Source organism: Streptomyces sp. NPDC014733 (assembly GCF_043083385.1).
Lineage (GTDB): Bacteria > Actinomycetota > Actinomycetes > Streptomycetales > Streptomycetaceae > Streptomyces.
This window is the reverse complement of sequence record NZ_JBIBYO010000012.1, coordinates 115344-170824: the sequence shown is the minus strand read 5'-3', so window position 1 is coordinate 170824 and position 55481 is coordinate 115344. Positions and strand designations below refer to the sequence as shown.

Annotated in this window: 50 protein-coding genes and 1 pseudogene (2 of these 51 cut by a window edge); 27 read left to right on the top strand and 24 right to left on the bottom strand. The window is 73.8% G+C overall.

Annotated elements, in window-relative coordinates:
• Both tdh and ACF1BH_RS24535 read right to left on the bottom strand, forming a co-directional pair.
• A protein-coding gene (gene tdh / locus ACF1BH_RS24540; RefSeq protein WP_391645611.1) for an L-threonine 3-dehydrogenase crosses the window boundary here: on the bottom strand, positions 1 to 610 show its 5' portion. Its footprint begins 419 nt before the window's first position; only the first 610 of its 1029 coding nucleotides appear in the window; the start codon lies at positions 608 to 610; the stop codon falls past the left edge of the window.
• Between the two features lie 217 nt (positions 611 to 827).
• The gene (locus ACF1BH_RS24535; RefSeq protein ID WP_391645609.1) at positions 828 to 1433 is read right to left on the bottom strand and encodes a TetR/AcrR family transcriptional regulator; all 606 of its coding nucleotides are present in this window, start codon (positions 1431 to 1433) and stop codon (positions 828 to 830) included.
• Positions 1434 to 1581: 148 nt separating this feature from the next.
• On the opposite strand from ACF1BH_RS24535, the gene ACF1BH_RS24530 reads away from it, so the two are divergent.
• Positions 1582 to 2004, top strand: a complete 423-nt coding sequence (locus tag ACF1BH_RS24530) for a DUF4345 domain-containing protein (protein WP_391645607.1) — start codon at positions 1582 to 1584, stop codon at positions 2002 to 2004.
• Between the two features lie 198 nt (positions 2005 to 2202).
• On the opposite strand, the gene ACF1BH_RS24525 is transcribed toward ACF1BH_RS24530, so the two are convergent.
• From ACF1BH_RS24525 to ACF1BH_RS24505, 5 genes are all read right to left on the bottom strand, one after another.
• Positions 2203 to 3711 carry a hypothetical protein gene (locus tag ACF1BH_RS24525; protein ID WP_391645605.1) on the bottom strand — a complete coding sequence of 503 codons (1509 nt, stop codon included), beginning with the start codon at positions 3709 to 3711 and terminating at the stop codon, positions 2203 to 2205.
• A gap of 276 nt (positions 3712 to 3987) precedes the next feature.
• Positions 3988 to 4542, bottom strand: a complete 555-nt coding sequence (locus ACF1BH_RS24520) for a hypothetical protein (protein WP_391645603.1) — start codon at positions 4540 to 4542, stop codon at positions 3988 to 3990.
• Positions 4543 to 4777: 235 nt separating this feature from the next.
• The gene (locus ACF1BH_RS24515; protein ID WP_391645601.1) at positions 4778 to 5482 is read right to left on the bottom strand and encodes a ribonuclease H; all 705 of its coding nucleotides are present in this window, start codon (positions 5480 to 5482) and stop codon (positions 4778 to 4780) included.
• A 66-nt stretch (positions 5483 to 5548) separates the two neighbouring features.
• Positions 5549 to 6163, bottom strand: coding sequence for a hypothetical protein (locus ACF1BH_RS24510; RefSeq protein WP_391645599.1), 615 nt, complete (start codon positions 6161 to 6163; stop codon positions 5549 to 5551).
• Between the two features lie 190 nt (positions 6164 to 6353).
• The gene (locus ACF1BH_RS24505; RefSeq protein WP_391645597.1) at positions 6354 to 6710 is read right to left on the bottom strand and encodes an MmcQ/YjbR family DNA-binding protein; all 357 of its coding nucleotides are present in this window, start codon (positions 6708 to 6710) and stop codon (positions 6354 to 6356) included.
• 163 nt (positions 6711 to 6873) lie between these two features.
• Here ACF1BH_RS24505 and ACF1BH_RS24500 point away from each other — a divergent pair, with 163 nt between their 5' ends.
• The 5 genes from ACF1BH_RS24500 (at position 6874) to ACF1BH_RS24480 (ending at position 13084) form a co-directional block, all read left to right on the top strand.
• Complete coding sequence (locus ACF1BH_RS24500) at positions 6874 to 8271, top strand: pyridoxal phosphate-dependent decarboxylase family protein (protein ID WP_391645595.1); 1398 nt, start codon at positions 6874 to 6876, stop codon at positions 8269 to 8271.
• A gap of 402 nt (positions 8272 to 8673) precedes the next feature.
• Entirely contained in the window at positions 8674 to 9225 is a 552-nt protein-coding gene (locus tag ACF1BH_RS24495) for a MarR family winged helix-turn-helix transcriptional regulator (protein WP_391645593.1), read from the top strand.
• Positions 9222 to 11789: an MFS transporter gene (locus tag ACF1BH_RS24490; protein ID WP_391645591.1), complete on the top strand. Its 2568-nt coding sequence runs from the start codon at positions 9222 to 9224 to the stop codon at positions 11787 to 11789. Before ACF1BH_RS24495 ends, ACF1BH_RS24490 begins: the two co-directional genes overlap by 4 nt.
• Before the next feature lie 326 nt (positions 11790 to 12115).
• Complete coding sequence (locus tag ACF1BH_RS24485; protein WP_391645589.1) at positions 12116 to 12331, top strand: cold-shock protein; 216 nt, start codon at positions 12116 to 12118, stop codon at positions 12329 to 12331.
• A gap of 330 nt (positions 12332 to 12661) precedes the next feature.
• On the top strand, positions 12662 to 13084 hold the full coding sequence (locus ACF1BH_RS24480; RefSeq protein WP_391645587.1) for a hypothetical protein: 423 nt from the start codon (positions 12662 to 12664) through the stop codon (positions 13082 to 13084).
• 32 nt (positions 13085 to 13116) lie between these two features.
• Here the strand turns inward: ACF1BH_RS24480 and ACF1BH_RS24475 are convergent, their stop codons facing one another.
• Positions 13117 to 13575, bottom strand: a complete 459-nt coding sequence (locus tag ACF1BH_RS24475) for a hypothetical protein (RefSeq protein WP_391645585.1) — start codon at positions 13573 to 13575, stop codon at positions 13117 to 13119.
• A 174-nt stretch (positions 13576 to 13749) separates the two neighbouring features.
• Here ACF1BH_RS24475 and ACF1BH_RS24470 point away from each other — a divergent pair, with 174 nt between their 5' ends.
• Together ACF1BH_RS24470 and ACF1BH_RS24465 are read left to right on the top strand one after the other, a co-directional pair.
• Positions 13750 to 14046, top strand: a complete 297-nt coding sequence (locus ACF1BH_RS24470) for a hypothetical protein (RefSeq protein ID WP_391645583.1) — start codon at positions 13750 to 13752, stop codon at positions 14044 to 14046.
• Between the two features lie 214 nt (positions 14047 to 14260).
• Positions 14261 to 15787: a GMC family oxidoreductase gene (locus ACF1BH_RS24465; protein WP_391645581.1), complete on the top strand. Its 1527-nt coding sequence runs from the start codon at positions 14261 to 14263 to the stop codon at positions 15785 to 15787.
• Positions 15788 to 15950: 163 nt separating this feature from the next.
• Here the strand turns inward: ACF1BH_RS24465 and paaK are convergent, their stop codons facing one another.
• On the bottom strand, positions 15951 to 17303 hold the full coding sequence (gene paaK, locus ACF1BH_RS24460; protein WP_391645579.1) for a phenylacetate--CoA ligase PaaK: 1353 nt from the start codon (positions 17301 to 17303) through the stop codon (positions 15951 to 15953).
• Complete coding sequence (paaI, locus tag ACF1BH_RS24455) at positions 17300 to 17689, bottom strand: hydroxyphenylacetyl-CoA thioesterase PaaI (protein WP_391645716.1); 390 nt, start codon at positions 17687 to 17689, stop codon at positions 17300 to 17302. The genes paaK and paaI overlap by 4 nt, the downstream gene beginning before the upstream one ends.
• Positions 17690 to 17977: 288 nt before the next feature.
• Here paaI and ACF1BH_RS24450 point away from each other — a divergent pair, with 288 nt between their 5' ends.
• The 10 genes from ACF1BH_RS24450 (at position 17978) to ACF1BH_RS24405 (ending at position 26817) form a co-directional block, all read left to right on the top strand.
• Complete coding sequence (locus ACF1BH_RS24450; RefSeq protein WP_391645577.1) at positions 17978 to 19201, top strand: thiolase family protein; 1224 nt, start codon at positions 17978 to 17980, stop codon at positions 19199 to 19201.
• A 64-nt stretch (positions 19202 to 19265) separates the two neighbouring features.
• The gene (locus tag ACF1BH_RS24445) at positions 19266 to 20138 is read left to right on the top strand and encodes a 3-hydroxyacyl-CoA dehydrogenase family protein (RefSeq protein ID WP_391645575.1); all 873 of its coding nucleotides are present in this window, start codon (positions 19266 to 19268) and stop codon (positions 20136 to 20138) included.
• A 196-nt stretch (positions 20139 to 20334) separates the two neighbouring features.
• Complete coding sequence (gene paaA / locus ACF1BH_RS24440; RefSeq protein WP_391645573.1) at positions 20335 to 21339, top strand: 1,2-phenylacetyl-CoA epoxidase subunit PaaA; 1005 nt, start codon at positions 20335 to 20337, stop codon at positions 21337 to 21339.
• Positions 21336 to 21638 (top strand): 1,2-phenylacetyl-CoA epoxidase subunit PaaB, encoded by a 303-nt coding sequence (gene paaB / locus ACF1BH_RS24435; RefSeq protein ID WP_391645571.1) that lies wholly within the window; start codon positions 21336 to 21338, stop codon positions 21636 to 21638. Before paaA ends, paaB begins: the two co-directional genes overlap by 4 nt.
• Before the next feature lie 19 nt (positions 21639 to 21657).
• Positions 21658 to 22524: a 1,2-phenylacetyl-CoA epoxidase subunit PaaC gene (gene paaC, locus ACF1BH_RS24430; protein WP_391645569.1), complete on the top strand. Its 867-nt coding sequence runs from the start codon at positions 21658 to 21660 to the stop codon at positions 22522 to 22524.
• Positions 22525 to 22526: 2 nt separating this feature from the next.
• Positions 22527 to 23045 (top strand): 1,2-phenylacetyl-CoA epoxidase subunit PaaD, encoded by a 519-nt coding sequence (paaD, locus tag ACF1BH_RS24425; RefSeq protein WP_391645714.1) that lies wholly within the window; start codon positions 22527 to 22529, stop codon positions 23043 to 23045.
• Positions 23045 to 24190: a 1,2-phenylacetyl-CoA epoxidase subunit PaaE gene (paaE, locus tag ACF1BH_RS24420; protein ID WP_391645566.1), complete on the top strand. Its 1146-nt coding sequence runs from the start codon at positions 23045 to 23047 to the stop codon at positions 24188 to 24190. Before paaD ends, paaE begins: the two co-directional genes overlap by 1 nt.
• 309 nt (positions 24191 to 24499) lie before the next feature.
• Positions 24500 to 25495, top strand: coding sequence for a universal stress protein (locus ACF1BH_RS24415; protein WP_391645564.1), 996 nt, complete (start codon positions 24500 to 24502; stop codon positions 25493 to 25495).
• Between the two features lie 63 nt (positions 25496 to 25558).
• A complete protein-coding gene (locus ACF1BH_RS24410) occupies positions 25559 to 25858 on the top strand; it encodes a DUF1876 domain-containing protein (RefSeq protein WP_391645562.1) in 300 nt (99 codons plus the stop codon).
• A gap of 386 nt (positions 25859 to 26244) precedes the next feature.
• Positions 26245 to 26817, top strand: a complete 573-nt coding sequence (locus ACF1BH_RS24405) for a hypothetical protein (protein ID WP_391645560.1) — start codon at positions 26245 to 26247, stop codon at positions 26815 to 26817.
• A gap of 120 nt (positions 26818 to 26937) precedes the next feature.
• Here ACF1BH_RS24405 and ACF1BH_RS24400 read toward each other — a convergent pair whose 3' ends face one another.
• The 3 genes from ACF1BH_RS24400 to ACF1BH_RS24390 all read right to left on the bottom strand — a co-directional run bounded on the left by ACF1BH_RS24400 (position 26938) and on the right by ACF1BH_RS24390 (position 31070).
• Positions 26938 to 27651: a class F sortase gene (locus tag ACF1BH_RS24400; protein WP_391645558.1), complete on the bottom strand. Its 714-nt coding sequence runs from the start codon at positions 27649 to 27651 to the stop codon at positions 26938 to 26940.
• Positions 27652 to 27832: 181 nt separating this feature from the next.
• Positions 27833 to 28987, bottom strand: coding sequence for a hypothetical protein (locus tag ACF1BH_RS24395; protein WP_391645556.1), 1155 nt, complete (start codon positions 28985 to 28987; stop codon positions 27833 to 27835).
• Between the two features lie 448 nt (positions 28988 to 29435).
• Positions 29436 to 31070 (bottom strand): FAD-dependent oxidoreductase, encoded by a 1635-nt coding sequence (locus ACF1BH_RS24390; RefSeq protein ID WP_391645554.1) that lies wholly within the window; start codon positions 31068 to 31070, stop codon positions 29436 to 29438.
• Between the two features lie 235 nt (positions 31071 to 31305).
• Between ACF1BH_RS24390 and ACF1BH_RS24385 the strand changes: the two genes are divergently transcribed.
• The 7 genes from ACF1BH_RS24385 to ACF1BH_RS24355 all read left to right on the top strand — a co-directional run bounded on the left by ACF1BH_RS24385 (position 31306) and on the right by ACF1BH_RS24355 (position 36620).
• Positions 31306 to 32424 (top strand): SchA/CurD-like domain-containing protein, encoded by a 1119-nt coding sequence (locus ACF1BH_RS24385; RefSeq protein ID WP_391645552.1) that lies wholly within the window; start codon positions 31306 to 31308, stop codon positions 32422 to 32424.
• A 79-nt stretch (positions 32425 to 32503) separates the two neighbouring features.
• The gene (locus ACF1BH_RS24380) at positions 32504 to 32965 is read left to right on the top strand and encodes a cupin domain-containing protein (protein ID WP_391645550.1); all 462 of its coding nucleotides are present in this window, start codon (positions 32504 to 32506) and stop codon (positions 32963 to 32965) included.
• Positions 32962 to 34230 carry a beta-ketoacyl-[acyl-carrier-protein] synthase family protein gene (locus ACF1BH_RS24375; protein ID WP_391645548.1) on the top strand — a complete coding sequence of 423 codons (1269 nt, stop codon included), beginning with the start codon at positions 32962 to 32964 and terminating at the stop codon, positions 34228 to 34230. The genes ACF1BH_RS24380 and ACF1BH_RS24375 overlap by 4 nt, the downstream gene beginning before the upstream one ends.
• Positions 34227 to 35474, top strand: a complete 1248-nt coding sequence (locus ACF1BH_RS24370) for a beta-ketoacyl synthase N-terminal-like domain-containing protein (RefSeq protein WP_391645546.1) — start codon at positions 34227 to 34229, stop codon at positions 35472 to 35474. The genes ACF1BH_RS24375 and ACF1BH_RS24370 overlap by 4 nt, the downstream gene beginning before the upstream one ends.
• A gap of 14 nt (positions 35475 to 35488) precedes the next feature.
• Positions 35489 to 35746 (top strand): phosphopantetheine-binding protein, encoded by a 258-nt coding sequence (locus ACF1BH_RS24365; protein ID WP_391645544.1) that lies wholly within the window; start codon positions 35489 to 35491, stop codon positions 35744 to 35746.
• Between the two features lies 1 nt (position 35747).
• Positions 35748 to 36224: an SRPBCC family protein gene (locus tag ACF1BH_RS24360; RefSeq protein ID WP_391645542.1), complete on the top strand. Its 477-nt coding sequence runs from the start codon at positions 35748 to 35750 to the stop codon at positions 36222 to 36224.
• 63 nt (positions 36225 to 36287) lie between these two features.
• Positions 36288 to 36620 (top strand): TcmI family type II polyketide cyclase, encoded by a 333-nt coding sequence (locus ACF1BH_RS24355; protein WP_391645540.1) that lies wholly within the window; start codon positions 36288 to 36290, stop codon positions 36618 to 36620.
• An 80-nt stretch (positions 36621 to 36700) separates the two neighbouring features.
• Here ACF1BH_RS24355 and ACF1BH_RS24350 read toward each other — a convergent pair whose 3' ends face one another.
• Both ACF1BH_RS24350 and ACF1BH_RS24345 read right to left on the bottom strand, forming a co-directional pair.
• A complete protein-coding gene (locus ACF1BH_RS24350) occupies positions 36701 to 37759 on the bottom strand; it encodes a methyltransferase (protein ID WP_391645538.1) in 1059 nt (352 codons plus the stop codon).
• A 37-nt stretch (positions 37760 to 37796) separates the two neighbouring features.
• On the bottom strand, positions 37797 to 38852 hold the full coding sequence (locus ACF1BH_RS24345; RefSeq protein ID WP_391645536.1) for a nitrous oxide reductase family maturation protein NosD: 1056 nt from the start codon (positions 38850 to 38852) through the stop codon (positions 37797 to 37799).
• 186 nt (positions 38853 to 39038) lie between these two features.
• Here ACF1BH_RS24345 and ACF1BH_RS24340 point away from each other — a divergent pair, with 186 nt between their 5' ends.
• Complete coding sequence (locus ACF1BH_RS24340; RefSeq protein ID WP_391645534.1) at positions 39039 to 39545, top strand: DUF664 domain-containing protein; 507 nt, start codon at positions 39039 to 39041, stop codon at positions 39543 to 39545.
• Positions 39546 to 39621: 76 nt separating this feature from the next.
• Here the strand turns inward: ACF1BH_RS24340 and ACF1BH_RS24335 are convergent, their stop codons facing one another.
• The 5 genes from ACF1BH_RS24335 to ACF1BH_RS24315 all read right to left on the bottom strand — a co-directional run bounded on the left by ACF1BH_RS24335 (position 39622) and on the right by ACF1BH_RS24315 (position 45562).
• Positions 39622 to 40899: an aminotransferase class I/II-fold pyridoxal phosphate-dependent enzyme gene (locus ACF1BH_RS24335; RefSeq protein ID WP_391645532.1), complete on the bottom strand. Its 1278-nt coding sequence runs from the start codon at positions 40897 to 40899 to the stop codon at positions 39622 to 39624.
• Between the two features lie 200 nt (positions 40900 to 41099).
• Entirely contained in the window at positions 41100 to 42521 is a 1422-nt protein-coding gene (locus ACF1BH_RS24330; protein WP_391645530.1) for a M1 family metallopeptidase, read from the bottom strand.
• A 22-nt stretch (positions 42522 to 42543) separates the two neighbouring features.
• Positions 42544 to 43455, bottom strand: a complete 912-nt coding sequence (locus ACF1BH_RS24325; protein ID WP_391645528.1) for a M20/M25/M40 family metallo-hydrolase — start codon at positions 43453 to 43455, stop codon at positions 42544 to 42546.
• Positions 43456 to 43712: 257 nt separating this feature from the next.
• On the bottom strand, positions 43713 to 44576 hold the full coding sequence (locus ACF1BH_RS24320) for a family 1 encapsulin nanocompartment shell protein (protein WP_391645526.1): 864 nt from the start codon (positions 44574 to 44576) through the stop codon (positions 43713 to 43715).
• A 5-nt stretch (positions 44577 to 44581) separates the two neighbouring features.
• The gene (locus ACF1BH_RS24315; protein ID WP_391645524.1) at positions 44582 to 45562 is read right to left on the bottom strand and encodes a Dyp-type peroxidase; all 981 of its coding nucleotides are present in this window, start codon (positions 45560 to 45562) and stop codon (positions 44582 to 44584) included.
• Positions 45563 to 46026: 464 nt separating this feature from the next.
• On the opposite strand from ACF1BH_RS24315, the pseudogene ACF1BH_RS24310 reads away from it, so the two are divergent.
• Positions 46027 to 48146, top strand: a pseudogene (locus ACF1BH_RS24310) (FdhF/YdeP family oxidoreductase).
• 18 nt (positions 48147 to 48164) lie between these two features.
• Here the strand turns inward: ACF1BH_RS24310 and ACF1BH_RS24305 are convergent.
• The 4 genes from ACF1BH_RS24305 to ACF1BH_RS24290 form a co-directional block, all read right to left on the bottom strand.
• Positions 48165 to 49916, bottom strand: coding sequence for an FUSC family protein (locus tag ACF1BH_RS24305; RefSeq protein ID WP_391645522.1), 1752 nt, complete (start codon positions 49914 to 49916; stop codon positions 48165 to 48167).
• A 211-nt stretch (positions 49917 to 50127) separates the two neighbouring features.
• Positions 50128 to 52650, bottom strand: a complete 2523-nt coding sequence (locus ACF1BH_RS24300) for an ATP-dependent Clp protease ATP-binding subunit (RefSeq protein WP_391645520.1) — start codon at positions 52648 to 52650, stop codon at positions 50128 to 50130.
• Between the two features lie 155 nt (positions 52651 to 52805).
• Positions 52806 to 53966: an aromatic ring-hydroxylating dioxygenase subunit alpha gene (locus tag ACF1BH_RS24295; RefSeq protein WP_391645518.1), complete on the bottom strand. Its 1161-nt coding sequence runs from the start codon at positions 53964 to 53966 to the stop codon at positions 52806 to 52808.
• Positions 53967 to 54009: 43 nt separating this feature from the next.
• A protein-coding gene (locus ACF1BH_RS24290; RefSeq protein WP_391645516.1) for an FAD-dependent oxidoreductase crosses the window boundary here: on the bottom strand, positions 54010 to 55481 show its 3' portion. Its footprint extends 985 nt past the window's final position; 1472 of the gene's 2457 nt are visible here — the last part of the coding sequence; its start codon lies off the right edge, out of view; the stop codon is at positions 54010 to 54012.

Genomic DNA, 55481 nt, shown 5'->3' with positions numbered 1-55481 from the left:
CCAGCTCCAGGCGCTCCTCGCTGACGTCGGTGATCACGACGTTACGGGCCCCGGCGTGCCGGGCGACGGCCGCGGCCATCAGCCCGATCGGCCCGGCACCGGTGATCAGCACGTCCTCGCCGACCAGCGGGAACGACAGCGCGGTGTGCACGGCGTTGCCGAACGGGTCGAAGATCGCGGCGACATCGAGGTCGACGGGGACCCGGTGCACCCAGACGTTGGAGGCAGGCAGCGCGACGTACTCGGCGAACGCGCCGTCCCGGCCGACGCCCAGCCCGACGGTGGCGCGGCACAGATGGCGGCGCCCGGCCAGGCAGTTGCGGCACTTGCCGCACACCAGGTGGCCCTCGCCGCTGACCCGGTCGCCGACGGCGACGTCGGCGACGTCCCGGCCGGTCTCCACGACCTCGCCGACGAACTCGTGGCCGACGATCAGCGGCGCGGCGACGGCCTGCTGCGCCCAGCCGTCCCAGTCACGGATGTGCAGATCGGTGCCGCAGATTCCGGTGCGCAACACCTTGATCAGCACCTCGCCGGGCCCGACGGCCGGCTCCGGGACGTCCCGCAGCCACAACCCGGGCTCAGCCTTCTCCTTGACCAGCGCTTTCACCGAGGCGCCTCCTGTGCCGACGACGGGCCCGGGCGCCGCGTGGAGCGGCGGATCCGGGCAGGAAAAACCGGCACACGGCGGCGAACGCGGAGACCGCGGCCGCTCGTGGCCGGACGCCTCACAATCTGCCGTCCGGCGGGCGCCGCGTCCATCGATCATTTCTTAAGCCGGGCAACAGAAGCGCTTCATCCGTCCCGTCCGGCACACGGGTCACGCGTCAGCGGGGCCACTCCGGCGCGGGGTCCTCGTCGAGCAGCGGACGCAGCCCGCCCAGGACCGCACCGATGCACACATCGCGCAGTTCGGTACGGGTGCAGCTCTCCTCGGTGAGCCAGTCGACGCAGAGCACCTGGACGAAGACCAGCCAGCTCTTGAGCACCCCCGACACGGCCTCCCTCCTGCCCTCGGCGTACGGCAGGACGGCGAGCAACCGCTCGCGCAGCGCGTCGAGTTCGTCGGCGATGATCGTCTGGATCAGCCGGTCCCCGGCGAGGACCCGGTTGGCCGCCAGCACGGTGTTGCGGTTCTCCGCGAAGTACGCGATGTGGGCGTCCAGCCCCTCGGTCAGCTGCTCCACGAGCGTGTCGGCGGGATCGACCCGCGACCGGGCGAGCAGCTGCCCGGCGGCCTGCCGGTAGAGCGCCGCGAAGAGGTCACGCTTACCGGGAAAGTGCTGGTAGAGCAGGGCGCGGGAGACGCCCGCCCGCGCGGCTACGTCCTCCATCCGCACCTCGTCGTACGGCTGCGCGGCGAAGAGCTGGGCCGCGACGGCGAGGAGTTGGGCACGGCGCTCGGCGGGGCTGAGGCGCTGACGGGGTGGCATGAACCCACCTTACTTGACATGTGTCCAGTAAGGGGCGACGCTGATGGACACGTGTCTACCAAGCGGACCCGGCCGACCGTGACGGCGCGCGGATGCCAGGCGCCGACCGCGGGCACCGGTTCCGCCTCGACGGAGGAGAGGGTGGAACATGACCCGGGCGAAGGCACTACGTCGGCTGGCCCTGGCGATGGGGTACGGCTGCGCGGCGATCGGCCTCTTCCACCTCCTGGGCGGGAACGCCGCGATCCCGGGCGCCACCCACGCGGGTGCGACGATCGACAGCCTCGGCCGCTTCCTCGGCGCGATCTTCACCGGGTACGGCCTGGCCTGGCTGCGGGCGACCCGGCAGACGCCCATCCCGGCCTCCACGGTCCGCCTGCTGACCGGCGTGTTCCTGCTGGGCGCGCTCGGCCGGATGCTCTCGCTCGCCGTGGCCGGGTGGCCGCACTGGTTCCAGACGGCGCTCGGCTGCCTCGAACTGGCCCTCTCCCCCGTGCTGTTCCTGCTCGCGGACGCGGAGGAGAAAGCGACACTGCCGACGGGGACGGAGACCGCCGGGGCGGACGCCTGACGGGAGAGAGTGACCGGGCACCCGGCTCGCGGGCCCGGGTGGCGGCGCGGGGAGGGACGAGCCGGGCGCGGAGCCGGGTGGCGGCGCGGGCCCTGCGCCCGCACCGGAAGAGGCCGGGCCCTGCACCCGCCCCCCGATGGGGCCGGGGCCGGCGCCCTCGCCGGGCGCCGGCCCCGGCGTGCGGGGCGCCTCCCCGGGTCAGCCGGCCAGGGCCTCGCCGTCGTCCTCCGGCGACCGGGACGGCTCGCGGCTGCTGCCCGTTCCCGGGGTCAGGCGGACCTCCGCACCGTCCGGGTCGCGCCGGTGCCGTGCGCCGTTCGCGGCCGCTTCCCGCAGGTCGGGGGCGGCACGGTCGTCGAGGACGATGGTCAGCGGCGCCCCGTCGGACGCGAGGGCGGTCAGGGCCTGTTCGATGCGGAGGTAGAGCGCCGTGGCGAGCGGCAGGTCCCCGTCACCGTCGTCCTCGGCGGCCCGGATCCGGTGCAGGCTGATCAGGATCGCGATCAGGGACCGCCCGGACAGCGCGGCCGACAGCCGCCCCGCCCCCTCGTCGACGACCTCCGGCGGCATCCGGAAATGCCGGTGCCGCCCGGCAGTGGCGGACACGAACTCCCATACATCGCGGTGACAGACGAGCACGGCCGACGACACCCGCGCCGCCTGGAGCAGCAGGCGGCGGTGGGCCGTGCCGTCGACGGGAGCGAGGGCGGCACCCTCCCCGCCGGCCACCGGGGTCACGACCGGTTCCGGTGCGCCCTCGGATGACGCCGCCGCCCCCTCCGCACCCGCGGCGAAATCGGCCACGACCTGCCGCAGGGAAGCCACCTCGCCCACCAACTCTCCGTATTTCCGGGCGAGTTCTCCCACATCGCGGCGCTCCCGGCGATCCTGCTGCCCCTGCCGCTCCAGTTGCCCTTGCCGTTCCTGCCGCTCGTTGCGCGCGCGGGCCAGCTCGTCCTGCAAGGGCGCCACCGCTTCCTTCAGCGCCTCGGCGAGAGCGGTCCGCGGGGACGGAATCAGGGCAGCTTCCGGAAGGGCGGCCGCGGCGGGCAGGGGCGAGGCGGAGGCCGCGACGGACGGGGGCTGCCCCTGGCCCGGCGCGGGCGGCTCCGGAGCCGCCGCGGATGCGGTCTCCTTCCCGGGAACCGGCACGGAGACGGCCACCCGTTCACCGGGACGATCGGCGGGCCCCTGACCGGCGTTCGGACACCCGGCACCCGCGCCGGCCTCGGCGCGTCCGGCGTCCCCGGCGCCCGGATCGGCGGCCCGCCCTTCGGCGCTCTCCGGCCGAACGGCCTGCGCGGCCCGTCCCGGCTCGGCCGCCCGCAGCTTCACCAACTCCTCGCGGAGGTCGCCGAGCAGAACCGTCAGACTCTTCACGTCCTCCCCCAACGAGCCGAGGGCGGCCGTCACCTCCCCCCGCACATCGGCCTTCGGGGACGGGTCCGCCCCCTCGACCTTCGCCTTCAGGGAGCCGATGCTCCGTCCGACGGTGCGCAGTTCCTCACGCACACCGGACAGCGCCTTCTGCGTGGCCTCCCCCTGCGCCACGCCGTCCAGCTTGGCCAGCACCTCCTGGTGCGCAAGCTCCCGTCCGTTCGCCAGACGCTCCACCCCCTTGCCCAGGGTGTCCCGCACGTCGTTCCCGGTGTGCACGACCGTGGTGTGCAGCATGGTCAACGCCTGGGTGATGTCTCCGCCCCTCAAGGCCAAGCCCTCCTCGCCTCTTCTTACGCGGTGTACGCGGTTGCTCTCCCTCCGTACTCTCCTGGACGCCCGCCCGGGGCGAGGGCGGATCCGGGTAACTGCGCTGGTCAACGACGTGATCGCGCCCCTCTTGGCGGGATCGGGACCGGCGCGGGGGCGCACGCGGACGGCTCGCGGAGGGCAGGTGGGCGCCGGAGCCGGCGCACACGGCGGGTCATGAGGTGCGGGCGTCCGGGCTGACCGGGGCGGCGGGCCCGCCGGGTGCCGCCGCCCCGGTCAGCCCGGACGTACGGCGGACGGCTCCCCCCATCCCGTCGCCCCCACGACCTCCTGCGCGAGAGAGACCACGGTGCGGCCGTCCGTCGCCAGCCGCACCGTGTCCTCGGGCGCCCGCGCGTCCAGGAGGCGTGCCTTACGGGCGCTGCCCGCCAGTTCGGCGGCCAGCTCCGAGCCGATCTCCCGCGCGGTCAGCCGCTCCCCGGCCGTGGTGTCCGTGGCGGTGAGCAGTACCCGTACCAGCCGGACGTCGTCGCCCATGGCGTGCCGGAACATCGCGGCGCTCTCCGGCAGCACACTGACGGTGTTGGTGTAGATCAGGCGGCGGTAACCCAGGTCGGCGTAGTTCGACCAGACGGCCGCGAGGTTGCGCGTGGTGAGCGCGGCGCGGTGCGGATCGCCGTCCGGCGCGGGGTGGGCCTGCCCCAGGTAGTCGCCGTCGATGACGCAGTGCCGGACGGCCGCGGCCCGCAGCTGCGCGGAGACCTCCCAGCCCACCGTGGTCTTCCCCACGCCTGCGCGCCCGCCGATGAGCAGTACCTCTGCCGTATCCATGGCGGGCACCCTGCCACGTACCGGCGGGCCGGCGCAGGCGGATTTCTCCGCGACGCCACCCCGGTACGGCCGAGGGCCGGAGCGCCGGCACCCGCTACGTCCCGCCGCAGTCGCGGTCGCCGTCGCCGCCCGGTACGGCCGAGGGCCCGGGGCACGCGACGGACGCGAAGCACCCCGTCACCGGCCCTCGGCCCTCGGCCCTCGGCCCTCGGCTCATGGTCTTCGGTGGGGTCCGCTACGCCGCCCCGTCCGCGGAGGTGCGGCAGTCCGGGTGGCCCCAGCCGTCCGGGTTCTTGGCAATGGATTCGCCCGCGGCGTACGAGCGGCCGCAGCGGCAGCGGCCGGGGAACTTCGCCTTCAGCGTCCGAGACGAGCCGCCCCCGGAGCCGCGCGGGCGGGTGGCGGCACCACCGCTGCGGCGGACCGGCTTGGCGCGGGCGGCGGTGGGCGAGGAGGGCGGTGGCTCCGGGGAGCCCTCGGCGCTGCCCGCGGGCTCCTGGTCGACCGCGGCGCGGCTCGCGGCGCGGTCGGCGAAGTCGTTGAGCCGGTCGCCGTCCACCTGGTGCGCGGGGACGTACCGGAACGTGACGTCGCGGTCGGTCAGCAGCGCGTCGATGCGCACCACCAGCTCCTGGTTGGCGACCGGCTTGCCCGCGGCGGTCTTCCAGCCCTTGCGCTTCCAGCCGGGCAGCCAGGTCGTGACCGCCTTCATCGCGTACTGCGAGTCCATCCGGATTTCCAGCGGGATCCGCGGGTCGGCGTGGGTCAGCAGCCGCTCCAGCGCGGTCAGCTCGGCGACGTTGTTGGTCGCCGTGCCCAGCGGTCCCGCCTCCCAGACGGCCGGGTCGCCGGCCTCGTCGGCGATGACCCAGGCCCAGCCCGCCGGTCCCGGATTTCCCTTCGACGCCCCGTCACACGCGGCGATTACGCGTTCAGCCATACCCCGATCATCCCAGGCCGACGGGGTGCCGGACGCCACGGCCCCGTGCCGGGCGTCCGCCGTGACTCAGCGCGCCGGGCCGGTGGCGGGACGCCAGGACGTCAACCGGTCGGTGGCGGTGCGGGCACGCCAGGCGGTGAAGGCGGGATAGCCGCGCACCCCGTCGGCGACGACCGCACGGTAGCCCCAGACGCCCGGCAGCGGCTCGCCCTCGGCTGCCGCCGCCTCCTTGATCGTGAGGATCGCGTCCCGCATCTCCTCGGTCAGCGCCGCGCGCAGCGGCCCGACCAGATCGGCGGCCCGGGGGCCCGGGTGGTCGTCGGCCAGCCACCACATGTCGATCCGCCAGGTGCCGCCGGACTCCGTCTCGTAGTCCAGGCGCCAGTACAGCCCCTGGTCGGGCAGGTCGAGGGCGTTGGTGAACCGCAACCGGCGGACGCCCGGCAGCTCGGTGCAGGGCACGAGGGCGGCGAAGCCCTGGGCGGCGGACGGGGCCGGGGAGTAGATCTCCAGGTCGATGTCCGGTTCGACGACGAGGTCCAGCGCCACCGACCCGACCACCACCGGCCGCCCGAGGGGCCGCCAGCGGTCGGCCAGGCCGAGCGTGCCGAGGATGCCGAGGGCGGCGGCACGGCGGCGGGCGGCACGGTCGCGGCGGGCGGCGGCTTCCGGAACGGGCATGCGCCGAGCCTATGCGGCCACGCCGTCCGTCGCCGCGGGGACCGGCGGACAGGTCCGGCCACGGCCGGTGGCCCGCCGCCGGCGCGTACGGGCCGGTGGCGCGGAGCCACCGCGCGGGCCGCCCGGCCGTACCGCCACCGACACCGAAGCCGACACCGACACCGGCCGGGCCTGCCCGGAGCGGCGTCCGTCAGGGGCGGAAGCCCTCCAACAGACGGGGTGGTGCGGCCTGTTGCCAGGAGTCGGCCAGGATGTCGCGGAGTTCCGTCTCGTCGTCCAGGGCGGCGAGCCGGACGCGCACCCAGTTCGAGCCGGCCTCGTGCGGCGGGACCCAGAACTTCTCCGGCTCCGCCGCGATCAGCTCCGCGCGCTCGTGCATCGGGCAGCGGACGGCGAACGACGTCTCGTCGTCGGGAACGGTGACAAACATCTTCCCGGCGACCCGGAAGGTCGGCATCCCCCACGCCAACCGCTCCTCCGTCCCGGGGAACGAGAGCGCGATACGGCGTACGTCGTCGGAGTCGGGCGGGGGCGGGGCATCGGTCATGCCCCGAGGTTACGAGGACGGTGCGGGGGTCCGCACGACGGGAGGCCGCCGCCCGCGCGGGGGGCGTACGGGCCCCGGAATCGGTCCAGTTGTGCGCAGGTGGACCGGGCCGCGTCTGCGCGCACCGGCCTAGCGTGACGGCGAACCGAAGAATGGAGACCCCATGCACCCTCGTCTCGCCGACGACCTCGCCGACCTGCCCGCCCTGCTGGAGGCGGCGCGGGAACGTGCCGTGACCTTCCTGGACGGCGTGGCCGAGCGGCCGGTGATCCCGGCCTGGCAGCCACCGCCGGAGGTCCCGCTGCCGGAGTCCGGGGCGGGGCTGCGGGAGGCGCTGGCGGAGTTCGGCGCCGACTGGGAGCCCGGCCTGTCGGGGAGCGCGGGGCCTCGGTACCTCGGGTTCGTGACGGGCGGGGCGACGCCCGCGGCGCTGGCCGGCGACTGGCTGACCGCCACCGCCGACCAGAACTCCAACACCTCGCTGGACGGCACGGGTCAGGTGCTGGAGCGGCGGACCGTGGCCTGGCTGCGGGAGCTGTTCGGTCTGTCGGACGCGCACGCGGGGACGTTCGTGAGCGGGGCGACGATGTCGAACACCGTCGGCCTCGCCGTGGCCCGCGAATGGCTCGGCGAGCGGCGCGGCGTCTCCCCGGCGCGCAGCGGTGTGGCGGCGCTCGGCCCCGTACGGGTGCTGTCGGGGGCCGCGCACGCGAGCGTGACCAAGGGGCTGTCGGTGCTGGGGCTCGGGCACGACGCGTTGGTGGCGGTGGGCACGCTGCCGGGGCGCGAGGCCGTCGATCTCGCGGCGCTGGAGCGGGAGTTGGCGGCACACGACGGACCGTGCGTCGTCGTGGCGAACGCCGGGACCGTCAACACCGTCGACTTCGACGACCTGACGGCCATCGCCGCGCTGCGTGACCGCTACGGCTTCTGGCTGCACGTCGACGCCGCGTTCGGTGCGTTCGCCGCGCTCTCCCCCGCATCGGCGCATCTGGTGGCCGGGCTGGATCTGGCGGACTCGATCTGCGTGGACCTGCACAAGTGGCTCAATGTGCCGTACGACAGCGCGGTGCAGTTCACCCGGCGGCCGGATCTGCAGGCGGAGGTGTTCCGCAGCGCCGCGGCGTACCTGGGGCCGCTTGGCGCGCAGCCGGACCTCGTCCATCTGACGCCGGAGAACTCGCACCGGCTGCGGGCGCTCGCCGCGTGGTTCACGCTGCGGGCCTACGGGCGGGAGGGGTACCGGGAGATCGTCGAGCGGTGCGTGACCGGGGCCCGGGCCCTGGGGCGGGCGGTGGAGGCGGCGCCGGAGCTGCGGTTGCTGGCGCCGGTGCGGCTGAACGTCGTCTGCTTCACGCTGGCCGGTGAACCGACGGAGCAGTCGCTGCGCGCACTCGCGGACGCGGTCTCCACCGAGGCGTTCCTGACCCCGACGGTGTACGACGGCGTTCCCGCGCTGCGGGCGGCGTTCAGCAACTGGCGTACCGGCGAGGCGGATGTGGCCCGGATCGCGGCGGCGCTGGAGGCGGGGGCGCGGAAGGTGACGGCCCAGGAGGCGTGAGCCCCCGGCCCCCGGGCCGGTGCGAGCGCCAGGGAGGGGACGTCCGGCCGGGAGGAGGCGCCCGGCCGGACGGAGCCATGTGACGGGGCGGGGGCCTGCGGACCGGCGGACCCCCGCCCCGCGGCGTGCCATCGGGCCCGCGCCGCCCGTCCGCCGCGCCCCGCGTCGGCGCACAGCCGCGGGCGGCGGCCGGCGGCGGCCGTGGGGGGCCCGGAGCGTGATGTAGCGGGCGGCTTCCTCAGTCATGCTCCCGACCGTAACGCCGGGGTCTGACAACGGCGTTCGGCCCGGCACGGCGGCCGAACGGTGATCGGTGGGCGCCGCGAGAGGCTAGACTTGCTGGATACAAGCAACATGCCGGGTCGGCCGACGTGCGCCGACGCACTTTCGCAAGGATGCATCATGAACAAGGGGACGGTCCCCCCTGTCGACCGCACGGATCAGCGGGTCACCGCGGCCTCCGGGCTGGACGAGGCCGCCGCCGGGCTGGGGTCGGAAATCGTGCGGTTCACGCGGCTGATCGCGGCGTGGAAACAGCGCGCGAAGAACGACGCGAGCGCCGCCGACCGCGTACTGCTGGCCCGGCTGGTGATCGGCGGCGACCGACGGGCGACCGACCTGGCAGCCGATGCGTTCCTGGACCTGTCGACGGTCAGCCGTCAGGTGCGGGCGCTGGTCGACCGGGGGCTGGTCGAACGCCGCCCCGACCCGGACGACGGGCGGGTCACCCTGCTGAGCGCCACCCCGTCCGGCCGGGACACCTTCGAGCAGTACCGGCGTCAGCGCGACGCCGAACTGGCCGGGCTGCTGGAGCCATGGACGCCGCAGGACCGGGCGGACCTGATCCGGCTGCTGGGCCGCCTCAACAACGACTTGGTGGAACACCAACACGCGCGACCGTGCTCCGGGGGAGACCAGGGCAGCGCCGCGCAACAGGGAGAGCACAGCGCATGAGCACATCCACCTCCCCACCCACGGCGGGGGCCAAGGCCATACCGGGGACAGGTGTCCTCACCCACCGTCAGATATTGACCATCCTCAGCGGTCTCATGCTGGGGATGTTCCTGGCGGCGCTCGACCAGACGATCGTCAGCACGTCGATCCGGACCATCGCCGACGACCTGCACGGGCTGAGCCAGCAGGCGTGGGCGACCACCGCCTATCTGATCACCTCGACGATCTCGACTCCGCTGTACGGCAAGCTGTCCGACCTGCACGGGCGGAAGCCGTACTACCTGACGGCGATCAGCGTCTTCGTCGTCGGCTCGGTGGCCTGCACCTTCTCCACCTCGATGACCGAACTCGCGGCGTTCCGCGCGGTGCAGGGCCTGGGCGCCGGCGGCCTGATGTCGCTGGCGCTGGCCATCATCGGTGACGTCGTCCCGCCCCGTGAACGGGCCCGCTATCAGGGCTACATGCTGGGCACCTTCGCCACCTCCAGCGTGGCGGGCCCGCTGATCGGCGGTGCGCTGGCCGGCCAAGAGCAGCTGCTGGGGATCACCGGCTGGCGCTGGGTGTTCCTGGTGAACGTGCCGATCGGCATCATCGCGCTGTTCGTCGTCGCGAAGGTCCTCAACCTCCCGCACACCCGGCGCGACCACCGGATCGACTGGTGGGGTGCGGTGACCATCGCGATCGGCGTCGTCCCGCTGCTGCTCGTCGCCGAACAGGGCCGGGAGTGGGGATGGGGGTCGAACACCTCGATCGCCTGTTATGTCATCGGCGGCCTCGGCATCATCGCGTGGATCTTCGTCGAGCGGTGGATCGGGGACGACGCGCTGATCCCGATGCGGCTCTTCCGCAACAGCACGTTCAGCATGACGAGCCTGCTGTCCGTGCTGATCGGCATGGGGATGTTCGGCGGGATGCTGATGATCCCGCAGTACCTCCAGATCGTGAAGGGCGCGAGCCCCACCCGCTCGGGCCTGGAGATGCTGCCGCTGATGGCGGGCATGCTGATCGCCTCCGTCGCCTGCGGTCAGATCACCGCGAAGACCGGCCGCTACAAGATCTTCCCGATCGTCGGTACGGCGCTGATGGTCGCCGCGATGCTGCTCTTCCACTTCCGGGTCCAGTGGGACACGGCGCTGTGGGAGACCATGATCTACATGCTCGTCTTCGGCCTGGGGCTGGGCGGTTGCATGCAGACGCTGGTGCTGGCGGTGCAGAACGCCGTGCCGCCGCGGGACATGGGCGTGGCGACCGCGTCGTCGACGTTCTTCCGGCAGATGGGCGCCACCGCCGGTACCGCGATCTTCCTGTCGGTGCTGTTCAGCACCGTCGGCGACAAGATCGCGGGCGCGTTCGGCTCGGCCGTGCGCACCGAACGCTTCCAGGCGGCGCTGCACGACCCGAAGGTCCTCCAGGACCCGGCCAACAAGCCGGTCCTGGACATGCTCAAGGCGCCCGGGGGCGGCGGGAACTCCTCCGGCGTACTCAGCGACTCGTCGTTCATCCAGCACCTGGACCCGCGGCTGGCCGAGCCGTTCAAGCGTGGCTTCGCCGATTCGATGCACACGGTCTTCCTGATGGGCGCGATCGTCGTCGCGGTGGCGTTCCTGCTGGTGCTGTTCGTCAAGGAGGTGCCGCTGCGGCAGATCTCCGGTCTGCAGGCACGCGCCCAGGCCGACGCGGAGGCCGCCGGCGCCGCCGGTGTGGCCGGCGCGGGCGAGGGCGCCGCGACGGCGGCCGAGGCCACCGCCGTGGAGGCGGTGCCGGCCGCTCCCGCACCGACCGCACCCGCGGATCTGCCGGGCCCCGGTGTCACGGGCGCCGTGCACGACGGCGACGGCGCTCCGGTGGCGCAGGCCGTGGTCACGCTGATCGATGTCGGCGGGCGGCAGTTGGGCCGGACCGCCACCGGGGACGACGGCCGCTACGCGCTGGCCGCGCCGGGCGCCGGGACGTATGTGCTGATCGGCTCGGCGGGGGCCCGGCAGCCGCAGGCGGCGACGGTCGTGGTGGCGGACGGCCCGGTGCGGTTCGACATGGCACTCGGCGGCGCGGCCGGCCTCTCCGGCGCGGTCGTCGCGGATCTGGACAGCGCTCCCCTGCCGGGCGCGCTGGTCGTCGCCACGGATGTCCGCGGTGAGGTCGTGGCGTCCGGTATCGCCGGTGCGGACGGCGGCTTCGCCTTCGGGGAGCTGGCGCAGGGCGGCTACACCCTCGCGGTCAGCGCCGAGGGCCACCGCCCGGCCGCCCTCCCGGTGGAGGTCACGGCCGGCGGCCGCAACCGCTACGAGATCCGGCTGACGCCCGGCGCCCGCATCCGGGGCACGGTGCGGTCCGCGCACCACGGGCCGCTGGGCGACGCCCGGGTGACGCTGCTGGACCCGGCGGGCAACGTCGTGGGGACGGCGACGACCGGCGGTGACGGCGCGTACGTCTTCACCGACCTCGGCCAGGGCAGCTACACGGTGATCGCCAGCGGCTATCCGCCGGTCGCCACGCCGCTGCGGGTGGACACCGACGGACACACCGAGTTGGACATCGACCTCGGTCACGACACGGTCGGCTGACCGGTCGCCGACGAGGCCGCGGGCCCGGCTCCTTCTCATGAGGCCGGGCCCGCTCCTGTCCGCGGCCCGGCGCCCGGACCGTGGCGCACGGCGGCGCCCCTCCGGCACCCCCTCACGCTCCGTACCCATCCAGCGACACGCAACACTCACAAAACCCACCCAAAACGCCCACCCTTTGTGGCCAACACGTCACTCTCTGTGTAACGTCGAGGGGTGGTCTCCGAGTTCCGGATCAGGGTCGGCAGATCACCACTTGTCAGTCATCCATCGTCTGTCGCGGCCTCCCGCACGGTGCGGGAGGTCTTACGAGTTCCCGTGGAGGGCATATGAAGAGCGGCCTCGTGAAGTGGTTCAACGCGGAGAAGGGGTACGGCTTCATCCAGCAGGACGGCGGTGGTCCCGACGTCTTCGCCCATTACTCCCACATCAACGCCACCGGTTTCCGGGAGCTGCGGCAGGGCCAGGCCGTCTCCTTCGACGTCACCGAGGGCCAGAAGGGCCCGCAGGCCGAGAACATCGTGGTCACCACCGTCGACGCCTGAGAGGCCGCCCGGATCCCCCTCCAGGGCCCGTCGCCGCCCTGCTCCCCGGAGGAGTGGGGCGGCCCGCGTCGGGCGGCCGCGCCCGTGGTGTGACGGTGGCGGTGGGGGCACCACGCTACGGGCGCGATCGGCGGCAAAGATCATCTTCGGGAACGGAGACAGCGGCCCCCGCCGCCGGAGATGCTGGAGAAGTCCCGCCGGGCCCGCCGCATTCCGGCGCCACCGCCGGGGCACCCCGCGCACCGTCGACGGCGCGCTCCCCCGCTGCACGCGCCGCGCCCCGTGCCCCGTCCGGACCCGCCCGCCTCGGCACGATCACCGGTCCCGCCGATGGAAGAATGCGGTCCCACGGCCCAGGGAAAGGTGAGCAGGGTGGAATCTCCAGTTCCGAGCGTGCTGTGCGAGGTGGGCGCGCTCGCCGCGGACGCCTCGGACGGTGCCGCGGTGCGGTGGAAGCTGGCCGAGTCCGGGCGCCAGCTCGACGCCAACGTCGTCCGTCTGACGGCCGGGCAGCGCGTGGACGCGCACACCGAACCGGACCTGGACGTGCTGCTCCTCGTCCTGGCGGGGGACGGCACCCTGGAGTCCGCCGGACCGGACGAGCCGCTGGCCGCGGGCGCTCTGGTGTGGCTGCCGCACGGCTCCACGCGCGCCCTGGTGGCGGGCCCGGCGGGCCTGTCGTATCTCACCGTGCACCGCCGCCGCGCCGGTATGCAGATCGGCCGGCGTCCATCGGGCCCGGCCGCCGGCTGACGCCGTGCGCCGGGCCGTGCGGGGCCGTGGCGTCAGGGCGCGGCGGTGTGGTCGGGGTGGCCGTGAGTGCGGCGGTTCTCCTTGAGTTCTGCTTCGTTGAGGTGTTCGCGTCCCGCGACGAGTTCGGCGCGTACCCGCGCCTCGATGTCGGTGAACGGCCGGTAGTAGGTGGCGTTGTACTCCTCGATCACCTGGAACGTCCAGCGGCCCGGGAGGACGTTCCGCCCGACGATCTCGCGCTCGACGAGGTCGGCCAGTTCGAGGTGGCCGGCCGCCCGCAGCTGGTGGACGCTCTCCCCCACCGTGCGGTCGGCGCCCCCGGTGAGCTGGTGGAAGGCGTAGAGGTGGCCGCGGGCCCGTTCGACGGTCTCCAGGGCTTCCGAGAGGGTGCCCAGCGCCCGGACCGTGGCGTCGGTGACCCCCTCGGGCCTGCGGTGGGCGGCGTCCGGGCCGGGCCGGTCGGCGTCGTGCGGTGCGGAGTGACTGCTCATGCCCCTCCTGTGCCCCGGAATCCGGCCGCTGTCCGCACGGGTACGGCCACCGGAGTGAAGGCCGCCGTCCCCCTGGGGCCGCCGGGCCGCCCTGCGGTGACCGGCCGCCGGTGCCAGACTTGAGGAACTGCGCCCGGCCGCCGGCCGGTGCCCCCGTCACCGGAGGGGGAATTCATGACCTGGGCTTCCTGGACCACCGTCGGCATCCACGCACGGCCGGGCACCGTTCACACCGTGGAGGGGCGGGACCTCAACGGCGATGTGACCATCCATACGACCTGGTCGGAGAAGCAGGCCGATGTGACGGTGCAGTACACCGGTTCCGCGGACTGGTTCACGATGGTCGGCAGTCCCGTCCCCTGCTTCTCGGAGGAGGACAGCCGCAGCTTCCACCAGGCGGTGGTGGAGGCGGTACGCAGCGGCGAGGACGCGGAGCGGGAACTGCAGCGGCTCTTCGAACGGCAGCAGTAGCCTCCGCGCCGGTCCGGCCGGGCGGCCCGGCGCGCCCGAGGGGGCGGCGGTTCCCACCCGCCCCGCCCGGTTCCCGCCTCACGCGGCCCGTCCCGCCTCCGTTCCCGGCCGTCCTCGGCGTTCCGTCCCCGTGGGGCGTGCGCGGGCCCTACCGTCCCTGGGGAGCGACGACTCCGGGCCCGTCGGGCCGGTCGCGGGACGAGAGAGGGCTGCCATGGCACAGACGCGTACGGAGCACGACTTCCTTGTGGTGGGAGCCGGTTCGGCCGGGAGTGTGCTGACCCGCAGACTGCTGGACCAGGGGTACTCCGTGCAGGTGCTGGAGGCCGGTCCGCCGGACGACGACCCGCTGGTGCACAGCCCGCAGGGGTGGCCCGCGCTGCTCGGGTCCGCGCTGGACTGGGCGGCCGTGTCCGTCCCGCAACGGCACGCCAACAACCGGAGGTTGGCCTGGCCGCGCGGGAAGGTGCTCGGCGGTTCCAGCTCCCTCAACGGCATGATCTACATGCGCGGACACCGCAGCGACTACGACGGCTGGGCCGCCGACGGCTGCCCGGGGTGGGACTGGGACAGCGTGCTGCCGCTGTTCAAACGGTCCGAGGACCATGTGGACGGCGCCGGTTCCTGGCACGGCGCGGGCGGACCGCTGCCGGTCGGCCGGATCACCGAGCCGCATCCGACGGCCGCCGCGTTCGTCGAGGCGGCGACCGGTCTCGGCCACCCCGTCACCGACGACTTCAACGGCGCCCGGATGACCGGCGTCGGCTACAACCACGTCACGGTCCGCGGCGGGCTGCGGATGAGCGCCTGGCAGAGCTTTGTCACGCCCGTCCTGGGCAGCCCGGATCTGACGGTGACGACCGGTGCGCGGGTGCACCGGGTGCTGCTGGAGAAGGGCCGGGCCGTCGGCGTGGAGTACGCGGCCGACGGGCGGCTGCACCGGGCGCGCGCCACGCGGGAGGTGCTGCTCTGCGGCGGGGTGCTCGGGTCGCCGCAGACGCTGCTGCACTCCGGCATCGGCCCGGCGGACGTCCTGGGCGCGGTCGGGGTGGAGACGGTGGTGGACCTGCCGGGCGTGGGGGCCAACCTCCACGACCACCTGCTGGTGAGCAACGTCTACGAGGCCACCGGGCCGCTGCCGGCCGGTACCGCGAACCTGCTGGAGGCGCAGCTGTTCGCCTCGTCCGACACGAAGCTGCCCGGGCCCGACCTCCAGCCGCTCTTCATGCACCTGGTGTATCCGGCGGAGTCCTATCCGGTGCCCGAGCACGGCTACACCATCGCGCCGGGGCTGGTCCGGCCCCGGTCGCGCGGCACGCTGCGGCCGGCCTCCGCGGATCCCGAGGCGGCGCCGCTGATCGACCCGAACGTCCTGGACGATCCGTACGACCTGGAGGCGCTGGTCGACGCGGTGGAGCTGAGCCGGGAGATCGGCGGCCAGCGGGCCTTCGACGTGTGGCGCAAGGCGGAGGTGGCGCCGGGGCCGCGGGCGCGTACCCGGGACGACCTGCGGGCCTATGTGCGGCGGGCGGTGGGGACGTACCACCACCAGGTGGGCACCTGCCGGATGGGGCAGGGCGCGGTGGCGGTGGTCGATCCGTCGCTGCGGGTGTACGGCGTGGAGGGGCTGCGGGTGGCGGACGCGTCGGTGATGCCGTCGGTGCCGTCCGGGAACACCAACGCCCCGACGATCATGGTCGGCGAGAAGGCGGCGGAGATGATCCTCGCGGACGCGGGCTGAGGCGGCGGTCCGGGGCCGCGCGGTCCGGTCCGCCGGGCGTGGGCGGTGCCGGGCCCGCCGGGGAGGTGCGGGTCCGGTGCGTCGCGGCGGGCCGGACCGGCCCGTACGGCGCTCCGGTGCGCCCGCCCGGCACCGTGGCGGCACGGTGACGGGCGGGCGGGGCTCAGCCCGCGTGGTCCCGGAGATCCTTGATGCGGCGGATCTTGCCGACCGAGCGTTCCAGGGTCTCCGGGTCGACGATCGTCACCTCGACCGTGACGCCCACCCCGTCCTTGACGCCCTTGGCGATCCGCGCGGCGGCCGCGGCGCGCGCCTCGGGGGCGGTGTCCGGCCGGGCCTCGACGAGGACGGCCATGTGGTCCATCCGGCCGCGGCGGCTCAGCCGTATCTGGAAGTGCGGGGCGACGCCCGGGGCGGCGAGGACGATCTCCTCGATCTGGCTGGGGAAGACGTTGACCCCACGCAGGATGATCATGTCGTCGCAGCGGCCGGTGATCTTCTCGATGCGGCGGAACGCCGGGCGGGCGGTGCCGGGCAGCAGGCGGGTCAGGTCGTGGGTGCGGTAGCGGATGACCGGCAGCGCCTCCTTGGTCAGGGAGGTGAAGGTCAGCTCGCCGTCGCCGCCGTCGGGCACCGGGTCGCCGGTGACCGGGTCGACGATCTCGGGGTAGAAGTGGTCCTCCCAGACGTGCAGGCCGTCCTTGGTGTCGACGCACTCCTGGGCGATGCCGGGGCCGCAGACCTCGGAGAGGCCGTAGATGTCGACGGCGTGGAGGTCCATCCGTTCCTCGATCTCGCGCCGCATCCCCTCCGTCCACGGCTCGGCGCCGAAGACGCCGATCCGCAGCGAGGTGGTGCGCGGATCGATGCCCTGCCGCTCGAACTCGTCGAGGAGGGTGAGCAGGTAGGACGGCGTGACCATGATGATCTCGGGGCGGAAGTCCTGGATGATCTGCACCTGGCGGGCGGTCATCCCGCCGGACGCCGGGATGACGGTACAGCCGGCCCGCTCGGCGCCGTAGTGGGCGCCGAGGCCGCCGGTGAACAGGCCGTATCCGTAGGAGATGTGCACCTTGTCGCCGGGGCGGGCCCCCGCGGCGCGCAGCGAGCGGGCGACGACATCGGCCCACATGGAGAGGTCGTTGTCGGTGTAGCCCACCACGGTGGGGCGGCCGGTGGTGCCGCTGGAGGCGTGGACCCGGCGTACCCGGTCCATCGGGACGGCGAACATCCCGAAGGGGTAGGTGTCCCGCAGGTCCGCCTTGGTGGTGAAGGGGAAGCGGGTCAGGTCCTCCAGGGTGCGGCAGTCCTCGGGACGGACCCCGGCGCGGTCGAACTTGGTGCGGTACAGCTCGACGTTGTCGTACGCATGGCGCAGCGTCGCGCGCAGCCGTCGGAGCTGGACGGCGCGCAGCTCCTCGCGGGTCATCCGCTCACCGTCGTCCAGCAGGGCGTCCGGCAGGGGCTCCCCGAGACGGGGGCCGTCGCCGGCCCGGCCCGTCGGTTCGCTGCTCATCGCGGCTCCTTCGTCGTCGTTCTGCGGATGCTGCGGCTGCGGCCGCGGAATTCCGCGATCACCTCGTCGGCACGGCGGATGGTCACGTCGTAGAGGCCGCTGCGCCCGAAGCGGGTGCGTTCGACCGCGGTCGCGTGCAGGACGTCGCCTTCGTGCGCGGGGGCGATGAAGTCGATGTCGGCGGCGGCCGCGACGGTGACCGGGCCGTGGCTGTTGCAGGCGCAGGCGAACGCGGTGTCGGCGAGCAGGAAGAGGCAGCCTCCGTGTGCGGTGCCGTGGCCGTTGACCATCGTCGCGGTCACCGTCATCCGCAGCAGGGCGTGTCCTTCGCCGTGCGTCAGCAACTCGATCCCCATGGCGCGGGACGCCTGGTCCGCGGCGAGCATGCGCTCGACCGGGCCGGGGGTGGCATCAGCGGTCTGCCTCACCTGTCCACAGCTCCTCTCCGCATCTTGTGCACCGACCGAACATTCGGTTAGCGTGCGGCCCAGTCAAGTAATCAAGCATCAGCACTGCCTGTCAAGAGGTGGAACGCATGCCCCAGTACGCCCCGGGAAGCCCCGGCTCCCCCGCCCGCCGCAGGCCGCCGCAGGGGCCGGCCGTGACCGCCGCGCCCCGCGTGCCGGGGGCGGCGCGCCTCCCGGGCGGCGCCCGCTGCGCTAAGGAGGCCGGCCGTGGCTGACGAGGTCTATCTCATCGACGGCGCCCGCACCCCGCAGGGCCGCTTCGGCGGCGCACTGGCCTCCGTGCGGCCGGACGATCTCGCGGCCCTGGTGGTCGGCGAGGCGGTGCGGCGCGCGGGGATACCGGGCGAGGCGGTGGACGAGGTGATCCTCGGCGCCGCCAATCAGGCGGGCGAGGACAACCGCAATGTGGCGCGGATGGCCGTGCTGCTGGCCGGTCTGCCGGACACGGTGCCGGGCCATACGGTCAACCGGCTGTGCGCCTCGGGGCTGACCGCGGTCGCCTCCGCCGCCCAGGCGGTGCGGGCGGGCGAGGCCGACCTGGTCGTGGCGGGCGGCGTGGAGTCGATGACCCGCGCCCCTTGGGTCATGGAGAAGCCGGGCACGCCGTGGGCGAAGCCCGGCGAGATCCGGGACACCTCCCTGGGCTGGCGGTTCACCAACCCGCGCTTCGCGGCGGCCGATCGCGCGGTGGCCGCGGACGCGGGGCCCGAGGAGGTGCGGGTGACGCTGTCGATGGGCGAGACGGCGGAGGAGGTCGCGGCGCTCGACGCCGTCGGCCGCGCCGCGTCCGACGCGTTCGCCCTGCGCAGCCACCGGCGGGCCGTCGCCGCCCAGGAGGCGGGCCGCTTCGACCGGGAGATCGTGCCGGTGGAGACGGCGGACGGCGTGGTGACGCGGGACGAGGGGCCGCGTCCGTCGACGACGGCGGAGAAGCTCGCGGCGCTGCGTCCGCTCTTCCGCGCCGGGGGTGTGGTGACGGCGGGGTCCGCCTCGCCGCTCTCGGACGGCGCGGCCGCGCTGGTGGTGGCGGGCGCCGCCGCCGTCGAGCGGTACGGACTGACGCCGCGCGCCCGGATCGTCACCTCGGCGGCGGCCGGGGTGGCGCCGCAGCTGATGGGGCTCGGCCCGGTGCCCGCCACCGAGAAGGCGCTGGCCCGGGCCGGCTGGCGGACGGCACAGCTGGACGCGGTCGAGCTGAACGAGGCGTTCGCCGCGCAGGCGCTGGCGGTGATCCGGCGGCTGGAGCTGGACGAGGCGCGGGTCAACGCGGACGGCGGGGCGCTGGCGCTGGGGCATCCGCTGGGGTGCTCGGGCGCCCGGATCCTGCTGACGCTGCTGGGGCGGCTGGAGCGGGAGGACGCCCGGCGCGGACTCGCCACGCTGTGCGTGGGCGTGGGCCAGGGCGTGGCGATGCTCGTGGAGCGGGTGTGAGCGGCGTACGGACAGGCCCCGGGGAGGGCCGGGCGGCACAGGGCGCGGAGCAGAGGAGACGAGTATGACCAGCACATCTGCCGAGGCATCGGCGCCGGACGTCGTCGGGGTGATCGGCGGCGGCCGGATGGGCGCGGGGATCGCGCAGTCGTTCGCGGCCGTCGGGGCATCGGTGACGGTCGTGGAGAGCGGCGAACGGTCGGCGGCCGCCGCCGTGGAGCGGGTCGCCACGGGGCTGCGGCGCGCCGCCGAGCGCGGCAAGCTCGCGGAGCCGGTCGAGGAGGTGCTCGGCCGGGTGGCCACCGTGGAGTCGGTCGGGGCGCTGCCGCCGGAGGTCGCGCTGGTCGTCGAGGCGGTGCCGGAGGACGCGCGGCTGAAGGCCGAGGTGCTGGCCGCCGCGGAGCGGGCGGTCGGCGCGGGGACGGTGCTGGCCACCAACACCTCCTCCCTGCCGGTCACCGAGCTGGCGGCGGCGCTCGACCGTCCCGGCCGCTTCCTGGGCATGCACTTCTTCAACCCCGTACCGGCCTCCGCGCTGGTGGAGATCGTCGTCGGCCCGGCCACCGAGGACGCGACGGTCGAGCGGGCGCTGGGCTGGACGCGGGCGCTGGGCAAGAAGGACGTCGTGGTCAAGGACTCCCCCGGGTTCGCCAGCAGCCGCCTGGGGGTGGCGCTGGGCCTGGAGGCGATCCGGATGGTGGAGGAGGGCGTGGCCGCCCCGGAGGCCATCGACGACGCGATGACGCTCGGCTACCGCCACCCGATGGGGCCGCTGCGCCTGACGGACCTGGTCGGGCTGGATGTCCGGCTGGCCATCGCCGAGCATCTGCACGCCACGCTCGGCGACCGTTTCGCCCCGCCGGAACTGCTGCGCGCCAAGGTGGCGCGGGGCGAGCTGGGGCGGAAGTCGGGCCAGGGGTTCTACAGCTGGGAGTGAGGGGCGGCCCGCGGGCACCGGGGCCGCACGGCCCGTACGGCCGGCGTCGCCCCGGGGAGGCCGGCCATCCGGCTCGTCCGGCACGGACGCCCGACGGCGAGCCCGGCGTCCACCGTCCCCGAAAGGGGCTTGCCCGTGCCGGGGAAACTCGTCAGAATATGAACCGAACGAATGGTCGGTAGGGAAGTTGGTAGCGATGACCACGACAGACTCCGCCCCGTCGGCCACCGGCGGCGCCGAGCAGGAGCTGCAGGAGCGGTTCGACACCGCGATCGCCAAGGACCGGCGCATCGAGCCGCGCGACTGGATGCCCGACGGTTACCGCAAGACCCTGGTCCGGCAGATCGCGCAGCACGCGCACTCCGAGATCATCGGGATGCAGCCCGAAGGCGCATGGATCACCCGGGCACCGTCGCTGCGCCGCAAGGCGATCCTCTTCGCCAAGGTCCAGGACGAGGCGGGGCACGGCCTGTATCTCTACTCCGCCGCCGAGACGCTGGGCGCCGAGCGCACCGAGCTGACCGAGCGGCTGATCGCGGGCCGTCAGAAGTACTCCTCGATCTTCAACTACCCCACGCCGACCTTCGCCGACGTCGGCGTCATCGGCTGGTTCGTGGACGGCGCCGCGATCTGCAACCAGGTGCCGCTGTGCCGCAGCTCGTACGGCCCCTACGCCCGCGCGATGGTGCGGATCTGCAAGGAGGAGTCGTTCCACCAGCGGCAGGGCTACGAGCTGCTGATGACGATGATGCGCGGCACCGAGGAGCAGCGGCGGATGGTGCAGGACGCCGTGGACCGCTGGTGGTGGCCGTCGCTGATGATGTTCGGCCCGCCCGACGGCGACTCCCCCAACTCCGCGGCGTCGATGGCCTGGAAGATCAAGCGGCACACCAACGACGAGCTGCGCAGCCGGTTCGTCGACATGACCGTCCCGCAGGCGGAGCGGCTCGGCGTGACCCTGCCCGACCCCGAACTGCGCTGGAATCCCGAGCGCGGACGCCATGACTTCGGCACCCCCGACTGGTCCGAACTCCAGCGCGTCATCAAGGGCGACGGCCCCTGCAACGCCGAGCGGATGACGCGCCGCCGGACGGCACACGAGGACGGCGCCTGGGTGCGCGAGGCGGCCACCGCCCACGCGGCCAAACAGGCGGCCCGCGGCCCGCGCGGGTCCCACACCGAGGAAGGAACGGCGGCATGAGCGACACCGACCACCCGAAGGCCGGCTGGCCGCTGTACGAGGTGTTCATCCGCGGCAAGCGCGGTCTCAACCACGTCCACGTCGGCTCGCTGCACGCCGCCGACGACCGGATGGCCCTCACCCACGCCCGCGATCTGTACACCCGGCGCAACGAGGGGGTCAGCATCTGGGTGGTCCTCTCGTCCCACATAGCGGCCTCCACCCGCGACGAGAAGGACCCGTTCTTCGCGCCCAGCGCCGACAAGATCTACCGCCATCCCACCTTCTACGACATACCCGATGACGTCCCGCACATCTGAGGCCGGAGAGGAGCTGGACATGGCCGACACCGAGGACGACCACATCTACCTTTCCCTGGCCGAGGAGCACGGCGACGGCGACGCCCGCTGGGCGTTCGGCACCGGCTTCGAGGATCCGCTGCACGGCGTGGAGACGGCCGTGCCCGCCGCGGTGGACGCGGCGCGGCTCGCCGCCGACTGCGCGGCGCTCGCCGACGACGCGCTGGTCGGCGCGCAGCGGCTGGCCGAGTGGTGCACCCGCGCCCCGGAGCTGGAGGAGGAGGTGGCGCTCGCCAACATCGGCCTCGACCTGCTGGGCCAGGCCCGGCTGCTGTACACCCGCGCAGGGCAGGTCGACGGCTCCGGCCGGGACGAGGACGCCTTCGCCTACTTCCGCGGCCCCGGTGCCTTCCGCAGCCTGCGGCCGGCCGAACTCCCCAACGGCGACTTCGCGTTCTCCGTCGTACGGCTGCTGTGGCTGTCGAGCTGGCGGCTCGCGCTCTTCACCCGGCTCGCCCACGGTGCGCCGGACCCGGTGGTGGCCGCCGTCGCCGGCAAGGGCGTCAAGGAGCTGACATACCACCGTCAGTACGCCGCGGACTGGGCGGTGCGGCTGGGTGACGGCACCGACGAGTCGCACCGCCGGATGCGCGCGGCGCTCGCCGCGATCGCCCCGTACACCGGCGAGTTGTTCACCGGCGCCCCGGTGTGCGGGGTGGCCCCGGCGGACCTGCGGGACGAGGTGACCGGGGTGCTGCGGCAGGTCTGTGACGCGGCGGGGCTGGAGCTTCCGGACGCGGAGCCGCTGCCCGGCAGCGGCCGCGACGGAGACCATACCGACCATCTGGCGCCACTGCTGGAGGAGTTGCAGAGCGTGGCGCGGGCCCATCCGGAGGGGGTGTGGTGACCATGGCGACCGTCACCGGTCTCGACGATGCGCTGGCCCGGCGTGTCGCGGCGGAGGTGCCCGACCCGGAGCTGCCGATGCTGACCCTCGCCGATCTCGGGGTGCTGCGGAGCGTGGAGGTCGCCGCGGACGGCGCGGTCACGGCCACGCTCACGCCGACGTACTCGGGGTGCCCGGCGATGGCGGAGATGCGCGCCGCGGTCGCGGCGCGGCTGAGGGCCGCCGGGTTCCCGCAGGTCACGATCCGTACGGCCCTGGAGCCGGCGTGGACCACCGACTGGATCACCGCCGAGGGCCGCCGCAAGCTCGCCGAGCACGGCATCGCCCCGCCCGGGCCCGCGCCGCGGCGCACCTCGGGCCCGGTTCCGCTGGAGCTGTCCGGGGTGCGGCGCGCGGTGCGGTGCCCGCACTGCGGGTCGGCGGAGACCCGGGAGACTTCCCGCTTCGGCGCGACCTCCTGCAAGTCCCTGTGGCGGTGCGGGAGTTGCCGCGAGCCTTTCGAGTACGTCAAGGAGATCTGATGGCCCCGACCTCGTCCGAGCTGACCGAGGCGACGCCGCCGGAGGCGTCCGCGGCCGAGCGGTCCGGCGCGCGCCCGCGACGGCGGCGTCCCGTGTTCCACCGGTTGCGTGTCGCGGAGGTCGAGCCGCTGTGCGACGACGCCGCGGCGATCAGCTTCGAGGTGCCCGAGGAGCTGGCCGCGGAGTTCGCGTTCCGTCCCGGTCAGTCGCTGACGCTGCGCCGGGAGGTCGAGGGGCGCGACGAGCGGCGCTCGTACTCGATCTGCGCGCCGGTGGGCTCCCGTCCGCGGATCGGGGTGCGGGTGGTGCCCGGCGGGCTGTTCTCCTCGTGGCTGGTGCACGAGGTCCGGCCCGGGGACACCGTCGAGGTGATGGCGCCGACGGGCGCGTTCACCCCGGATCTGTCGCACCCCGGCCACCATGTGCTGATCGCGGCGGGCTCCGGCATCACCCCGATGGTCTCGATCGCGGAGTCGGTGCTCGCCGCCGACGACCGCTCGCAGGTCACCCTCTTCTACGGCAACCGCCGGACGGGTTCGGTGATGTTCGCCGACGAGCTGGCCGATCTGAAGGATCTGCATCCGGCGCGGTTCCAGCTGGGCCATGTGCTCTCCCGGGAGCCCCGCGAGGCGGAGCTGCTGTCGGGCCGGCTGGACGCGGAGCGGCTGGCCGCGCTGATCGACGGGCTGGTGGACGTCCCGTCGGCCGACCACTGGTGGCTGTGCGGTCCGCACGGCATGGTCCGGGACGCCCAGCGGGTGCTGGCGGAGCTCGGGGTGCCCGGGGAGCGGGTCCACCAGGAGCTGTTCTTCGCCGACGACGAGCCGGTCCGGGCGGTGCGCCACGAGGAGGCGCCCGCCGAGGGGCCGGTCAGCCGGGTCACGCTGGTCCTGGACGGCCGCTCCACCACCGCTGCGCTCCCCCGCGACACCACGCTCCTGGACGGCGCCGCGCGGGTCCGCCCGGACACCCCGTTCGCCTGCAAGGGCGGGGTCTGCGGCACCTGCCGGGCGCTGGTCACCGAGGGCACGGCGGACATGCGGCGCAACTACGCGCTGGAGGAGGCCGAGGTGTCCGCCGGGTACGTCCTGACCTGCCAGAGCTTCCCGGTGTCCGAGGAGCTGACGGTCGACTTCGACAGCTGAGACCGGACAGGGGCAGCGGGCGGCAGGCCCGCGGGCGGGCCCGACGGGCCGGGAGGCAGCGGGCCACCTGTCCGCCCCCGGCCCGTCCCGCCGCCGCTTCGGGCACCGCGTCCGGTGGGCACATGCCGGAAGCGGCAGATCCGGCCACTCTGGAAGGGAGAGGGTGCGTCGCTCCGCCGGGCAGCCGCCGGGAGGACGCCGACCGGAAGGGAGTGCCGTGATGCAGAGCCGTACACGAGGCGGCCCGAGGCTCGGGGGAGCGGTGCGGTCGCGGTCCGGCGGCCCCGCCGCGGGGTGCGGAGCGGCGCCGTGACGGGGGCGACCGCCGCGGCGGGCACCGTGACGGTGGGGCTGGACGGCAGCCCCGAGTCGCTGGCAGCCGTGGTGTGGGCGGCGGACGAGGCCGAGGTCCGCGGCGCACGGCTGCGGCTGGTACACGCCTGGACGATGCTCGCGCCGGAGCAGCCCGAGCCGTCGGAGCCGGGCACGGACGCGGGCACGGAACCGCAGGCGGCGGAGGCCGCGGGGCCGCAGTCCCGGCAGCCGGCCGGGGCGTCGCTGCGCCGGATCCGCCCGGGCCGCAAGCCCCGGGCGGCGGAGCAGAACCAGTGGTCCCACCGGATCGTCGACCAGGCACGCGCCGCGGTGCAGACGCGCCACCCGGATCTTCCGGTGGACGAGGAGCTGGTGCCGGGCGACCCGCTGGAGGCGCTGTCCGGCGCGGCGGACCGTTCGGACCTGCTGGTGCTCGGCTCCCGGAATCTGGGCCCGGTGGCCCGGTATGTGCTGGGCGATGTCGCGTTGAAGCTGGTCACACGGGTGAACGTGCCCACGGTGCTGGTCCGGGCACGGCAGGGCACCGCCACGGAAGGGCGGACAGGTGCCGTGGTGGTCGGGGTGAGCCTGCACGAGCCCTGCGTGGCGATGATGGACTTCGCCTTCGCGACCGCCGCCCGGCGCGGTGTCACCCTGCGCGCGGTCCACGGACGGCATCTGCCCGCGCACGCCTACAACCGGGGTGGCGGGGTGGAACCGTACGTGGTGGAGCAGACCGCGCAGGACGCCCGGAAGGAGCTGGCCGAGGCGCTGCGGCCCTGGCGGTCGCGGTATCCCGCGGTGCAGGTGGAGGAGCGGGTGGATCTGGAGAGCCCGGCGCAGGCGCTGCTGGACGAGGCCGGGCGGGCCGGGCTGCTGGTCGTCGGGCGCCGCCACCGCCGGCCCCGGATCCCGTCGCGGATCGGCCACCTCGGACAGGCGGCGCTGCACCACGCGCCGTGCCCGGTGGCGGTCGTCCCCCACGAGTGACATCACCCGGCCGGACGCGCACCCACCGCCGTCCGGCGGGCGATCGAGAAGCGGAGGTGCGTCATGACGCGAACCACCGAATGGACGGTGCGGATCGTGGTCTTCGAGGAGGACGGGACGACCAAGGCACGGGCGGTCCTCGACACCGGCTCGGCCACGCTCACCGGCCGGGGCGCGGCCCACTGCAACCCCGAGGACGTGGACATCCCCGAGATCGGCGACGAACTGGCGTCGGGCCGGGCCCTGAAGGACCTCGCCGGGCGGCTGCTGCGGGTGGCCGACCGGGATCTGGCCGGAGTCGGGGCGCCACCGCCCCCGGCCCGCCGCCCGACGGTGTACGGGTGGGCGGATACGTCGGCCTGAGCGGTGGGACCGGCGAGATTCCCGGGGAGCCGGCGGGCCTCGGCCCGGCACGCACCGCCCGGCCCGGGGCCGCCGCGCCCGCCCGATCGCCGCGGGCCGAAGGCCCCCTAAAAAAGCCGGGCCGCCCCGGAACCGTAGGTCCGTCCACGCCCCGGCGCCGTCCCGCCGGGGCGCACACCGCACGCCGTCGCGCCGGACCGACCGCGCCCCGCGCCCGCGTCGCGGACGGCTCCCGCACGGCGCGGACTCCGCGCTCGTACACGGTTCGGACACCTCCGGTGGTGCGGCGCGGAAGGGCGGTGGGGCCGTCCGGGGGATCCGGGCGGCTCCATGGCGTGCGACCGTCGGTGGAGAGGGCCGGCCGGGCGACGCGGACGGGGTGGGCCATGCGGGGCGCGAGGTGCTTCCGGCGGGTGCGGCGGGGGCCGCTGCGGCGCGGGACGGATGTGGCGGAGTTCTGGCTGGCGCCGGTCACCGCGGTGCTGATCGGGGTGGGCTCCCCGGCCGCGGGTGTCGCGGCGGCGCATGCGGTACAGGCCCGGGCCCCGCTCGCCCGGGGCACGCACAGCGTCCGGGCGGTGCTGACCGAGGATCCCCGGGCGCGTATCGGGGTGGATGCGGCGGCCGCGGCCGGGGCGCGGGTTTCCGCGGAGGTGCGGTGGACGGCGCCCGACGGTTCGGTCCACCACGGCCGGGTCGCGGTCCCGGCCTCGGCGCGGGCGGGGACGCACACCACGGCCCGGCTGGACGGTTCGGGGCGGCTGCTGCGCGGCCCGGCGGACCCGGAGCGGGCGGCGGCGGAGGGCGCCGCCGTGGGGCTGATGACCACCGCGTCCGGCGCGCTGCTGCTCCTCGGGGCGGCGCGCGGGGTCCGCCTGCTGCTGGACCGGCGGCGCGATGCGCAGTGGGAACGCGAGTGGGAACGGGTCGGCCCGGAGTGGGGCGGGGCGCCGGAGTGAGTTGCTCCGGGCGGCCTCCGGCGGGCCACCCGTCCGGCCGTGCCGTACGGACGGAGAGCGGGCGGTCCGTGGGGTCCGTCCGCCCTCCGTGCCGGTCGGGTCATCCGGGTCCGGGCCGGTTCAGGATGCCTTCTTGGACGAGGAGAGGTGGGCGAAGACCACGACGTTGTCCGTGTAGTCCTTGGCGGCCTTGTCGTAGGCGCCGCCGCAGGTGATCACCCGCAGCTGGGGGTTGGCGGTGTCGTTGTAGACCCGGTCGCTGGGGAACTGGGCCTTGCTGAAGGTTTGGACGTCGTCGACGGTGAAGGTCGCGACGGACTTGTCGGCGCGGGTGATGTCGATGGTGTTGCCCTTTTTGAGCGAGTCGAGTTCGAGGAAGACGGCCGGGCCGGTCTTGGTGTCGACGTGTCCGGCGACGATGGCGGCGCCGTTCTCGCCGGGGGTGGCGCCGTCCTTGTACCAGCCGGCGAGGTTGCTGTTGTCCGGTGGCGGGGCGTTGAGCTGGCCGGTGGGGCCGAGGGAGAGCGGGGTGAACGGCGCGTCGACGCCGATCTGCGGGATGCGGATGCGGGTCGGGGCGGAGCGGGGCAGCTCCGCGGAGGTCTTCGGTTCGGCCGTCGGTACGGCGACGTTCGGCGCCACCGGCGCCTCGGCGGCAGGCGGGACGGGCGGTTTGGAGTCGGCCGAGGTGTCGAGGGAGTTGAAGACGAGCAGGGCCCCCACGCCCACGGCCGCCGCCGGCCACATCAGGGCCCGGGCGAACGGGCGGGGAGCGGCGCCGGTCTGACGCGGGGGCGACGGGGGCTGATGCCGGGGAGGAGTCGTGGGAGCCATCGAACGTGCCTTTCTTCCACACGAGGTGAGCTGTTCCGGCCCGCGTACGGGGCGGCGCGCCGGGAGCCGGGGCGTCCGTCGCGCGTACGGGTGGGCATCGGGGCGCAACGCAAGCGCCGCGACCACCGCCGGTGAGGACGGTGGCCGCGACAGCTCAGCGATCTACGCCGGGCGGGAGGGGTCAGGCGGCCGCACCGGAGTTGCGGCGGCGCAGGACGTACGCGCCGGCGCCGAGGCCACCGAGGAGGAGGACCGAACCGGCGGCGAGGCCGCTGCCGGAGAGGGCCGTGCCGCCACCACCGGTGTGCATACCGCCACGGGGGCCGTCCTCACGGTCGCCGCGGTCCCCACGGTCCCCACGGTCACCGTGGTCGCCGTGGTCGCCGTGGTGCCCGCGACCGCCGCGGTCGCCGTGCTCGCCCCGGTCGCCGCGGTCACCGCGGTCCCCACGGTCGCCCTTGTCGCCCTTGTCGTGGTCGCGGCCGGAGTCGTTGCCCTGGCCCCACTCGTTGGCGACGACGCTGGCGAGGGCACCACCGCCGGTGTGCATACCGCCACGCGGGCCGTCCTCACGGTCGCCACGGTCCCCACGGTCGCCGTGGTCGCCGTGGTGGTGGCGGCCGCCGCGGTCACCGTGGTCGCCGTGCTCCCCACGACCGCCGCGGTCGCCGCGGTCCCCACGGTCGCCCTTGTCGCCCTTGTCGTGGTCGCGGCCGGAGCCCTCGTCGTCGCCCATCACCTTGGCGAGGAAGCCACCACCGGTGTGCATGCCACCGTGCGGGCGGTCGCCACGGCCGCCGTGGTCGCCGCGACCGCCGCGGTCCCCACGGTCACCGTGGTCCCCACGACCGCCCCGGTCACCGCGGTCCCCACGGTCGCCGCGGTCCCCACGGTCGCCGCGGTCCCCACGGTCGCCGCGGTCACCGCGGTCGCCGCGGTCGCCCCGGTCACCGCGGTCGTTGCCCTCGTCGCCCGTCACCTTGGCGAGGAAGCCACCACCGGTGTGCATGCCACCGCGCGGGCCGTCTTCGCGGTCGCCACGGTCACCGCGGTCGCCGTGGTCGCCGTGGTGGTGGCGGCCGCCACGGTCGCCGTGGTCGCCGCGGTCGCCGTGGTCGCCGCGGTCACCGCGGTCGCCCCGGTCCCCACGGTCGCCGCGGTCGCCGCGGTCGCCCTTGTCGTGGTCGTTGCCGCGGTCGTTGTCGCGGCGATCGCTGCTGGAGTGGGAGGAGCCGCCGTCGTCGCCCGCGACGGTGAGCGCGTACGCGGCGGGAGTCGTGATGGCGAGGACCGCGCTGATGGCGGCCGAGGCGAACAGGGTGCGGGAAGTGCGCATGAAAACGTGTGTCCTTTCACGTACGGCACCGCGAAGGCAGACAGGTCGTCGGCGCATCGGATTCGCGGTGGCGACGTGATCACCGTCATCCGAAATCCGGGGGCGCACCACCGGAGAGCGCCGCATTCGAGCGACACCGTGGGCTCATCGAGTGGCCCGGGGCCCGTTCATCACCCGTTGGACGGCGTCGGGCGCCGCCGCACGTCACCGCACCGGGGTAATCCCCCGCTCCCCCCGGGGGAATCGGCCTCCGTACCGCCCCCGTATCGGGCTTCCGGCGCCACCCCGCCGCGCACCGGAAACCCTGGCACGCACCTGACATAACGTCATATCCCTTTTCACAAAGAGGTTTTGAGCGGCTTTCGGCGGCGATGCGTACGCGACGGCGCCCGCCGCGGCCGGGTGGGCCGGGGCGGGCGCCGTGGGGTGCGGGCGCGGGCGGGCGCCGTCAGGCGCGGTGGAGGAGTTGCCCCAGGGCGTCGCGCAGCGCCGCCTCCGGATCGTCCACGGCGCCGGGGGCGCGCCAGGCCACGAAGCCGTCCGGGCGTACGAGGACGGCGCCGGCGGGTGTCGTGCCGTGGGCCTCGGCCCAGTCGGCGCCGTCCTCGGGGGCGAAGTCGTCCCCGGGGTCGTCGCCGACCGCGTAGCACTCCAGCGGGAGCGACCACTCGGCGGCGAGCGCGGCGGCGGCGATCCGCCAGGCGGTGCCCGCGGAGCCGGTGAGCAGCACGAAGGACCGCTCGTAGAGGTCGAGGGTGGAGCGACGGGTGGCGCCGGAGCGCAGCCACAGGTGCGGGGCGCGGGTGCCGGGGGCGCCGGTGAGCTGCATCCGGTCGGGGACGACGGGCAGGTCGGGGGCGGCGCCCACCACGGCGCCGCGGGGGTAGGCATAGCCCAGGGCGACGGTCAGGACGCCCTTCTGGCGGGCGCCGGCGGCCGCGGGCGCCGGGTCGTAGCCGGGGTGGCTGTGTTCGGCGGAGCGGGCCGAGGCACGGGCGCTGGTCGCCTGCGCGACGGGGCGGCGCTCCGCCTCGTAGCTCTCCAGCAGGCCGGGGCCGGCCGAGCCGTCGAGGACGGCGGCGAGTTTCCAGGCGAGGTTGTGGGCGTCCTGGATGCCGGTGTTGGAGCCGAACGCGCCGGTGGGTGACATCTCGTGGGCGGAGTCCCCGGCGAGGAAGACGCGGCCGGAGCCGTAGCGTTCGGCGACCCGTTCGGCGGCGTGCCAGGGGGCCTTGCCGGTGATCTCGATGTCGAGGTCGTGGGCGCCGGTGGCGCGGCGGATGTGGTCGGCGCAGCGGGCGTCGGTGAAGTCCTCCAGGGTTTCGCCGCGGTCGGGGTGCCAGGGGGCGTGGAAGACCCAGTGGGTGTGGTTGTCGACGGGCAGCAGGGCGCCGTCGGCGTCCGGGTCGGTGAGGTAGCAGGCGATGAAGTGGCGGTCGCCGACGACCTCGGCCAGGCCCGGGGCGCGGAAGGTGATGCTGACGTTGTGGAAGAGGGCGCCGGGTCCGGCCATGTCGATGCCGAGGCGGTCGCGGGCGGGGCTGCGGGGGCCGTCGGCGGCGATGACGTAGTCGGCGCGGACGGTCAGGTGCTCACCGGTCTCGCCGCTCTTGACCAGCGCCGTCACCCCGTCGGGGTCCTGGTCGAAGGAGAGCATCTCGTGGGAGAAGCGCAGATCGCCGCCGAGTTCGCGGGCGGCGCGCACCAGGACCGGCTCCAGGTCGTTCTGGCTGCACAGGCACCAGCCTGCGGGGCTGAAGCGGGCCAGTCCGCCACCCGGGTCCATCTCCCGGAACAGCCACTGCTGTTCCTCACCCGTCAGGGAGGGTGCCTGAAGGATGCCGTGGTTGTCGGCGAGGACGGAGGCCGCCTCGCGGATGCGGTCCTCGACCCCTGCGGCGCGGTACAGCTCCATGGTGCGGACGTTGTTGCCGCGTCCGCGTGGATGGCGCGAGGTGTCCGAGTGCCGCTCCACCAAGAGGTGTTCGACGCCCAGACGTCCCAGGAACAACGAGGCCGACAGACCCACCAGGGATCCGCCGACGACGAGTACCGGAACCCTGACGGTTGCCGTTGATTTCATAGCGTGCTCCAGCTCCTCCGGCGGCGCGTACGGGCTGGATTTCCCCTGATGACAGGCGATTCGATCATGCTTCACCCGCATGGGTCACAGATCTCGCGGACCCCGTGGGACCCGTCCACGATCGACAAGACGGCCACCCCAGGCGCGGTGCCGTCGGCGACCGCTGGGCACGACGCCCCGGTGCACCTGGGCCTGATGGCCCGTCACACGATCTGCCGCAAGGAGTTGCACAGCGATGACCATGCTGTCGGAACGCATATCTCAGTCCGCCTTCGACGGCTCGCGCCTGCGGGTCGTCCTCCTCCTGGACCTTCACGACGGTGCCCAGCAGCGATTCCTGGAAGCGTACGAACACCTCTGCAATCAGGTCGCCTCCGTCCCCGGTCACCTCTCCGACCAGCTGTGCCAGTCCATCGAGAACCCCTCGCAGTGGCTGATCACCAGCGAATGGGAGAGCGCCCCGCCGTTCCTCGCCTGGGTCAACAGCGAGGAGCACGTCGAGATGGTGCAGCCGCTGCACGGCTGTGTCCGTGACACCCGTTCGCTGCGGTTCAGCGTGATGCGGGAGACGGCCCACGGCGCGGACTCCGCCCCCGAACCCGTCAAGGGCAACTTCCCCGCCTCCCCCCGCGTCGGCGACGGCATCGTCCGCCACGCCCTGACGTTCACCGTCAAGCCGGGCAGCGAGCCGAAGGTCGCGGAGATCCTCGCCGGTTACACCTCGCCCGAGGCGCGGGTCGACGACACCACCCGGCTGCTGCGCACCACCCTCTTCCTGCACGGCAACCGCGTGGTGCGGGCCGTCGAGGTGCAGGGCGACCTGGTCGCCGCACTGCGGTACATCGCCCAGCAGCCGGAGATCCGGCGGGTCGAGGAGGCAATCAACCCGTACCTGGAGCAGGACCGGGACCTGTCGGACCCGAACTCGGCGCGGATGTTCTTCACCCGCGCCGCGCTGCCCGCCGTGCACCATGTGGCGGCCGGCGCCGCGACCCCCGCCGACGTCTCCCGCCATGCGCTGTTCTACCCGGCCCGGGAGGGCTGCGGGATGGCGCTGGCGCGGCTGCTGGCGCAGCAGGACGAGGCGGCCGCCGGCGACCCGGCGAGCCCCGTCGCCGCCTCCACCGTCTTCCAGCGTGACGACGTCGTCGTCCGCCTCGTCGACCTGACCGCTCCCCCGGAGCGCGATCCGGCGGCGGTACTCGGGGTGCGCGGCCCCCGTAAGACCGATGTGCTGCGGCGGCTGCTGGACACCGGGGAGGCCGGTGAGCTGTCCGACGACCGCGCTCTGGCCCGGTTCCTCACCCGCTGTGACATGCGGCTCATCACCGACCGCCGGTCCCCGCGGTCCTGACCGCACCGGCCCGCCGCCCGCCGCCGCGCGGCCGGAGCGGCGCACCACACCATCCCGCACCATCTGGAGGAAGACAGCCATGAGCACCCACCGCCCACGCATCGTGGACCTCGGCGAGACGCAGCCCAACCGCCGGCGCGGAGGTGACCTGCGCGCGATGCTGACGCCCAGCGCGGTCGGCGCCACCAGCGGCTTCATGGGCCTGGCCCTCGTCGAGCCGGGCGAGCGCATCGGCGAGCACTACCACCCCTACTCCGAGGAGTTCGTCTACGTCGTGGACGGCGCCCTGGAGGTCGATCTGGACGACGAGACGTTCTCGCTGGTGCCGGACCAGGCGCTGCTGATCCCCCTCGGGATGCGGCACCGCTTCCGCAACGTCGGGGACGTCCAGGCGCGGATGGTGTTCCATCTGGGCCCGCTGGCGCCGCGTCCGGAACTGGGCCACGTCGACACAGAGGTCACAGAGGCCACAGAGGTCACGGAGGTGACCGGCACAGCCGCGCAGGCGGGCCCACCCGAACGAACGGGGGCGGTTTCATGAGCCGCCGTGTCGCGGTCACCGGCATGGGGATCGTGGCGCCGGGCGGTGTGGGGGTCCCGGCCTTCTGGGACCTGCTCTCCGCCGGACGCACGGCGACCCGGGCCATCTCGCTCTTCGACGCGACGGGGTTCCGTTCCCGGATCGCCGCCGAGTGCGACTTCGACCCGGTGGCGCTCGGCCTGAGCGGCGAGCAGATCGCCCGCTCGGACCGGTACATCCAGTTCGCGCTGGTCGCGGCCGCCGAGGCGCTGCGCGACGCCGGTCTGGACATGGCGGCGCAGGACCCGTGGCGGGTCGGGGTGTCCCTGGGCACCGCGGTCGGCGGCACCACCCGGCTGGAGAACGACTACGTGGCGGTCAGCGCCTCCGGCTCCCGCTGGGACGTCGACCACCGGCCGTCCGGGCGGTATCTGGAGCGGGCGTTCGCGCCCAGTTCGCTGGCGTCCGCGGTGGCCGAGGAGGTGGGCGCCCACGGGCCGGTGCAGACCGTCTCCACGGGCTGCACCTCCGGTCTGGACGCGATCGGGTACGCGTTCCACACGATCGAGGAGGGCCGGGCCGATGTGTGCGTCGCGGGCGCGTCGGACTCCCCCATCTCCCCGATCACGGTGGCGTGCTTCGACGCGATCAAGGCGACCTCGGCCAACAACGACGACCCCGAACACGCCTCCCGGCCGTTCGACGCGCACCGGGACGGCTTCGTGATGGGTGAGGGCGGCGCCGTCCTCGTCCTGGAGGAACTGGAGCATGCGCGGGCCCGCGGCGCCACCGTGCACTGCGTCATCGGCGGCTACGCGACCTTCGGGAACGCGTACCACATGACGGGGTTGACCCAGGAGGGCCTGGAGATGGCCGAGGCGATCGACCACGCCCTCGACCACGCCCGGCTCGACGCCTCGGCGGTCGACTACGTCAACGCGCACGGGTCGGGCACCAAGCAGAACGACCGGCACGAGACCGCCGCGGTCAAACGGTCCCTGGGGGCGCACGCCCGCAAGGTGCCGATGAGCTCCATCAAGTCGATGGTGGGTCATTCGCTGGGCGCGATCGGCGCGATCGAGATCGTCGCGTCGGTGCTGGCGCTGACCCATCAGGTGGTGCCGCCCACCGCCAACTACGAGACGCCGGACCCGGAGTGCGACCTGGACTACGTCCCGCGGACCGCCCGGGAGGCCCGGCTGCGGTCCGTGCTGTCGGTCGGCAGCGGATTCGGCGGCTTCCAGTCCGCCGTGGTCCTGACCGACCCGGGAGGGAGAGTGTCATGAGCCCAGGTGAGCAACGCCGCTGTGCCGTCACCGGCATCGGTGTGGTGGCCCCCAACGGCACCGGCACCGCACCGTTCTGGAAGGCGACCCGGGAGGGCATCAGTGTCCTGGACCGCGTCACCCGCGAAGGCTGCGGGCAGCTGCCGCTGAAGGTGGCCGGCGAGGTCCGGGACTTCGATCCCGGCGGGCTGGTGGAGGAGCGGTTCCTGGTCCAGACGGACCGCTTCACGCACTTCGCGATGGCGGCGGCGGACCTCGCCCTGGAGGACGCCGGGCTGGTGCCCGACGACGACCGTTCGCCGTTCGCGGTGGGCGTGGTGACCGCCGCGGGCTCCGGCGGCGGCGAGTTCGGCCAGCGGGAGCTGCAGCATCTGTGGGGCCAGGGCTCGCGCCATGTGGGCCCGTACCAGTCGATCGCGTGGTTCTACGCGGCGAGCACCGGTCAGGTCTCCATCCGCGGCGGCTTCAAGGGGCCGTGCGGGGTGGTGGCGAGCGACGAGGCCGGCGGTCTGGACGCGCTGGCGCACGCCGCCCGCACCCTGGCGCGCGGCACCGACGCCGTGGTCGTGGGCGCCGCGGAGGCGCCGCTCGCGCCGTACTCGATCGTCTGCCAGCTCGGGTACGAGGACCTCAGCCTGGTGCCCGACCCGGACCGCGCCTACCGGCCGTTCACCTCCCGGGCCTGCGGGTTCGTGCCTGCCGAGGGCGGCGCGATGCTCGTCGTCGAGGAGGAGCGGACGGCGCGGGAGCGCGGGGCCGCGGTGCGTGCGGTGGTGGCCGGGCACGGGGCGACGTTCACCGGCGCGTCCCGGTGGGCGGAGTCCCGGGCCGGACTGGCGCGGGCCATCGAGGTCGCGCTGGCGGAGGCCGGCTGCGCGCCGGAGGAGATCGATGTGGTCTTCGCCGACGCGTTGGGCGTCCCGGCGGCCGACCGCGCCGAGGCGCTGGCGCTCGCCGACGCGCTCGGCGGGCACGCGGCGCGGATACCGGTGACCGCGCCGAAGACCGGGACGGGGCGGGCGTACTGCGGCGCCCCGGTCCTGGACACGGCGGCGGCGGTGCTGTCCCTGGAGCACCAGGTGGTGCCGCCGACGCCGAACGTCGTGGACGTCTGCCACGACCTGGACGTGGTGACCGGCTGGGCGCGCCCCGCCGAACTGCGCACCGCGCTCGTCCTGAGCCGGGGGCTGATGGGTTCCAACGCGGCACTGGTGCTGCGGCGGGCCGACGGCTCCCCCTCATGAGAAGGAGAACTGCCATGACCGACCGACTGACCTTCGACGAACTCGCCGCGCTGATGAAGTCGGCCGCGGGGGTGACCGTCGACCCGAAGGAGCTGGCGGCCCACCCCGACGTCCTCTTCGCCGAGCTGGGGCTCGACTCGCTCGGCCTGCTCGGCATCGTGGGTGAGCTGGAGAACCGCTACGACCACCCCATGCCGGAGGACGCCGAACGCTGCCGCTCCCCCCGCGACTTCCTCGACCTCGTCAACACCGCATCCCCGACAGGAGCCTGACATGCCCGGCCACACCGAGAACGCCATCACCATCGCCGCCCCGCTCGACCTGGTCTGGGAGATGACCAACGACCTGGAGAACTGGCCACAGCTCTTCAGCGAGTACGCGTCGGTCGAGATCCTCTCGCGGGAGGGCAACAGCACGACGTTCCGGCTGACGATGCATCCGGACGACAACGGCAAGGTCTGGAGCTGGGTCTCCGAGCGGACCGCCGACCGCGAGGCCCTGAGTGTGCGGGCGCGCCGCGTCGAGACCGGTCCGTTCGCGCACATGGACATCCACTGGACGTACACGCCGAACAAGACCGGCACGACCATGCACTGGACGCAGGACTTCGCGATGAAGCCGGAGGCGCCCGTCGACGACCAGGGCATGACCGACCACATCAACCGCAACTCCCGCATCCAGCTGGAGCTGATCCGGGACAAGATCGAGCAGCGCGCCCGGGAGCTGCGCGGCGCCGTCCCCGCCAACTGACCGAGGGCCGCCGCCCCACGTTCGCCACGCCGCCTTCGGCGCGGCGGGAAAGGTACCTGACCGATGCACCATGCACTGATCGTCGCCCGGATGTCCCCGGAGTCGGCGCCGAAGATCGCGGATGTCTTCGCCGCGTCCGACCGGACGGAGCTGCCGCATCTGGTCGGCGTCACCCGGCGGACGCTGTTCCAGTTCGGCGACGTGTATCTGCACCTCATCGAATCGGAGCAGCCGCCCGGGCCGGAGATCGCCAAGGTGACCTCGCACCCGGAGTTCCGCGCCATCAGCGACCGGCTGTCGTCGTTCGTCAGCCCGTACGACCCCGAGACGTGGCGCGGGCCGAAGGATGCGATGGCCCATCAGTTCTACCGGTGGGAGCGCGACGGTCTGGGCTGACCGGCCGCCGCCACCGCAACGGGCCGCCCGCCGGGGAAGTTCCCCGGCGGGCGGCCCGTTGCGGTGGCGGCGCGGCCGCGTCAGTGCGGGACGGTGCATTCGAAGGCGTGCAGATACGGGTTGACCTCCAGGATGTCGTGGAGGACGAGTCCGGCCTCGGTCACCCGGTGGACCAGGCTGTCCTTGGTGTGCTTGGCGCCGCCGACGTTGAGGAGCAGCAGCAGGTCCATGGCGGTGGTGAACTTCATCGACGGGCTGTCGTCGACGAGGTTCTCGATGACGATGACACGGGCGCCGGGGGCGGCGGCGTCCACGACGTTCCGCAGGGTGCGTCGGGTGGACTCGTCGTCCCACTCCAGGATGTTCTTGATGAGGTAGACGTCGGCGCGGACCGGGACGGCGGTGCGGCAGTCGCCGGGGACGGCGGTGGCGCGGTCGGCGAGCGGTCCGCCGTCGCGCAGCCGCGGGTCGGCGCCGGCGACGACCGCGGGGAGGTCGACGAGGGTGCCTTCCAGGTGCGGGTGTTTCTCCAGGAGGGCGGCCAGGACGTGGCCCTGGCCGCCGCCGATGTCGGCGACGGTGGCGGCGTCGGACAGGTCGAGGAGGGCCGCGACGTCCTGGGCGGACTGCCGGCTGGAGGTGGTCATCGCCCGGTCGAAGATCTGCGCGGAGTCGCGGGCGTCCTGGTGGAGGTAGGTGAAGAAGTCCTTGCCGTAGAGGGTGTCGAAGACATCGCGGCCGGAGCGGACGGCCTGGTCGAGCAGGGGCCATGCCTGCCAGGTCCACGGTTCGGTGCACCACAGGGAGATGTGGCGGAGGCTGTGCGCGCTGTCGTCGCGCAGCAGGCGGGACATGTCGGTGTGGGCGAAGGTGTTCTCGTCCGTCTCGGTGAAGACGCCGTAGCAGGTCAGGGCGCGCAGCAGGCGGGCGAGGGGGCGGGGTTCGGTGCGGACGGCGGCGGCGAGTTCCTCGACGGTGGCCGGGGTCTCGCCCAGTGCGTCGGCGACGCCGAGCCGGGCGGCGGCGCGGACGGCGGCGGCGGGCGCGGCACCGAAGATGATCTCCCGGAGCCGCATCGCCGCCGGTGGTGCGGGCGACTGCTCCGCGGGGGGCTGGGGTCGGTCGCTGACGGTGGTCATGGAGTCTCGTCTCTCCTGGTGAGGTGGGGCTCGCGGATCAGCACAGCCCCGCGGGCTGCGAGGTCCGGCACGTGTTGCGGGTGAAGTGGTTGCTGGTGGCGGTGTCGCGGTTGGCGAGGTCGGGCTTGTTGCCGAGCAGGATGTTGCCGCTGACCTCGTTCCGTTCGTTGCGGACACCGACGAAGCTGTGGAAGAGGACGACGCCGCCGGCCAGCGGGGACTCACCGACGTTGTCGCGCACGAGATTGCCGGTGACCTGGGTGCCCTCGGCGCCGGTGAGCACGATGCCGACGCCCTGGAGGGCGGGCAGGCGCTTGGTGGCGGCGCACTTCCTGGTGTTCTCGGAGACGTTGTTGTCGCGGACGGTCAGATCGCCGCCGCGGGGGCGGGACTCGTCGCCGACGACGAAGACGCCGCTGCAGTTGCCGGTGATGTCGTTGAGGGCGATGTCGAGGTGGCGGACGCGGCGGGCGGTGATGCCGATGCGGTTGCCGGTGACGGTGTTGCCGCGGATGTCGGTGCCGAGGGTGTCGAGGGCGCCGCCCTCCTCGTCCACGGTGTTGGCGAGGAAGATCCCGGCGTCGCCGTTGCCGGTGGCGGTGTTGCCGCGCACCGAGGACCGGACGGACTCCTGCTGGGCGATGCCCCACTGGCCCATGTCGCGGGCGGTGACGTCGCGGACGCTGAGCCGGTCGGTGCCGGAGGCCCAGATGCCGCTCTTGCGGAAGCCTTCGACGGTCAGGGAGCGCAGTGCGACGTCGGCGACGCGGTGGCCGGGGCTGCCCAGGACGCAGATGCCGTTGCCGTCCTTGCCGCAGTCGTTCGCGGCGCGGGTGGCGGCGGGCCGCAGCACGGTGCGCTCCCCCGCACCGCGCAGCGTCAGGCCCGGCTTGTCGATGCGGACGCTCTCGCGGTACGTGCCGGGGGCGAGGCGGATGGTGTCGCCGGGCTTGGCGGCGTCCACGGCCTTCTGGATGGACTCGCCCGGGTGGACGGTGTACCCGGGATCGGCCTGGCCGGGCGGGGCGGCGGCCACTCCGGTGACCAGCATCGTGACCAGGCAGCCGGTTGCAGTCAGTTGTCGTTTCACCATGAGGCGACGCTATGGGCGCGCACCGGGGCCCGCCACACGTGGTGACCCGAGGGGTACGCTCCGTACGCAACCGGGTGGTGGCGTTCCCCCGGTGGTGGCCCCGGCGGGGCCCGCGCATCATGGAACGGGCCGACCCCGCGGGGCCCGGCGCCGTGCCCGGCCCCGCCCTTCCTTCAGGAGCCGCGTATGAGCGCCGGAACGGACCTGCTCATCGATGCCTTCGGCCGGATCCGGGAGACCGTCGAGGAGGTGGTCACCGGGCTGGGGCCGGAGGAGCTGGCCGCGTCCCCCGGCGGCGGCAATCCGGTGGGCTGGCTGGTGTGGCACCTCACCCGGGTGCAGGACGACCACATCGCCGATGCGGGCGGCACCGAACAGGTGTGGACGGCGCAGGGCTGGGCACACCGCTTCGGGCTGACACTGCCCGCCCACGACACCGGCTACGGCCACTCCCGGCGGGAGGTGGCGGCGGTCCACGATCTGACGGCGCTACAGCTGCTGGGCTACCACGACGCGGTGTACGCGGTGACCCTCCGCTTCGTCGAGGGTCTCCAGGTCAAGGATCTGACGCAGGTGATCGACCGGTCCTGGGACCCACCGGTCACGCTCGCCACCCGGCTGATCAGCGTGATCTCCGACGATCTCCAGCACGTGGGGCAGGCGGCGTACGCGCGGGGACTGCTGGGCGGCTGAGACGGTGCGGGCCGGGCCCGCCGCGAAAGAATCCGCGACGGGCCCGGCCCGGGTGCACGCCTCTGGAACGGTGGCGTCAGTTCTGCGCGGCGGCGCGCTGCTCGTAGCCGACCAGGCGCACGCAGACGGCGAGGCCCTCGATGGCGGCCTCCAGCTCGGCGAGGCCGGGGTAGCTGGGGGCGACGCGGATGACGGCGTCGCGCGGGTCGTCGCCGTAAGGGTGGGTGGCGCCCGCCGGGGTCAGCACGATGCCGGCCTCGGCGGCGCGGCGGACGACCTCCTTGGCGCAGCCGTCGGGCACGGTCAGGGTGACGAAGTAGCCGCCCTTGGGTGCGGTCCACTCGGCGAGGCCGGTACCGCCCAGCTCGGCGTCGAGGATGCGGGCCACGGCGGCGAACTTGGGCTCCAGCAGGGCGCGCTGACGCTCCATGTGGGCGCGGACCCCGTCCGCGTCGCGCAGGAACATCACGTGCCGGAGCTGGTTGATCTTGTCCGGGCCGATCGAGCGCTTGCCGTTGTTGGCGAGCAGCCAGGAGACGTTGGCGGGTGAGGAGCCGAAGAAGGCGACCCCGGCGCCGGCCGCGGTGATCTTCGAGGTGGAGCCGAAGATGAACACCCGGTCGGCGTGGCCGCTCGCCTCGCAGGCGGCGAGCACGTCGGCGATCTGGACCTGCTCGTCGGTGAGGTGGTGGGCGGCGTAGGCGTTGTCCCAGAAGATACGGAAGTCCGGGGCGGCGGTGGGCATCGCGGCGAGGCGGCGGACGGTCTCGTCGCTGTAGACGACACCGTCGGGGTTGCTGTACTTCGGGACGCACCAGATGCCCTTGACCGCCGGGTCCTCGGCGACGAGGCGCTCGACGGTGTCCATGTCCGGGCCGTCCGCGGTCATCGGCACCTGGATCATGTCGATGCCGAAGCGCTCGCAGAGCGCGAAGTGGCGGTCGTAGCCGGGGACCGGGCAGAGGAAGGCGATGCGCTCCTGGTCGACCCAGCGGGACTCGGCGCCGGGCAGCACGCTCAGCAGGGCGTGCACGATGCTGTCGTGCATCAGCTCCAGGCTGGAGTTGCCGGCGGCGAGGAGCTGCGGGACGGGCACCTGGAGGACGTCGGCGAAGATCTCGCGCAGCTCCGGGAGGCCCTGGAGGCCGCCGTAGTTGCGGACGTCGGTGCCGTTCGCGGCGGTGTGGCGTCCGCCGGGCAGGCTGAGCAGGTCCTCGGAGAGGTCGAGCTGCTCAGGGGCCGGCTTGCCGCGGGTCAGGTCGAGGGCGAGGCCGCGTCCGGCGAGCTCCTTGTAGTCACTCCGTGCCTGGTCAAGGAGCTCGCTGAGGGTGGCGGCGCTCAGCTCGGTGGTCATGGTGTTTCCTCTCGACCGCGATGTTGCCGGGATGGCTCGGCTTGCCCTGAAGAGGATACAAACCGCCGGTCGGGCGGGTTCGGGCGCGGTCGGTCGGGGCGGGGGCCACCGGCCGGTGGCTGGGGCGGCGGCCCTCCGGTCGGGGCGGGGCCGGGTGCGCCGTCCGCAGCCCGGCCCCGCCTCCGCCGCCCGGCGGTGCGCTACGCGTGGTTCAGCGCGCCCAGACTGCCCGGGTAGAGGTACTGCTTCGGCGGGATCTTCCCCCCGCGGACCCAGGCGTCGAAGAAGCCCTTGAGGTCCTTGCCCGACACCTTCGCCGCCAACGCCTCGAACTGCGGGAACGAGGCGTTGCCGTACGCGTGGTCGTGGGTCCAGCGCTTGAGGGTGCCGAAGAACGCGTCGTCGCCGACGGTACGCCGCAGCGCGTGGAGCATCAGGGCGCCCTTTTCGTACAGGTCGGGATGGAGTTCCTTCCCCGCTCCCGGGTCGTAGAGCTTGATGGACCAGAACTTCGGGTCGTTCTTGAGGTCGTCGATCGAGCCGGCGTAAAAGCCCTTGTCGAGGTTGTCGCCCTGGTGCTCGAACCACAACTGGGTGGCGTACTGGGCGAAGCACTCGGCGAGGCAGCCGTCGCGCCAGTCGGTCATCGAGACGCTGTCACCGAACCACTGGTGGGCGACCTCGTGCGACGCCCCGATGTCGTTGATCCCTCCGCTGTAGGTGGGGCGGCTCTGCGTCTCTATGGCGCCGGGGCCCACGCCGTCCACCGTCGCACCGATGCCGATGCCACCCGCCGAAGAGAACGGATACGGGCCGAACTTCGAGGCCAGGAACTCCAGGACCTCCCGCTGCTCGGCCTCCGTCTTCGCATTGATCGTGATACCCGGGCCGGCGGCCAGGATGAGCGGCTTGCCGTCCGAAAGCTTCGCGCTGCGGACGGTGAACTTGTCGATGGCGACGGTGCTGGCGTACGTCACCATCGGCTTGTCCTCGTGCCAGCGGAAGGTCGTGCTGCCGCCCTCGGTGGTGGTCGGGCCGGGCAGGCCGTTGCCGATGGCGGTCCAGCCCTTGGGGACGGTCGCGGTGAGGGCGAAGGTCGCCTTGTCGGACGGGTGGTCGTTGGCGGGGAACCAGGAGGTCGCGGAGTGCGGTTCGCCCGCGACGTCCGCGCCGCCGTCCTTCAGGGTGTGCCAGCCCTCGCCGTCGGGCTTGCCGGCGTACTTCACCCGGACCGCGAAGGTGGCGCCGTCGGCCACCCGGTGCGCCGGGACGACGGCCAGCTTGTGGGCCCCGGAGCGGGAGAACGACTTCGCCGGGGTGCCGTCCACCGTGACCGAGGCGACCGTGAAGCCCTTCAGGTCCAGGGTGAAGCTGTCGAGCGCCTCGGTGGCACGGGCGGTGACGGTCGTGTCGCCGTCCAGATGGTCGGTGCGCGCCGGGTCGTAGGCGATCCGGACGTCGTAGTGCGTCACGTCGTAGCCGGGGTTGCCGTCGTCGGGGTAGTAGGGGTCGCCGATACCGGTCGCGGCGGAGGCGGGGGCTGCCGTCAGGGCGAGGGTGAGGGCGGTCGCGGTCGTCAGCACGGCGGTGGCGCCGCGGTGCCGGTTCGGTGTTCTGCGCATCTCTGCTTTCCGGGTCGGAGGGTCAGCTGCGGGCGGTGGCGGCGAGCTTCCAGACCACGCCGAGCAGGGCGTTGGTGCTGGTCGTCTCGGTCTTGGGGTCGACGTTGGCGAGGTTGTCGCACGCCTTGTGGAGGCAGTCCGAGATGCCGGTGCTGAAGCCGGACGACGGGATGCCGGCGTTCCCGAACGACTCGTGGTCCGAGCCGCCCACCCCGATGTCGAACGTGTCGATTCCCCGGTCGGCGAACCATGCCTCGAACGCCCGCTGGGCCTCGGTCTCGCCGTGTTCGTCGTCGTGCACCACGAGCCACTGCTTGACGTTCTTGCTGCCGGCCTGGTCGAGGTTGAGGTAGACGTCGATCGCCTTCCGGTCGGTGTCGGAGAGGTTGCGGACATAGTCCGCGGAGCCGACCAGCCCCTCCTCCTCCGCCCCCCACCAGGCGAAGCGCAGATGCCGCGTGGGCTTCAGCCCGGCGTCGGCCACCTGAAGGGCCGCGGTCAGGACCGCCGCCGCGCCGGAACCGTTGTCGTTGATCCCCGGCCCCTCCTTGACGCTGTCCAGATGGGCGCCGGTGAACAGCACATGCTTCGGGTCGCCGCCCGGCCAGTCGGCGATCAGGTTGTAACCGGCCGCGCCGTCGTGCGAGAAGCGGCGCAGCTCGGTGTGGAATCCGGCCCGGTCCAGCGCCTTGCGCACATACGTCACGGAGTCCGCGTACCCCTGTGTACCGTGCGCGCGGTTGCCGCCGTTGCGGTCGGCGATCTTCTGGAGGGCCTGCAGATGCGGCATCACCTCGTCCGTCCGGACGGTCGGCGCGGCGGCGGGTTCCGGGGGCCCGGCGGCCACGGCCGCCGGGGCGGGGACCGCGGACAGGACGAGGAGCGCGCCGAGGATCCGGGCGGCGAGAGACGGGAGGCGACGGGACGACAGCACGGGGGCACCTTCCAGTACGGCTCGGGGCACTCGCCCCGATGGACCGCACCCACACTTGCCCACCGGTGTCAGGAAGTTGTCAGGAAGCTGTTGCGGAACCGTAGGGGTGGGAGGCACCCCGGACGGACGTCACCGGGCACTGTCCGGCGGATCACGCCCCGGGGCCGGGGGCCAGGAGGTCGTAGAGGTAGGAGCGGTCGTCTTTGAAGCTGCGCCAGACCATCTGCGGTGCGTCGCCCCCACCAGCCGGGCGTGGTCTAGGGCCCGTCCGGCGCCTCCAGGACGACGACCGCCTCGTCGGTGTAGGTGAGGAAGGTCAGCGTCTCCTCCAGGTACAGCTCGATGCCGTGGGCGTCGTGGGCGGTGTAGCCGATGGCGACGTCCCGGCCGAGGCGGAGGGCGAAGTCGCCGCCGCGGACGGAGAGGACGAACGCGCCGTTGACGGCGGGCGCCCAGATCGGCTTGCCGTCCAGGATCCGGGCGAGGTGGGCGGCGATCGGGTAGCCGTGGTCGGAGGTCTCGCTGACCGCCGTGTACGCATCGGCGCCGAGCAGCAGCGCGTACGGGCCGTCGACCCCGGCCAGCCGCAGCGCGGTGAGGGCGCCGCTGACCGCGTCGGGGTAGTCGCGGGCCTCGGCGGGCAGCCGCAGGACGGGGTTGGAGCTGCGGGCGCGCAGCCCCTCCACCCCGGCGGCGGGGTAGCCGTCGAAGACGGCGTGGTCCTCGGCGAGGGCCAGGGCGCGGGCGGCGTCCTTCACCGGCTGCCAGTCGGAGTCCTGGGAGCCGCGTTCGACGTCGTCGACGGCGGCCCGGGTGACGGTGAAGGAGCTGCGCAGTTCGACGAGGGGCCGGGCCTCGCGCAGCCGGGCGGTGACGCCGGGGACGGGCGGTTCGATGCCGGCGGTGTGGCCGGTGCCGACGGCGGAGAGTTCCGGTCCGCCCGCGTCGGGGACGTCGACGACGCGGCGCCCGGCGACATGGCGGCGGAAGGTACGGCGGGCCTCCTCCTCGATCTCCGCCCAGGCCCGCGGGGTGATCGGGGCGAGTTCGCGGTGCAGGTTGTCGATGCCGCACGGCGCCGTCCCGGCGGTGGTGGCGGTCGTGGCGGTGGTGGCGGTCATGGCGCTCAAGCTCCTTTCAGGCTGCCGATGCCGAGGGAGCCGCCCGGGGCGGCGCCGGTCGGTGGCGCGGGCGGGTCGTCGAGGAAGTCGGCGGTGGGCACGTAGAACAGGCCGCCGGTGACGGCGCGGGAGAAGTCGAGGATCCGGTCGGTGGTGCCGGGCGGGTCGCCGAGGAACATCTGGTCGAGCATCTGCTCGGTGACCTCGGGGGTGCGGGCGTAGCCGATGAAGTAGGTGCCGAACTCGCCCTGCCCGACCCGGCCGAACGGCATGTTCTCCCGGACGATCTTCCGTTCGGTGCCGTCGGCGTCGGTGACCGTGGTCAGCGCGACATGCGAGTCGGCGGGTTTGACGGCGTCGTCCAGCTCGACGTTGGCCGTCTTGGTGCGGCCGATGACGCGCTCCTGCTCCTCGACGGTGAGCGCCTGCCAGGCGGCCATGTCGTGGAGGTACTTCTGCACGATCACATAGCTGCCGCCGCGGAACGGCGGGTCCTCGTCGCCGGTGTACACGGCGTCGTCGGCCGCCCGGTCCGTGGGGTTCTCGCTGCCGTCGACGAAGCCGAGGAGGTCGCGGGCGTCGAAGTAGCGGAAGCCGTGGACCTCGTCGACGACGGTGACGGCGGCGGCGAGGTGGTCGGTGAGCAGCCGGGCCAGTTCGAAGCAGAGGTCCGGGCGGGCGGCCCGGAGGTGGAAGAGGAGGTCGCCGGGGGTGGCCGGGGCGTGGTGGCGGGGACCGCGCAGCGGGCGGAAGGGGTGCAGACCGCGGGGGCGCGGACCGCCGAAGAGGCGGTCCCAGCCGGCCGAGCTGATCCCGGTGACACAGGTCAGGGCGGCTTCGGGGGCCCGGAATGCGACCGAGCGGACCAGCCCCGCCAGGCCCTTGAGCCCGTCCCGGACGGCCGCCTCGCCGCCGGGGGCGAGGGTCGCCACGAGGAACACGGCGGCGCGGGCGGGCGGCGTGACGACGGACTGCGAGGTGACCATGGGGCTCCCGGCGGGGGGACGAGCGGATGGCGGGGACGGCGGACCCTCCGACGGGCCAATCATTCCAAAGCGGGCAGAACACGCGGAACGGGGTCAGCGTATCCGTGCCCGGCGCGGCGTGCAGTCGGGCGACGCGCCGGACCGGCCCGGACACACCGGGCCCCGCGCACCCGGCTCACGGGGCGCGGACCGCGTCCCGCCCGCCGCGCCCGCCCCCGCCACCCCGCCTGGCCTGGCCGGAAAGGCCCGCTGCGGGCCGTGCCCGGACGACGCAAAGGGTGGACGCGGTGAGCACCTCCGAGGAACGGGAACAGCCGACACACCGGGTGGGGCCCGTCCCCGAGGGCGAACCGTCGGCCCGGCCCTACCACCACGCCGCCGCCGGCTGGGGTGCCGCGAAGAGCGTGGGCCGGATCCTGGCCCGGGAGAAGCAGTGGGTGGACGGGCCACGGGCGATCCTGCGGATGAACCACGAGAACAGCGGCTTCGACTGCCCCGGATGCGCCTGGCCGGACGACACCAAGGGCCTGCACCTGGACATCTGCGAGAACGGCATCAAACACGTCACCTGGGAGATGACCCGTAAGCGGGTGGGGCGGGAGTTCTTCGCCGCGCACACGGTGACCGAGCTGTCCGGATGGAGCGACTTCGCGCTGGAGGACCAGGGCAGGCTGACCGAGCCGATGGTCTACGACCCGGACACCGACCACTACGTGCCGATCAGCTGGAAGGACGCTTTCGCGCTGTTCGGCCGGGTGGTGCGCGGGCTCGACAGCCCGGACCGGGCGTCGTACTACACCTCCGGGCGGCTGGGGAACGAGGCGACCTTCCTCTACCAGCTGATGGCCCGGGAGCTGGGCACCAACAATCTGCCGGACTGCTCCAACATGTGCCACGAGGCGAGCGGGCGGGCCCTGACGGCGTCACTCGGCACCGGCAAGGGCACCGTCGGCCTCAAGGACTGGGAGGCCACCGACGCGCTGTTCGTGATGGGCGTCAACGCCGCCTCCAACGCGCCCCGGATGCTCACCGCGCTCGCCGGGGCGCGCAGATCGTGCACGTCAACCCGATGATCGAGGCGGCCGCCACCCGCACGATCGTGCCGCACGACTTCACCGACATGGCGCTCTTCAAGGCGACCCGGACCGGCACGCTCAACCTCCAGGTGCGCATCGGCGGCGACATGGCGCTGCTGCGCGGTATCGCCAAGGCAGTCCTGGAGCAGGCGCGGACCGATCCCAAGGCGCTCGACCAGGAGTTCATCGACCGGCACACCACCGGCTTCGCCGCGTACCGGGCGGTGTGCGAGGCCACGCCGTGGGAGGAGATCGAGCGGCAGTCGGGCATCGGCCGCGCCGACATCCTCAAGGCGGCGCGGATCTACGGCGACGCCGACCGCTCGATCATCAGCTGGTGCCTGGGCATCAGCCAGCACGAGCACGGCGTCGACACCGTCCGGGAGATCGTCAACGTGCTGCTGCTCCGCGGCAATCTGGGCCGCGAGGGCGCGGGTCCCTCCCCCGTCCGCGGGCACAGCAACGTCCAGGGCAACCGCACCTGCGGTATCGACCACCGGCCGGACGGGGCGTTCCTCGACCGGCTGGCGGAGGTGTGCGGTATCGAACCGCCGCGGGAGGCGGGGCTGGACACCGTCGCCACCGTCGAGGCGATGCACCGCGGCGAGGTGCGGGTCTTCGTCGGGATGGGCGGCAACTTCGCCATGGCGGCGCCCGACACCCCGTACACCTTCGCGGCGCTGCGCAACTGTGCGCTGACGGTGCAGGTCAGCACCAAGCTGAACCGCAGTCATCTCGTCCACGGGAAGGAGGCGCTGATCCTGCCGTGTCTGGGCCGGACCGAGAGGGACCGGCAGCGCGGCGGGGTGCAGAGCACGTCGGTCGAGGACTCGATGAGCATGGTCCATCTCTCCGTCGGCATGAAGCGGCCCGCGTCGCCGCAGCTGCTGTCCGAGCCCGCCGTCATCGCCGGACTGGCCCGCGCGGCGCTGCCGGACAGCGCCACGCCCTGGGAGTGGTACGTCGAGGACTACGACCGGATCCGCGACACGATGGCGCAGGTCCTGGACGGTTTCGAGGACTTCAACCGGCGGGTGCGGCTGCCGCTGGGCTTCCGGATCAAGCAGCCCGCGCGGGAGCTGGTGTTCCGTACCCCCTCGGGGGCGGCGGAGTTCTCCGCGGCACCGCTGCCCGACGTGGTCCCGGCGCCCGGCACGCTGGCGCTGGGCACGCTCCGCTCCCACGACCAGTGGAACACCACCCTGTACTCGGACAACGACCGCTACCGCGGCATCCGCAATCTGCGCACGCTCATCTTCATGAGCCACGACGACATGCGGGAGCGCGGTCTCGCGCCGTTCGACCCCGTCGACATCACCGCCACCGCGAAGGACGGCACCACCCGCGCGCTGCACGGCTATCTCGCCGTCCCGTACGACCTCCCCCGGGGCTGCGCGGCCGGGTACATGCCGGAGATGAATGTGCTGATCGCGCTCTGCGACTACAGCGTGCAGAGCGCTCAGCCGCTGATGAAGCATGTGAAGGTCACCGTCGCCCCGGCGGCGTGAGCGGCGGGACCGGCCGGCTCAGCCGCGGGCGAAGCGCTCCAGAAGGCGGTGGGCGCGGGCCTCCGCGGCGGCGAGTTCGGCAGGGTCGATCTCCGCCCGCCACACCTCGCCCGCCGCGGCGTCGTCCGCCTCCCGCAGTTCGACCACCGCCACCGCCAGCCGCGCCTGGGCGCCCCCGAACGCCGCCGTCCGGTCGCCGTCGAGCGCCCGCTCGGCCTGTGCGGCGGCCGCCGTGCACGCGGCCAGCGCCCGCTCCACCCGCACCACGGCCCGGTCGTGGACCACCAGCAGACCGCAGAGCAGCCCGACGACGATGCCCAGGACGCTGGCGAGCGCCCGGTCCGCGACGAGCGTGCCGGCCGCCTCCGGCGCGGTCAGATCGGTCATCAGCAGCGCCAGCGGCGTCAGGAAGACCACACCGAGGCCGTAGTTGCGCGGCACGACGTACTCCAGCAGGAACTCCAGCACCACGATCACCGCGACCAGCACGCCGGGGCCCGGCGCCAGGGCGAGGATCGCCAGGGCGAGCACCAGCCCCGCGGCGGTGCCCAGGGTCCGCTGCACCGCCCGCTGGGTCGCGGTGCGGACGTTGATGGAGTGCAGCACCGCGGCGGCCGACACCGCGGCCCAGTAGCCGTGCCCGAGGCCCAGCGCCGACGCGGCGCCGCCCGCGAGAGCGGTGCCGAGGGCCATCCGCAGCGCCGGGACGAGCAGCACGGAGCGGTGGCCGGGGCCGCCCGGGTGGCGGCCCGCGACGAGTTCGGCGGCGCGGAATCCGGCACCGGTCGGCGCGGCGGGCAGCGTCCGCGCCCCGGCGCCCCGGCCGGTTGGGGTACCGGCCGTCCAGGAGGCCGGGTCCAGCAGCAGCGGCGGGACGCGGCGGCGCCGGTCCGCCAGGGCCCGGGCCTGGTCCCGCAGCTGCCGGGCGAGGGCCGCCGGATCGTCCGGCGGCCGGGTCGCGGAGCCGATCAGCAGCGACCAGGACAGATCGGTCAGCCGGACGCACACCCCGCCGTGCCGCTCGCCGCCCGCCGCGCGCGGCAGCAGGCCGAGGGCGTGGTGGGCGCGGAGTACGGCGGCGGTCGCCCGGTGGCGCCGCCGGCCGTCGTGGTCCGCGCCCGGGGTGTCCCAGAGCGCGGCGAGCGCGCGGAGCGCGGCGGCCACCGCGAGACGCTGCGGGCGGTCGGGGTGGACGAGGCGGCCCGCCATCGCCAACGCCCAGGCGAGCGCGGCGCCCGCGGCGGCGAGCGCGGTGTGCGGCAGGACATCGGCGGGGGTGGACGTGCCGTTGGCCGCCGCGGCGAACGCGAAGAGCAGCAGCACCGCGCCGAGCCCGCCCAGCCGCGCGGCGTCACAGGCGTACTTCGCGGCGCCCGCGACCAGCGCGGTCGCGACGACCACCACGGCGACGCCGCCGGCCCGGGGCTGCGCCCAGGCGGCGAGCGCCGAGCCGGTGCCCACGCACGCCGTCATGGCGAGGGCGACCAGCGCCAGGGCACCGGCGCGCCGCCGGTAGGGCAGATTGCGGCCGAAGGTGGTGGTGAAGGCGCCGAGCATGGCGTAGACGGCCTGTTCGGTGCGGCCGGTCGCGGCCAGCACCAGCGCCGGGAGCGCCATGGCGAGCGCGGCGCGCAGGGCGAAGGTGAACGCCCCGTCCACCGGGTGCAGGGTCAGCGACCCGCGCGGCGAGAGCACCCGCACCACTCCGGCCGCCGCCTGCCGCGGGCCACGCGCGGCGGGCGCGCGGCCGTCGTCACCGGCCGGGTTCATGACGCGGTACGGGGGTGGTGCGGGCGGGGCAGTGCGTCCATCTCTCCGTTTTCCGGTACCGAACGGGCATTTCGCCATGACCCGGCCAGGTACCGGTATTCCGTTCTTCGTTCACCTTCCGGGAATTCCGCGGACCTGTCAAAGAGCGGCCGTACGGCTCTGACCTGCGGTGTCCTCCTGGCGGCACGGGGCGCGGCCGGGAGGGCGCCCGTCAGGCCGCCGCGTCCGCCGTGCTCCCGGCGCCCTTGCGGACGGTGCAGTGCAGCGCGTCGTCGTCGCCCACGTCGGCGACGATCGTGTCGCCGGGACCGGCCTCGTCGGCGAGGAGGAGGGAGGCGATGCGGTTGTCCAGCTCGGTCTGGATGGTGCGGCGCAGCGGACGGGCGCCGAACTCCGGCTGGTAGCCGTGGGCGACCAGCAGTTTCTTCGCCGCCTCGGTGACCTCCAGCGTCATGTCCTGGGCGTGGACGCGGCGCTGGCTGCGGTCGAGGAGGTGGTCGACGATCCGCGTCAGATCGTCCTCGGTGAGGCGGTGGAAGAGAATGATGTCGTCGATACGGTTGAGGAATTCGGGCAGGAAGCGGGCCCGCAGGTCCTCCATCAGCTCGTCCTTCAGCTCGAACACCTCGCCCTCGTGCGCGATGATCCGCTGGGCGCCGATGTTGGACGTCATGATGACGACGCAGTGGCGGAAGCTGACGGTCCGGCCCTGTGCGTCGGTGAGACGGCCGTCGTCGAGGATCTGCAGCAGCGTGTTGAAGATGTCCGGGTGCGCCTTCTCCACCTCGTCGAAGAGGAGGACGCAGTACGGGCGGCGGCGCACCCGGTCGGTGAGCTGGCCCGCCTCCTCGTAGCCGACGTAGCCGGGCGGCGCCCCGACGAGCCGGGCGACGGTGTGCTTCTCCTGGAACTCGCTCATGTCGAACCGGATCATCCGGTCCTCGTCGCCGAAGAGGAGTTCGGCGAGGGTCTTGGCGAGTTCGGTCTTGCCGACGCCGGTGGGGCCGAGAAAGAGGAAGGAGCCCACCGGGCGGTGCGGGTCACCCATGCCGGAGCGGTTGCGGCGGACGGCCTCGGAGACGGCGGTGACGGCCTCGCCCTGGCCGACGATCCGCTCGTGCATCGCGTCCTCCAGCTTGAGCAGCTTCTCCTTCTCGCCCGCGGTGAGCTGGGCGACGGGGATGCCGGTGCGGCGGGAGACGACGTCGGCGATGTCGGCGGCGGTGACGGAGACGACGCCCTCGCGGCGCTCCTCGATCCCGGCGAGTTCGCCCTCCGCCTCGGCGATCTGCCGTTTCAGCTCGGCCGCCCTGTCGAAGTCCTCGGCGGCGACCGCCTGGTCCTTCTCACGGCCCAGTTTGGCGAGGCGGTCCTCGCGGCTGACGACCTCGGTGGAGCGTCCGGCGCTGCGCAGCCGCACCCGGGCGCCCGCCTGGTCCATCAGGTCGATGGCCTTGTCGGGCAGGAAGCGGTCGCTGACGTAGCGGTCGGAGAGTTCGGCGGCGGCGGTCAGCGCGCCGTCGGCGAACCGGACCTGGTGGTGCGCCTCGTAGGAGTCGCGCAGCCCCTCCAGGATCTGGACGGTCTCCTCGACGGTCGGTTCGGGGATCATCACCGGCTGGAAGCGGCGTTCCAGGGCGGCGTCCTTCTCGATGTGTTTGCGGTACTCGTCGATGGTGGTGGCGCCGACCACGTGCAGTTCACCGCGGGCGAGTGCGGGCTTGAGCATGTTGCCGGCGTCCATGGCGCCCTCGCCGGTGGCGCCCGCGCCGACGACGGTGTGGAGTTCGTCGATGAAAAGGATGATCTCGCCGCCGGCCTGCTGAACGTCCTCGATGACCTTCTTGAGCCGCTCCTCGAACTGGCCCCGGTACTGCGCCCCGGCGACCATGCCGGACAGGTCGAGGGCGACGACCCGCTTGTCCTTGAGGGTCCCCGGGACCTCACCGGCCACGATGCGCTGGGCGAGCCCCTCGACGATGGCGGTCTTGCCGACGCCGGGCTCGCCGATGAGGACCGGGTTGTTCTTGGAGCGCCGGGAGAGGATCTCCACGGTCTGCTCGATCTCGTCGGAGCGGCCCACGACAGGGTCGAGCTTGCCCGCCCTGGCCTCCTCGGTGAGGTCGCGGCCGTACTCGTCGAGGGTGGTGGCCGGAGGTGCGGCGGCGGCGGGTGTGCCCTCGGCGCGGGCCGCCTCCTCGGCCTGCCGCCGCACCTTGTCGATGTCGAGGTCCTCGGCGCGCAGCAGCCGCGCGGCGCCGGATTCGGCGCCGGCGCCGGAGGTGTCGAGGAGGGCGCCGAGGAGGTGCTCGGGGCCGATGTAGGAGACGCCCGCGGCCTGGGAGCGGTCGTAGGCGGCGGCGAGGGTGCGTTTGGCGGCGGGGGTCAGGCCCGGTTCGGCGGAGGGTTCGCCGGATTCGCGGGGCAGCACGGTGGCGATGCGGGAGCCGAGGCCGTCCGGGTCGACGCCGGCGCGGGCGAGGAGGCCGCGGGCCGGTTCGACCTGGGTGGCGGCCCACAGCAGGTGTTCGGTGTCGAGGTCGGAGGTGCCGTCCTCGGCCGCCCGTCCGGCGGCCAGGTTGATCAGCTCCTGGGACGACTCGGTCAGCAGCCGCCCGATGGGGACGCGTTGGACGGCGGGCGGCGAGGACGCCGGGGACATCCCGAAGAACCGGTTCAACAAGTCGCTGAACGGGTCGGACGCGCCGAAAGCGGAACCGAACGGCATCGACATGGTTGCTCCTGGTGCGTGGGGGTCCGTTTCACTCAAGCGCGGCCCCCGGCGCTCCGCAAACGGAAGGCCCCGCCGCGGCACGCCCCGCCACGGAGCGCCCCCGGCGCCCGGGCCCACCGGCCCGCACCGGCCGGTGGGCCGCCTCGCGTCGCAGGTCAGGAGGGGGTGTCCGCGAGGGCGTCGGTGACCCAGCGGTGGAAGGCGCCGATGTGGTGTTCGCTGGGGACGAGGACGCCGCCGTCGCGGTAGGCGCGGGAGTCCATGGCGGGCTGGGTGCGTGCGCAGGCGTCGAAGTCCTGGGTGTTGACGCGGTGGAACAGCTCCACCGACGGGGTGACGTCGGCGCCGCCCGCCAGCACCTCGGGCCGGTAGAGCCAGTCGCACTCGACGGTGGTGCGGTCGGCGGCGACCGGGAACATCCGGTGGACGATGACGTGGTCGGGGACGAGGTTGACGAAGACCTGCGGGCGGAGGGTGAGCGCGTAGTAGCGGCGGTCCTGGGTGTCGTCGATACCGGGCAGCCGTCCGAAGCCGCCGGTGCCGTCGACGGTGAACCCCTCGGCCTCCTCGGCGAAGGCGGCGCCGTGTCCGACGTGGTACTGGGCGGCGAGCCCGTCGGCGAACTCCGGCAGCACGTCGGTGAGTTCGGGGTGGATGGTGGCGCAGTGGTAGCACTCCATGAAGTTCTCGACGATGAGTTTCCAGTTGGCGTGCACGTCGTAGGTGATCCGGCGGCCGAGAGCGAGGGCCTCGGTGCCGTAGCGGTCGAGGGCGGTGGGGTCGCCGAGGCGTTCGGTGGCGGCGCCGATCACGCTCGCGTCGAAGGACGGCGGCTCATCGGCGAGGCAGACCCAGAGATAGCCGAGCCATTCCCGCAGGTGGACGGCTATGAGCCCGCGTTCGGTGCGGTCGATGCCGGGCATCTGCCGCAGGTTGGGCGCCGCGGTGAGGCGGCCGTCGAGGTCGTAGGTCCAGGCGTGATAGGGGCACTGGAGGGTGCGGCGGACGGTGCCGCTCTCCTCGGTGCAGAGGCGGGCGCCGCGGTGGCGGCAGATGTTGAGGTAGGCGCGGGGCTCACCGCGCCGGTTACGGGTGAGCAGCACGCTCTCCCGTCCGACCTGGACGGTGCGGAAGGCGCCGGGCCCGGCGAGGTCGGCGGCGCGCGCCGCGCAGAACCACAGCCGCTCGAAGATCCGCTCCTGTTCACGGCGGAAGACGGCGGGGTCGGTGTAGGCGGCGCCGGGCAGGGTGGCGATCAGCTCACCGGACGGCGCGGGCGCACCCGCCCGCGGGCCGGCGACGGGGGTGGTGGTCATACGGGTCTCCTCGGGCGGTGCGGCGGGACGGCGGGCGGTGCGGTCAGCGGCGCGGGCGCGCGGCCTCCGGGGCGACGAGCGGTTCCGCGGCGACGGTCGCGGCGTACCGCTCGCCGAAGTAGCCGATGTGGACGGCGGTGCCGGGCGCGGCGTGGGCGGTCGGCAGCCAGGCGTGGGCGATGCAGCGGCCGACGGTGGGGCCGTGGGCGGCGGAGGTGACGTACCCGACCGTTTCCCCGCCGGCGTCCACCGGTTCGCCGCCGAGGACGGCTGCCGCGGGGTCGTCGAGGGTGAGGCAGACCAGGCGGCGCCGGACGGTGGCCTCGCGTCCGGCGAGGGCGGCGCGGCCGAGGAAGTCGCCCTTGGCGGGTCGGACGGCGAAGCCGAGGCCCGCCTCGTAGGGGTCGTGTTCGGTGGTCATGTCGTGGCCCCAGGCGCGGAACCCCTTCTCCAGGCGGAGGCTGTCCAGGGCGCCGCGGCCCGCGGCGACGGCGCCGAGACCGCGGCCCGCCTCCCACAGCGTGTCCCACAGGCAGCGGCCGAGATCGGCGGTGGTGTACAGCTCCCAGCCGAGTTCACCGACGTAGGAGACGCGCTGGGCGAGGACCGGGACGGGCCCGAGGTGGGTTCGGCGGGCGCGGAAGCGGCCGAAGCCCGCGTGGGAGAAGTCGTCCTGTGTCAGCGGCTGGACGAGGTCGCGGGCGAGCGGGCCCCAGACGCCGATGCCGCAGGTGCCGGGGGTGAGGTCGCGGACGTGGACGCCGTCGGGGGCGTGGCGGCGCAGCCAGACCAGGTCGGCGCCGCTGTTGGCACCGATCCGGAAGCGGTCCTCGGTCAGGCGGGTGACGGTGAGGTCGGAGCGGATACCACCGTGCGCGTCGAGCAGCAGGGTGTACGTGACCGTGCCCGGCCTCCGGTCGAGTTGATTGGTCGTCAGGTACTGGAGGAAGGCGAGCGCGCCGGGGCCCTCGACCTCCAGGCGGCGCAGCGGGGTCAGGTCGTACAGGCCGACGCGTTCGCGGGTGGCGCGGGCCTCGGCGACGATCACCGGTGACCAGTGGCGGGCCGCCCAGGCGTCGCGCGGGGGCAGGCCGAGGCCGTCCGCCAGCGGGGCGTTCGCCTCGTACCAGTGGGGGCGCTCCCAGCCGCCCGACTCCAGGAAGGCGGCGCCGAGCGCGCGCTGGCGGTCGTGGAAGGGGCTGACGCGCAGCGGGCGGGGGTGCGCGGGCGGCTGGAGGGGATGGACGACGTCGTAGACCTCGATGAAGCTGCGGGCGCCGCGCGCGGCGGCGTACGCCGGTGAGCGCTGGGCGCCCTCGAAGCGGTGCGGATCGCAGGCGTGCAGGTCGAGGGTGGAGTGGCCGTCGGTCATCAGCTCGGCGACGGCGCGGGCGGCGCCCGCGGAGTGGGTGACCCAGACGGCTTCGGCGAGCCAGAAGCCGCGCAGTTCGGACGCCTCGCCGAGGAGCGGCATCCCGTCCGGGGTGAAGGAGAAGACACCGTTGAAGCCGTCGG

Coding starts and splice junctions, on each gene's coding strand:
- ACF1BH_RS24535 (WP_391645609.1), bottom strand. CDS start 1,433: ATGCCACCCCGTCAGCGCCTCAGCCCCGCCGAGCGCCGTGCCCAACTC.
- ACF1BH_RS24530 (WP_391645607.1), top strand. CDS start 1,582: ATGACCCGGGCGAAGGCACTACGTCGGCTGGCCCTGGCGATGGGGTAC.
- ACF1BH_RS24520 (WP_391645603.1), bottom strand. CDS start 4,542: ATGGATACGGCAGAGGTACTGCTCATCGGCGGGCGCGCAGGCGTGGGG.
- ACF1BH_RS24515 (WP_391645601.1), bottom strand. CDS start 5,482: ATGGCTGAACGCGTAATCGCCGCGTGTGACGGGGCGTCGAAGGGAAAT.
- ACF1BH_RS24510 (WP_391645599.1), bottom strand. CDS start 6,163: ATGCCCGTTCCGGAAGCCGCCGCCCGCCGCGACCGTGCCGCCCGCCGC.
- ACF1BH_RS24505 (WP_391645597.1), bottom strand. CDS start 6,710: ATGACCGATGCCCCGCCCCCGCCCGACTCCGACGACGTACGCCGTATC.
- ACF1BH_RS24500 (WP_391645595.1), top strand. CDS start 6,874: ATGCACCCTCGTCTCGCCGACGACCTCGCCGACCTGCCCGCCCTGCTG.
- ACF1BH_RS24495 (WP_391645593.1), top strand. CDS start 8,674: ATGAACAAGGGGACGGTCCCCCCTGTCGACCGCACGGATCAGCGGGTC.
- ACF1BH_RS24490 (WP_391645591.1), top strand. CDS start 9,222: ATGAGCACATCCACCTCCCCACCCACGGCGGGGGCCAAGGCCATACCG.
- ACF1BH_RS24485 (WP_391645589.1), top strand. CDS start 12,116: ATGAAGAGCGGCCTCGTGAAGTGGTTCAACGCGGAGAAGGGGTACGGC.
- ACF1BH_RS24480 (WP_391645587.1), top strand. CDS start 12,662: ATGGAAGAATGCGGTCCCACGGCCCAGGGAAAGGTGAGCAGGGTGGAA.
- ACF1BH_RS24475 (WP_391645585.1), bottom strand. CDS start 13,575: ATGAGCAGTCACTCCGCACCGCACGACGCCGACCGGCCCGGCCCGGAC.
- ACF1BH_RS24470 (WP_391645583.1), top strand. CDS start 13,750: ATGACCTGGGCTTCCTGGACCACCGTCGGCATCCACGCACGGCCGGGC.
- ACF1BH_RS24465 (WP_391645581.1), top strand. CDS start 14,261: ATGGCACAGACGCGTACGGAGCACGACTTCCTTGTGGTGGGAGCCGGT.
- paaK (WP_391645579.1), bottom strand. CDS start 17,303: ATGAGCAGCGAACCGACGGGCCGGGCCGGCGACGGCCCCCGTCTCGGG.
- paaI (WP_391645716.1), bottom strand. CDS start 17,689: ATGCTCGCCGCGGACCAGGCGTCCCGCGCCATGGGGATCGAGTTGCTG.
- ACF1BH_RS24445 (WP_391645575.1), top strand. CDS start 19,266: ATGACCAGCACATCTGCCGAGGCATCGGCGCCGGACGTCGTCGGGGTG.
- paaA (WP_391645573.1), top strand. CDS start 20,335: ATGACCACGACAGACTCCGCCCCGTCGGCCACCGGCGGCGCCGAGCAG.
- paaB (WP_391645571.1), top strand. CDS start 21,336: ATGAGCGACACCGACCACCCGAAGGCCGGCTGGCCGCTGTACGAGGTG.
- paaC (WP_391645569.1), top strand. CDS start 21,658: ATGGCCGACACCGAGGACGACCACATCTACCTTTCCCTGGCCGAGGAG.
- paaD (WP_391645714.1), top strand. CDS start 22,527: ATGGCGACCGTCACCGGTCTCGACGATGCGCTGGCCCGGCGTGTCGCG.
- paaE (WP_391645566.1), top strand. CDS start 23,045: ATGGCCCCGACCTCGTCCGAGCTGACCGAGGCGACGCCGCCGGAGGCG.
- ACF1BH_RS24410 (WP_391645562.1), top strand. CDS start 25,559: ATGACGCGAACCACCGAATGGACGGTGCGGATCGTGGTCTTCGAGGAG.
- ACF1BH_RS24405 (WP_391645560.1), top strand. CDS start 26,245: ATGCGGGGCGCGAGGTGCTTCCGGCGGGTGCGGCGGGGGCCGCTGCGG.
- ACF1BH_RS24400 (WP_391645558.1), bottom strand. CDS start 27,651: ATGGCTCCCACGACTCCTCCCCGGCATCAGCCCCCGTCGCCCCCGCGT.
- ACF1BH_RS24395 (WP_391645556.1), bottom strand. CDS start 28,987: ATGCGCACTTCCCGCACCCTGTTCGCCTCGGCCGCCATCAGCGCGGTC.
- ACF1BH_RS24390 (WP_391645554.1), bottom strand. CDS start 31,070: ATGAAATCAACGGCAACCGTCAGGGTTCCGGTACTCGTCGTCGGCGGA.
- ACF1BH_RS24385 (WP_391645552.1), top strand. CDS start 31,306: ATGACCATGCTGTCGGAACGCATATCTCAGTCCGCCTTCGACGGCTCG.
- ACF1BH_RS24380 (WP_391645550.1), top strand. CDS start 32,504: ATGAGCACCCACCGCCCACGCATCGTGGACCTCGGCGAGACGCAGCCC.
- ACF1BH_RS24375 (WP_391645548.1), top strand. CDS start 32,962: ATGAGCCGCCGTGTCGCGGTCACCGGCATGGGGATCGTGGCGCCGGGC.
- ACF1BH_RS24370 (WP_391645546.1), top strand. CDS start 34,227: ATGAGCCCAGGTGAGCAACGCCGCTGTGCCGTCACCGGCATCGGTGTG.
- ACF1BH_RS24365 (WP_391645544.1), top strand. CDS start 35,489: ATGACCGACCGACTGACCTTCGACGAACTCGCCGCGCTGATGAAGTCG.
- ACF1BH_RS24360 (WP_391645542.1), top strand. CDS start 35,748: ATGCCCGGCCACACCGAGAACGCCATCACCATCGCCGCCCCGCTCGAC.
- ACF1BH_RS24355 (WP_391645540.1), top strand. CDS start 36,288: ATGCACCATGCACTGATCGTCGCCCGGATGTCCCCGGAGTCGGCGCCG.
- ACF1BH_RS24350 (WP_391645538.1), bottom strand. CDS start 37,759: ATGACCACCGTCAGCGACCGACCCCAGCCCCCCGCGGAGCAGTCGCCC.
- ACF1BH_RS24345 (WP_391645536.1), bottom strand. CDS start 38,852: ATGGTGAAACGACAACTGACTGCAACCGGCTGCCTGGTCACGATGCTG.
- ACF1BH_RS24340 (WP_391645534.1), top strand. CDS start 39,039: ATGAGCGCCGGAACGGACCTGCTCATCGATGCCTTCGGCCGGATCCGG.
- ACF1BH_RS24335 (WP_391645532.1), bottom strand. CDS start 40,899: ATGACCACCGAGCTGAGCGCCGCCACCCTCAGCGAGCTCCTTGACCAG.
- ACF1BH_RS24330 (WP_391645530.1), bottom strand. CDS start 42,521: ATGCGCAGAACACCGAACCGGCACCGCGGCGCCACCGCCGTGCTGACG.
- ACF1BH_RS24320 (WP_391645526.1), bottom strand. CDS start 44,576: ATGACCGCCACCACCGCCACGACCGCCACCACCGCCGGGACGGCGCCG.
- ACF1BH_RS24315 (WP_391645524.1), bottom strand. CDS start 45,562: ATGGTCACCTCGCAGTCCGTCGTCACGCCGCCCGCCCGCGCCGCCGTG.
- ACF1BH_RS24305 (WP_391645522.1), bottom strand. CDS start 49,916: ATGAACCCGGCCGGTGACGACGGCCGCGCGCCCGCCGCGCGTGGCCCG.
- ACF1BH_RS24300 (WP_391645520.1), bottom strand. CDS start 52,650: ATGTCGATGCCGTTCGGTTCCGCTTTCGGCGCGTCCGACCCGTTCAGC.
- ACF1BH_RS24295 (WP_391645518.1), bottom strand. CDS start 53,966: ATGACCACCACCCCCGTCGCCGGCCCGCGGGCGGGTGCGCCCGCGCCG.